48 protein-coding genes and 5 pseudogenes (2 of these 53 cut by a window edge) are annotated in these 57,671 nt (G+C 61.5%); 13 read left to right on the top strand and 40 right to left on the bottom strand.

The window, feature by feature from the left end; translation table 11 throughout:
• Positions 1-888, top strand: a pseudogene (locus ACPEE0_RS19990) (bifunctional methylenetetrahydrofolate dehydrogenase/methenyltetrahydrofolate cyclohydrolase) (it extends 38 nt beyond the left edge of the window).
• 135 nt (positions 889-1,023) lie between these two features.
• A complete protein-coding gene (locus ACPEE0_RS19985) occupies positions 1,024-1,323 on the top strand; it encodes an SMR family transporter (RefSeq protein WP_420874307.1) in 300 nt (99 codons plus the stop codon).
• Positions 1,324-1,458: 135 nt separating this feature from the next.
• Here the strand turns inward: ACPEE0_RS19985 and ACPEE0_RS19980 are convergent, their stop codons facing one another.
• The 3 genes from ACPEE0_RS19980 to ACPEE0_RS19970 are packed head-to-tail and all read right to left on the bottom strand — an operon-like array spanning position 1,459 to position 3,741.
• Entirely contained in the window at positions 1,459-2,022 is a 564-nt protein-coding gene (locus ACPEE0_RS19980) for a fumarylacetoacetate hydrolase family protein (protein WP_424575317.1), read from the bottom strand.
• Positions 2,019-2,195 (bottom strand): DUF2437 domain-containing protein, encoded by a 177-nt coding sequence (locus ACPEE0_RS19975; protein WP_407710303.1) that lies wholly within the window; start codon positions 2,193-2,195, stop codon positions 2,019-2,021. Before ACPEE0_RS19975 ends, ACPEE0_RS19980 begins: the two co-directional genes overlap by 4 nt.
• A 40-nt stretch (positions 2,196-2,235) precedes the next feature.
• Positions 2,236-3,741 carry an NAD-dependent succinate-semialdehyde dehydrogenase gene (locus ACPEE0_RS19970; protein ID WP_009357512.1) on the bottom strand — a complete coding sequence of 502 codons (1,506 nt, stop codon included), beginning with the start codon at positions 3,739-3,741 and terminating at the stop codon, positions 2,236-2,238.
• A gap of 898 nt (positions 3,742-4,639) precedes the next feature.
• Between ACPEE0_RS19970 and ACPEE0_RS19965 the strand changes: the two genes are divergently transcribed.
• The 3 genes from ACPEE0_RS19965 (at position 4,640) to ACPEE0_RS19955 (ending at position 7,376) form a co-directional block, all read left to right on the top strand.
• Positions 4,640-5,905: a flavin monoamine oxidase family protein gene (locus tag ACPEE0_RS19965; protein ID WP_407710304.1), complete on the top strand. Its 1,266-nt coding sequence runs from the start codon at positions 4,640-4,642 to the stop codon at positions 5,903-5,905.
• On the top strand, positions 5,902-6,246 hold the full coding sequence (locus tag ACPEE0_RS19960) for a cupin domain-containing protein (RefSeq protein ID WP_009357510.1): 345 nt from the start codon (positions 5,902-5,904) through the stop codon (positions 6,244-6,246). The genes ACPEE0_RS19965 and ACPEE0_RS19960 overlap by 4 nt, the downstream gene beginning before the upstream one ends.
• Before the next feature lie 515 nt (positions 6,247-6,761).
• Complete coding sequence (locus ACPEE0_RS19955) at positions 6,762-7,376, top strand: NADPH-dependent FMN reductase (protein ID WP_407710305.1); 615 nt, start codon at positions 6,762-6,764, stop codon at positions 7,374-7,376.
• Between the two features lie 584 nt (positions 7,377-7,960).
• Here the strand turns inward: ACPEE0_RS19955 and ACPEE0_RS19950 are convergent.
• The 18 genes and pseudogenes from ACPEE0_RS19950 to ACPEE0_RS19865 all read right to left on the bottom strand — a co-directional run bounded on the left by ACPEE0_RS19950 (position 7,961) and on the right by ACPEE0_RS19865 (position 29,526).
• Positions 7,961-8,707 carry an ATP-binding protein gene (locus tag ACPEE0_RS19950; RefSeq protein ID WP_424575162.1) on the bottom strand — a complete coding sequence of 249 codons (747 nt, stop codon included), beginning with the start codon at positions 8,705-8,707 and terminating at the stop codon, positions 7,961-7,963.
• Positions 8,704-10,266 (bottom strand): IS21 family transposase, encoded by a 1,563-nt coding sequence (gene istA, locus ACPEE0_RS19945; RefSeq protein ID WP_407710306.1) that lies wholly within the window; start codon positions 10,264-10,266, stop codon positions 8,704-8,706. Before istA ends, ACPEE0_RS19950 begins: the two co-directional genes overlap by 4 nt.
• A gap of 941 nt (positions 10,267-11,207) precedes the next feature.
• On the bottom strand, positions 11,208-12,014 hold the full coding sequence (locus ACPEE0_RS19940) for a hypothetical protein (RefSeq protein ID WP_354176564.1): 807 nt from the start codon (positions 12,012-12,014) through the stop codon (positions 11,208-11,210).
• Positions 12,015-12,305: 291 nt separating this feature from the next.
• Positions 12,306-13,136 (bottom strand): hypothetical protein, encoded by an 831-nt coding sequence (locus ACPEE0_RS19935; RefSeq protein ID WP_354176566.1) that lies wholly within the window; start codon positions 13,134-13,136, stop codon positions 12,306-12,308.
• Between the two features lie 198 nt (positions 13,137-13,334).
• The gene (locus ACPEE0_RS19930; protein WP_407710307.1) at positions 13,335-14,546 is read right to left on the bottom strand and encodes a quaternary amine ABC transporter ATP-binding protein; all 1,212 of its coding nucleotides are present in this window, start codon (positions 14,544-14,546) and stop codon (positions 13,335-13,337) included.
• 25 nt (positions 14,547-14,571) lie between these two features.
• A complete protein-coding gene (locus ACPEE0_RS19925) occupies positions 14,572-15,384 on the bottom strand; it encodes an ABC transporter permease (RefSeq protein WP_424575161.1) in 813 nt (270 codons plus the stop codon).
• Between the two features lie 7 nt (positions 15,385-15,391).
• Positions 15,392-16,642 (bottom strand): ABC transporter permease, encoded by a 1,251-nt coding sequence (locus tag ACPEE0_RS19920; RefSeq protein ID WP_424575160.1) that lies wholly within the window; start codon positions 16,640-16,642, stop codon positions 15,392-15,394.
• 5 nt (positions 16,643-16,647) lie between these two features.
• Positions 16,648-17,289 carry a glycine betaine ABC transporter substrate-binding protein gene (locus tag ACPEE0_RS19915; RefSeq protein ID WP_424575316.1) on the bottom strand — a complete coding sequence of 214 codons (642 nt, stop codon included), beginning with the start codon at positions 17,287-17,289 and terminating at the stop codon, positions 16,648-16,650.
• A 49-nt stretch (positions 17,290-17,338) separates the two neighbouring features.
• Positions 17,339-17,692, bottom strand: a complete 354-nt coding sequence (locus ACPEE0_RS19910; RefSeq protein ID WP_424575159.1) for a hypothetical protein — start codon at positions 17,690-17,692, stop codon at positions 17,339-17,341.
• A gap of 840 nt (positions 17,693-18,532) precedes the next feature.
• Complete coding sequence (locus tag ACPEE0_RS19905; protein WP_009357504.1) at positions 18,533-18,934, bottom strand: hypothetical protein; 402 nt, start codon at positions 18,932-18,934, stop codon at positions 18,533-18,535.
• 213 nt (positions 18,935-19,147) lie between these two features.
• Complete coding sequence (locus tag ACPEE0_RS19900; protein WP_424575158.1) at positions 19,148-20,182, bottom strand: ATP-binding protein; 1,035 nt, start codon at positions 20,180-20,182, stop codon at positions 19,148-19,150.
• Positions 20,183-20,690: 508 nt separating this feature from the next.
• A complete protein-coding gene (locus tag ACPEE0_RS19895; RefSeq protein WP_009357502.1) occupies positions 20,691-21,473 on the bottom strand; it encodes a 2-keto-4-pentenoate hydratase in 783 nt (260 codons plus the stop codon).
• 88 nt (positions 21,474-21,561) lie between these two features.
• A pseudogene (locus tag ACPEE0_RS19890) lies at positions 21,562-22,300 on the bottom strand (aldehyde dehydrogenase family protein); the annotation flags it as partial.
• 232 nt (positions 22,301-22,532) lie between these two features.
• Positions 22,533-22,958, bottom strand: a complete 426-nt coding sequence (locus ACPEE0_RS19885) for a hypothetical protein (protein ID WP_424575157.1) — start codon at positions 22,956-22,958, stop codon at positions 22,533-22,535.
• A 244-nt stretch (positions 22,959-23,202) separates the two neighbouring features.
• Positions 23,203-26,334 carry a glycoside hydrolase family 2 TIM barrel-domain containing protein gene (locus ACPEE0_RS19880; RefSeq protein ID WP_424575156.1) on the bottom strand — a complete coding sequence of 1,044 codons (3,132 nt, stop codon included), beginning with the start codon at positions 26,332-26,334 and terminating at the stop codon, positions 23,203-23,205.
• Positions 26,331-27,239: a carbohydrate ABC transporter permease gene (locus ACPEE0_RS19875; RefSeq protein ID WP_009357500.1), complete on the bottom strand. Its 909-nt coding sequence runs from the start codon at positions 27,237-27,239 to the stop codon at positions 26,331-26,333. The genes ACPEE0_RS19880 and ACPEE0_RS19875 overlap by 4 nt, the downstream gene beginning before the upstream one ends.
• On the bottom strand, positions 27,236-28,189 hold the full coding sequence (locus ACPEE0_RS19870; protein WP_009357499.1) for a carbohydrate ABC transporter permease: 954 nt from the start codon (positions 28,187-28,189) through the stop codon (positions 27,236-27,238). Before ACPEE0_RS19870 ends, ACPEE0_RS19875 begins: the two co-directional genes overlap by 4 nt.
• Positions 28,186-29,526, bottom strand: a complete 1,341-nt coding sequence (locus ACPEE0_RS19865) for an ABC transporter substrate-binding protein (RefSeq protein WP_354176588.1) — start codon at positions 29,524-29,526, stop codon at positions 28,186-28,188. Before ACPEE0_RS19865 ends, ACPEE0_RS19870 begins: the two co-directional genes overlap by 4 nt.
• Before the next feature lie 121 nt (positions 29,527-29,647).
• On the opposite strand from ACPEE0_RS19865, the gene ACPEE0_RS19860 reads away from it, so the two are divergent.
• Complete coding sequence (locus ACPEE0_RS19860; protein ID WP_052014066.1) at positions 29,648-30,307, top strand: TetR/AcrR family transcriptional regulator; 660 nt, start codon at positions 29,648-29,650, stop codon at positions 30,305-30,307.
• A gap of 582 nt (positions 30,308-30,889) precedes the next feature.
• Here ACPEE0_RS19860 and ACPEE0_RS19855 read toward each other — a convergent pair.
• The 4 genes and pseudogenes from ACPEE0_RS19855 to ACPEE0_RS19840 form a co-directional block, all read right to left on the bottom strand.
• Positions 30,890-31,210, bottom strand: a complete 321-nt coding sequence (locus tag ACPEE0_RS19855; RefSeq protein ID WP_407710310.1) for a hypothetical protein — start codon at positions 31,208-31,210, stop codon at positions 30,890-30,892.
• 90 nt (positions 31,211-31,300) lie between these two features.
• Entirely contained in the window at positions 31,301-31,933 is a 633-nt protein-coding gene (locus tag ACPEE0_RS19850; RefSeq protein ID WP_009357496.1) for a LutC/YkgG family protein, read from the bottom strand.
• A pseudogene (locus ACPEE0_RS19845) lies at positions 31,930-33,448 on the bottom strand (LutB/LldF family L-lactate oxidation iron-sulfur protein). Before ACPEE0_RS19845 ends, ACPEE0_RS19850 begins: the two are co-directional and overlap by 4 nt.
• Entirely contained in the window at positions 33,445-34,248 is an 804-nt protein-coding gene (locus ACPEE0_RS19840; protein ID WP_354176573.1) for a (Fe-S)-binding protein, read from the bottom strand. Before ACPEE0_RS19840 ends, ACPEE0_RS19845 begins: the two are co-directional and overlap by 4 nt.
• A 186-nt stretch (positions 34,249-34,434) precedes the next feature.
• On the opposite strand from ACPEE0_RS19840, the gene ACPEE0_RS19835 reads away from it, so the two are divergent.
• Both ACPEE0_RS19835 and ACPEE0_RS19830 read left to right on the top strand, forming a co-directional pair.
• Positions 34,435-36,174: an L-lactate permease gene (locus tag ACPEE0_RS19835; RefSeq protein ID WP_424575155.1), complete on the top strand. Its 1,740-nt coding sequence runs from the start codon at positions 34,435-34,437 to the stop codon at positions 36,172-36,174.
• Positions 36,175-36,251: 77 nt separating this feature from the next.
• A complete protein-coding gene (locus tag ACPEE0_RS19830; RefSeq protein ID WP_424575154.1) occupies positions 36,252-36,986 on the top strand; it encodes a FadR/GntR family transcriptional regulator in 735 nt (244 codons plus the stop codon).
• Between the two features lie 106 nt (positions 36,987-37,092).
• Here ACPEE0_RS19830 and ACPEE0_RS19825 read toward each other — a convergent pair whose 3' ends face one another.
• From ACPEE0_RS19825 to ACPEE0_RS19800, 6 genes and pseudogenes are all read right to left on the bottom strand, one after another.
• Complete coding sequence (locus tag ACPEE0_RS19825; RefSeq protein WP_193592507.1) at positions 37,093-37,413, bottom strand: hypothetical protein; 321 nt, start codon at positions 37,411-37,413, stop codon at positions 37,093-37,095.
• 514 nt (positions 37,414-37,927) lie between these two features.
• A pseudogene (locus ACPEE0_RS19820) lies at positions 37,928-39,596 on the bottom strand (thiamine pyrophosphate-dependent enzyme).
• A gap of 704 nt (positions 39,597-40,300) precedes the next feature.
• On the bottom strand, positions 40,301-40,591 hold the full coding sequence (locus ACPEE0_RS19815; protein WP_009357488.1) for a hypothetical protein: 291 nt from the start codon (positions 40,589-40,591) through the stop codon (positions 40,301-40,303).
• Between the two features lie 635 nt (positions 40,592-41,226).
• Positions 41,227-42,924, bottom strand: coding sequence for a urocanate hydratase (locus ACPEE0_RS19810; protein ID WP_009357487.1), 1,698 nt, complete (start codon positions 42,922-42,924; stop codon positions 41,227-41,229).
• A 546-nt stretch (positions 42,925-43,470) separates the two neighbouring features.
• The gene (locus tag ACPEE0_RS19805) at positions 43,471-44,841 is read right to left on the bottom strand and encodes an MFS transporter (RefSeq protein WP_424575153.1); all 1,371 of its coding nucleotides are present in this window, start codon (positions 44,839-44,841) and stop codon (positions 43,471-43,473) included.
• Positions 44,838-45,494 carry a flavin reductase family protein gene (locus tag ACPEE0_RS19800; protein WP_035752437.1) on the bottom strand — a complete coding sequence of 219 codons (657 nt, stop codon included), beginning with the start codon at positions 45,492-45,494 and terminating at the stop codon, positions 44,838-44,840. Before ACPEE0_RS19800 ends, ACPEE0_RS19805 begins: the two co-directional genes overlap by 4 nt.
• A 115-nt stretch (positions 45,495-45,609) precedes the next feature.
• Here ACPEE0_RS19800 and ACPEE0_RS19795 point away from each other — a divergent pair, with 115 nt between their 5' ends.
• Positions 45,610-46,272, top strand: a complete 663-nt coding sequence (locus tag ACPEE0_RS19795; RefSeq protein ID WP_009357484.1) for a GntR family transcriptional regulator — start codon at positions 45,610-45,612, stop codon at positions 46,270-46,272.
• A 377-nt stretch (positions 46,273-46,649) separates the two neighbouring features.
• Here the strand turns inward: ACPEE0_RS19795 and ACPEE0_RS19790 are convergent, their stop codons facing one another.
• The 8 genes from ACPEE0_RS19790 to ACPEE0_RS19755 form a co-directional block, all read right to left on the bottom strand.
• Positions 46,650-47,294, bottom strand: coding sequence for a LysE family translocator (locus tag ACPEE0_RS19790; protein WP_354176590.1), 645 nt, complete (start codon positions 47,292-47,294; stop codon positions 46,650-46,652).
• A gap of 122 nt (positions 47,295-47,416) precedes the next feature.
• A complete protein-coding gene (locus tag ACPEE0_RS19785; RefSeq protein ID WP_424575152.1) occupies positions 47,417-48,523 on the bottom strand; it encodes an ATP-binding protein in 1,107 nt (368 codons plus the stop codon).
• A 436-nt stretch (positions 48,524-48,959) separates the two neighbouring features.
• Positions 48,960-49,994: a zinc-dependent alcohol dehydrogenase gene (locus ACPEE0_RS19780; protein ID WP_424575151.1), complete on the bottom strand. Its 1,035-nt coding sequence runs from the start codon at positions 49,992-49,994 to the stop codon at positions 48,960-48,962.
• 46 nt (positions 49,995-50,040) lie between these two features.
• A complete protein-coding gene (locus ACPEE0_RS19775) occupies positions 50,041-50,814 on the bottom strand; it encodes a carbohydrate ABC transporter permease (protein WP_424575150.1) in 774 nt (257 codons plus the stop codon).
• 124 nt (positions 50,815-50,938) lie between these two features.
• Entirely contained in the window at positions 50,939-51,760 is an 822-nt protein-coding gene (locus ACPEE0_RS19770) for a carbohydrate ABC transporter permease (RefSeq protein WP_424575149.1), read from the bottom strand.
• Positions 51,761-51,997: 237 nt separating this feature from the next.
• A complete protein-coding gene (locus ACPEE0_RS19765; protein WP_424575148.1) occupies positions 51,998-52,237 on the bottom strand; it encodes a hypothetical protein in 240 nt (79 codons plus the stop codon).
• Positions 52,234-52,890 carry a hypothetical protein gene (locus ACPEE0_RS19760; protein ID WP_424575147.1) on the bottom strand — a complete coding sequence of 219 codons (657 nt, stop codon included), beginning with the start codon at positions 52,888-52,890 and terminating at the stop codon, positions 52,234-52,236. Before ACPEE0_RS19760 ends, ACPEE0_RS19765 begins: the two co-directional genes overlap by 4 nt.
• 79 nt (positions 52,891-52,969) lie before the next feature.
• On the bottom strand, positions 52,970-53,593 hold the full coding sequence (locus tag ACPEE0_RS19755; protein ID WP_424575146.1) for an AAA family ATPase: 624 nt from the start codon (positions 53,591-53,593) through the stop codon (positions 52,970-52,972).
• A gap of 179 nt (positions 53,594-53,772) precedes the next feature.
• Between ACPEE0_RS19755 and ACPEE0_RS19750 the strand changes: the two genes are divergently transcribed.
• The 4 genes and pseudogenes from ACPEE0_RS19750 to ACPEE0_RS19735 form a co-directional block, all read left to right on the top strand.
• Positions 53,773-54,420, top strand: coding sequence for an ABC transporter substrate-binding protein (locus ACPEE0_RS19750; RefSeq protein ID WP_424575145.1), 648 nt, complete (start codon positions 53,773-53,775; stop codon positions 54,418-54,420).
• On the top strand, positions 54,414-55,127 hold the full coding sequence (locus ACPEE0_RS19745; protein WP_424575144.1) for an extracellular solute-binding protein: 714 nt from the start codon (positions 54,414-54,416) through the stop codon (positions 55,125-55,127). The genes ACPEE0_RS19750 and ACPEE0_RS19745 overlap by 7 nt, the downstream gene beginning before the upstream one ends.
• A 187-nt stretch (positions 55,128-55,314) precedes the next feature.
• Positions 55,315-56,307, top strand: a complete 993-nt coding sequence (locus tag ACPEE0_RS19740; RefSeq protein WP_424575143.1) for a LacI family DNA-binding transcriptional regulator — start codon at positions 55,315-55,317, stop codon at positions 56,305-56,307.
• Positions 56,308-56,443: 136 nt separating this feature from the next.
• A pseudogene (locus tag ACPEE0_RS19735) lies at positions 56,444-57,135 on the top strand (SDR family oxidoreductase); the annotation flags it as partial.
• Positions 57,136-57,237: 102 nt separating this feature from the next.
• On the opposite strand, the gene ACPEE0_RS19730 reads toward ACPEE0_RS19735, so the two are convergent.
• A protein-coding gene (locus ACPEE0_RS19730; RefSeq protein WP_424575315.1) for a LacI family DNA-binding transcriptional regulator crosses the window boundary here: on the bottom strand, positions 57,238-57,671 show its 3' end. 619 nt of this gene lie beyond the right edge of the window; 434 of the gene's 1,053 nt are visible here — the last part of the coding sequence; its start codon lies beyond the right edge, outside the window — the gene reads right to left on this strand; its stop codon occupies positions 57,238-57,240.

Here is a 57,671-nt window from a genome sequence, read left to right as displayed (position 1 = left end):
GAACGTCGACAACATCCTGGATGGCAAGGCAACCGCTGATGCCGTGAAAACCGAACTCGCAGATCGAGTTACAGCTTTGAAGCGCCGTGGCAAGACAGTTGGCTTGGGAACAGTTCTCGTTGGTGATGACCCTGCAAGCCATTCTTATGTGGCCGGGAAGCATAGAGATTGTGCGGAAGTGGGGATTGAATCCATTCGTCGGGATCTACCCTCGACAATTTCTCAGCAGGAATTAGAGAGCGTTCTGGAAGAGCTGAATGGAGACACTAGAACCACAGGCTACATAGTGCAGCTGCCGCTGCCCCCACACATCGACCAAAACGCTGTCCTGGAGAAATATCCCCTCAAAAAGATGCAGACGGACTACATCCGATCAACCTTGGAAGACTTGCACTCAACGTCAGCGGCGATCTCAGCTCTCCGCTGCCCTGCACTCCAAACGCGATAGTCGAGCTGCTAACCCGACACGGCATCACTCTCAACGGTTTGGAGGTGCTTGTCGTCGGTCGCGGAGTCACAGTTGGTCGACCCTTGGGGCTGCTGCTTACACGGCGCACCATCAACGCGACCGTCACTTTAGCGCATACCGGATCGGTTGATCTTCCTAAGTTGCTAAAGCGCGCAGATGTTGTCGTGGCCGCGGCCGGTGTACCGGGCATCGTGCAAGGCAAACACCTCAAACCGGGGTCAATAGTCTTAGACGTCGGAGTGTCACGGATAACCGAGGCCAGCACCGGCAAAGCCGTCCTCCAAGGAGACGTCGCTGCCGACGCTATGCACGTGGCCGCCTGGATCTCACCCAACCCTGGCGGTGTTGGCCCCATGACCCGGGCGATGCTTCTGGCGAATGTCGTTGAGACGGCCGAGCGGGACCTTTTACTTGCGTAGCGACGCGCTGCCACGACTACTCTTCGTTTACAGTTCCCCCTAACGGCCCGGTGAGGTCAAGGGTATGCGTGGGTGAAAACCGTATCTTCTACGGCGGTGACTGTCGCAATCTCGGGTTTCCTGGATCGTTTGGTTATGCGAGCAGGCCGGTGGCGGCTGCTTCCGCAACGATTGCCAGGAAAAGACGTGGCCAGATGGTTGAGGCCTACCTTCATGCTTGGTCGAGGCTTCAGGTCGGTAGCTCTAGGCGTCGCTTACGCCACATGCTCTGGTCTAGGCACAGTAGCCGTTGCCTTTGCTGGCACGATCATGGAAGAGGAAGTCACCTGGGCGAGAGTCGCGGCCATCGTTGCGGTGCTTGGGAGCATTGAAATTGCTCCGCGTCTTCGTCATAGCGAGGGAGCGCCGGGGCTCCCTCGCTATGACGAACTCTAGGAAAAGTAAGGCCCGGTGCTCCACCCAAAGCACATCGTACTGCTCGGGCACCTTGCAGATCGGGGCCAAAGGCCAGGGCTTTAGCCTCTTAGAAAATTGTGGCTGACCCCTTATAAGGGGTCTTCATCGCAGTGCTTACACGATGGAGTTAGTTAAAGTACCTATTCCCCCGAGACTGATTTGCACGCAGTCTCCGGGGATAACAGCTGCGAAGGTACCCGGGGCCCCCGTCATAACGATGTCACCAGGCTCAAGAGTCGTCCAGCGGGTGACGTACACCAGACAGTCGACAACGCTCGTGGGGAGGTTGAATGACCCGGACTCGGCCCTAACATGGCCGTTCACGTTCACCGTGATGCTGACCTTTTCAGGATCCTTAATTTCGGTCTCAATCCAGGGTCCAAGAGGTGTGTAATTAATGCCGGCTTTGGCTTGGAAAAGCTTTTCGTCTATAAGTCCTTGGTCGGCGTTTGTAACATCATTCGCGACCGTGTAACCCAGCACATGATCCGTCGCGTCTTCGGCGGTGAGACCGGTAGCCCGTTTGCGCATAACAACTGCCAGCTCTCCCTCCACGTGCACTACACCGACGTCCTGAGTCAACTTAACGTTGTCTTCCGGGTTCGCCAAGGTATGTACGGATTTGTGCCAGGCCTGTACGGGAAGCGGATGCTTATTACCGGGGCGGTTGTGGCTCAGCCGATGAGGACGGAGGGCCTAACCGGAACGAGTAGCTTCGCCTCTTCCGCTGGCGTCACTTGCCCAGTGAAGGATAGTACCTCGGCAAACGGGTCTTCCAGGTGGTGCCAGTCCCCGTTCCGCAATACCGCATGCTGAGGTCCTCTGGTCGTTTGTATCCTAGCAAGTCGCATTATTCACTCGTTCAGTTGGCACGTAACCCCGACCAGTAATTCAGTTCTCATAGGGGTCGGCGATGCCGACGTATTGGGTGGTGGTGTATTCGGCGATGCCTTCAGACCCGCCTTCGCGGCCTAGGCCTGATTGTTTGACGCCGCCGAAAGGGGCGGCGGCGTTGGAGATGATGCCCGCGTTGAACCCAACCATGCCGAACTCGATCTGCTCTGCCACCCGGAGGAGTCGATTGAAGTCGCGGCTGTAGAGGTAGGCCGCAAGCCCGTATTCCGAGGCGTTGGCCAGTTGGATGGCGTCCTGTTCGGTGCTAAACGTGGTGACAGGGGCGACGGGACCGAAGATTTCCTGGTTGAGGATCTCCGCATTATTGGGAACGTCGGCGAGAACTGTGGGCTGGTAGAAGTAGCCTGGCCCGTCCACGTGGGCACCCCCGACGAGGGCAACGGCTCCGGCATCGATTGCGTCCCTGACCAGGGCGTGGACGTCGTCGCGAGCACTGTCGTCAATCAGCGGGCCGACCTGACTGGCAGGGTCGGTACCGCGGCCCGTGGCGAGGGCGCCCATCGCGGCTGCGAATTTCCGGGTGAATTCCTGCGCCACGGATTCTTGAACGAGGAACCGGTTGGCCGCGGTGCAGGCCTCGCCCATATTCCGCATCTTAGCCGCTATTGCCCCTTCTACAGCTTTGTCCAGATCTGCATCTTCAAACACGATGAACGGAGCATTTCCGCCCAATTCCATTGAAGTCCGCAGGACATGTCGCGAAGCCTCTGTCATCAGGCGCTTGCCGACGGGTGTGGATCCTGTGAAGGAGACTTTCCGCAGGCGGGAATCTTTCAGCAGCGGCCCGGATATCCCCGACGCCGAGGATGACGAAACGACGTTCAGAACCCCGGCCGGAAGGCCGGCCTCCATCATCGTCTGGGCAAATAGCTGCGAAGTCAGCGGTGTCAGCTTGGCTGGTTTAAGGACCATCGTGCAGCCAGCGGCGACTGCGGGAGCAACCTTGCGAGTAGCCATCGCAAGGGGGAAATTCCAGGGAGTTATCAGCAGGCAGGGGCCTACGGGTTTGTGCTGGACAAGAATCCTGTTTTTGCCCTCGGGGGTGGTGAGGAATCGGCCGTAATTTCGCACGGTTTCTTCCGAGAACCACCTCAGAAACTCAGCCCCATAGGCAACCTCGCCCCGGGCCTCAGCCAATGGTTTGCCCATCTCCAACGTCATCAACAGCGCGAAGTCCTCCGACCGCGCTGTTACCAGGTCGAATGCACGGCGCAATATCTCGGCGCGCACCCGGGGAGCAGTGCGCGCCCATGAGGCTTGCGCCGCGCAAGCTGCCTCCAGGGCGGCGACCGCATCCTCGCTCGTGGCCGAAGCTAGGGTGGCAAGTACCTCACCAGTAGCAGGATCACGCACGTCAAACGTTCCGCCGTCGGACGCATCCACCCACTGGCCACCAACCAGCAGGCCGGTGGGCACGGACGCGAGCAGAGACGCCTCGCGCTCTAGGGGAGTGGCAGGCAACACAGCCGATTCAACTGTCATTTGTAGTCCTCGGAGATTTGATTTGTAGCGACTGACTGCGCCGCAGGGGCACTGCAAGTTGGGGGCGAGTAAGAGTTCTGCTAAAGAAAGCCCGGGTCGGTCGCCAACGATCAGGCGAAGCTGTGACAGGCGGAGTCGCATGAATGCCGGCGAAAGAACTTTTCAGCCCGAAGTACAGAGTTCCAGCCTTAGATAGTCGGTCGACATCCAACGTCGCTTCTCCAGAGGTCGCGCTCCACCGTCGTCCCTGGCGCTATCTTCGTAGAAAGACGGACACTAAACGTTCTTTGGTCGTGACGCGTGACAACAATCCCGTGGTGGTCTGACGTTCGTAGCGCATGCGCCACTGCCTCGCTGACCGCTGCGGTAAGGCGTTCTTCCATGTCGCCACGGTGATCCACGGTGATGATTTTGCTATATGAGCCTGTGTGCTCTGGCATGCGGTAGTTCCTTACGAAGCGATGCGCGGGTGTGCTGCCACGCTATACCTCAGACATAAGAGTGCGATTTGTGGAATCTGGTGCTTCAACATGAACTCGAAAGCGGATGAAAGTCTCACGATTACAGCAGTCAGTATGGAGCGCCCTGTTACGGTCGCAAACAGTTCTTGAGAATGATCTTTGTACTAATCCTGTACGCAAGTAGGACTAGGGCGCGCGGGCAAAGAAGGGAAGGACTGCACCTAGGACGAGCCGCTCGACCTGCTTGTACGGATCCCCAGTCCTCCATTCCGTAGCTAGCCGACGGCGGACAAGGCAAAGATTATTCAAAAGTACGAAAACTGAGGGTATCTATCACTTCGGCACGATTTTGTCGGCACCCTAAGCGGCTTACTCTGGGCTAGAAACAGCGTCTTCTGCCTGTCTCCCCCATACCACATCAAAACGGAGGTGGCTGTGTGCCCCGCATAGGAATTCTTGGTGCCGGCTTGGCTGGCCTTGCAGCAGCTACAAAACTCGCCGAAGCCGGCGAACACGTCACGGTATTCGACGCCCGTAACCGCCCAGGCGGTCGCGTTTGGTCAGAAACACTTGACACACCACAAGGCAGGTATGTCATAGAACGAGGTGCCGAGTTCGTTCTGGACGGCTACACCTCCATGCGGCGGCTGCTATCGCATTTTGGGCTTAGCTTGGTTGATACTGGCATGAGCTATTACGTTCGTGAGCCCGGCGACATGGCTGGCATCACTTGTGATGACATTATTCGTACCGGGCGGAAAGCACTGGAATTAACCAGCAGCAATGGCCTTCAAGGGACCGCCGAAGAGCTGCTGGCCGCATTGCCCGACGAACCGGAACTGGTCGACGCGCTTCGTGCCCGCATTGAAATCTCTACGGCTGTGAGCGCATCAGAGGTCACGGCGAAATCGTTGCAGCATATTGCCTCGTTCGAACCCAAACCCAGCTGGCGAGTGGCTGGCGGCAATCAACGACTGCCCGACGCGATGGCAGCTGCACTTGGTTCTGCCGTGCGTTACGGCGAAACCGTGAGGGCCGTTGAGAACATCAGTGACGGTGGTGTCCTTGTTACTACCGACACCGACACGTCCGTGTTTGACGCCGTCGTTGTCGCTCTTCCGCTTGCTGTAATCCGTGACCCACAAGTGAACCTGCCTTCAACTGAGGCCCGCAGCGCAGCCCTAAAGCACGTTCTTCAAGGACATGCCGCAAAACTGCACCTCCCTCTGGAAACTCCGCCCCCCACAAGTGCTGTCATGTCCGTCGAAGGCCGCTACTGGACTTGGACTGCCACCGACGACTCCGGGGTTGTGGCCCCGGTGCTAAACGCCTTCATGGGCTCCCCATCAGCCATCTCCCGTGCCAACCTCACGCAAAACCCGGCGGAATGGGTTCTCAAAGCACGAGCACTTCGCACGGATCTCGACATCGCGCGAAACGCTTCCGCGCTGACCACTGTATGGTCCGAGGATCAACTGGCAGGTGGGGCATACGCCGCCCATGCCCCAGGCGCCACGGCCGCTGGGACGGCCCTCTTGGAAAAGCCGGTCGGGGATGTTTTCTGGGCTGGCGAGTACAGCGAACCGGAATTCGTAGGCCTAATGGAAGGAGCTATACGCAGCGGCGAGCGGGCCGCGGAACGTGTCATGCAGCGCCTTGAAACTACGTCCCGTGACTCTGACTCTGAAAGAACCAAAGCATGAGCACCGTACTTCACGCTTCTTCACTGCACTGGGCAGAACCGGTTCCAGTTGATCCCGAACGAATCATCCGGGGTGCTCCGGCCACGAGCACGCACGTACTTTTTGCAGACGGCAAAACGGAACTGGGGCTGTGGCGGGCAACCCCCGGCGAATTCACTACAGTCCATCAGGGATACGAGGAGTTTATTAGCGTGATCGAAGGAGAAGGAGAACTGATCCATGATGACGGCTCCCGCATCACACTCAACGCCGGGACAGTCCTAATCCTCGAAAACGGCTGGAGAGGGCGATGGAGCATTGCAAGCACCCTGGTTAAGTCCTACACAACAATCCGAGCGTGAACCAGGCAATGGGATAAGCGTGCAGCGGCCGAGCGCGCCGTAAGGGAGTTCCACCCTGGCTAAAAGTGAAAGACGCTCACCACATCCACCGTCCTATAGAAGGTCTAGACGTGAACAAACACCCGTCCCACGTGTTCAGCCCGAAGTTTTGCCACTCGGCCTCTACTAGCCATCGCTCGCTCCACTTCGAAGTTCTGGCGCCCGCTGGTACCTGCCTGTCTGTGGAAAAACCCAGCAGCGCTGCCCCTCCTACCTTGTCCCCGGCGCCCCCCGCAGCAAATCGCGGTCCGGAAGTCCAGGATCTTCTCCCTTGGATCGGGTGGGTTACTGCATGAACGGAGAAATTTTATCGAGATAGACCCATACCCGCTTAAGTGTGAAACAGGCTCCCTCCGAGCTCTCTGATCCAGGGCTCCTGAACCGGTTGGCTGAGCCGTGTTCCACTCCGCTGCCGTAACTCGCAGCGTCGCACACGTCGGCCGCCGGCCGTAATCAGAAAAGAAAGGACTAGGCTTTTGGCAGCAAAATACAGAATTGGCTATTTCGTGGGGAGCCTCGCGACCAATTCCATCAACCGCGCTCTCTCGCAGGCTTTGATAAAGCTTGCCCCGGAGGACCTCGAGTTCACCGAAATCCCCATCAAGGACCTCCCACTTTACAGCTACGACTACGACGCCGGTTTTCCGCCGGAAGGCCTGGCCCTTAAGGAAGCTATCGAAGCGTCCGACGGGATCCTCTTCGTGTCTCCCGAGTACAACCGTTCCATTCCAGGTGCCCTCAAAAACGCTATCGACTGGGGATCTCGTCCATGGGGATCGAATTCCTTCGCCCGTAAACCCACGGGAATTATTGGGACTTCTCCCGGCAGTATCGGCACCGCAGTGATGCAGTCGTCCTTCCGCAGCATCCTGAGCTTCCTAGACGCACCACAGCTGAATTCCCCTGAAGCCTATGTTCACTACAACGTCGACATGTTCGGGGAGGGTGGCGAAGTCAAGGATGAACGCACGGCGAAGTTCCTGCGCCACTACATGGACGAATACGGCGCCTTCGTGGCCCGTGTCCTCGCCACAAGCACCGCCGGACACATCGGCGATATGGAGCCGGACAGTGACAAGCTCTCCCGCTGATGTGTAGATCTGGTTGTCAAGAGTGCATGGATGAGCGGCTGCCCGGTTTGATTTCGGGAGCCGCTCATCTTTGTGCCAGCCGGTCATGCTGCGGGGGCCGTGAGCGAGTCGTTTTCGAATGCAGTGTCAGGCTCACATTGCGGGTTGTACCCCATGACGATTTGTTCGGCTGGAGCATATCGTGCCTAGAATCGAGCACGTTGGAGGACGTCGGTTCACAGCGGGAACTCGGGTTAGCTCAGGATGCTGCCACCGCCGACTTCGATCACGTTAGGCGGCACGTTCATCTCGGGCCGCGGTTCATGCGTTCTCCTTGCTGGAGTGGTGCGGCCAGTAACCAGCACCAGCCGGCGAGCTCGCGGGCGATTGCGGTGTGGCCTTGACTGACATTTCATGGCGCTCGTTGAAGTGTTCCCAGTTGCGTGGAGCCGGTGGGTTCCTTCCAGGGCGCGGATGCGGGTTGCCGAGGCGTGAGTATTTGAAGGCTTGGAGGCCAGTCGATCTTGCCGTAGGGGGCCAGTGATATTGCCGGTGGGGGCCAGCGGCCGCATGCATGGAGGCCACCGGCCCCCACCGGCGTTTTCTTATTGCGTCATGGTGGCGTGTTCACGCATGTTGTGGTTGCCGGTATCGACCCAGATGGTGTTGTGCACGATGCGGTCCATGATCGCATCGGCGTGGACCCCGGAGCCGAGCCGCTGGTGCCAGTCCTTCTTGGCGTATTGGGTGCAGAACACGGTGGAAGCTGTGTCGTATCGCCGTTCGAGCAGTTCCAGCAGCATGCTGCGCATGCCCTCGTCGGGGTGGTCGAGAAGCCACTCGTCGATCACCAGCAAAGTGAAGGCCGCGTACTTCTTCAGGAACTTCGTGGCCCCCAAGGGCTTGTCCTTCGCCAGCGCCCAGGCTTCCTCGAGGTCGGGCATGCGGACGTAGTGGGCCCGGATCCGGTGCAGACAGGCCTGCTTGGCCAGAGCGCACCCGAGGTAGGACTTCCCGGACCCGGTGAATCCCTGAAACACGACGTTCTGTTGCCGTTCAATGAAGGAGCACGTGCCGAGCTGGGCGATCAGGCTCCGGTCGAGGCCGCGCTCGTCCACGAGGTCGAGCCGGCGTAGGTCCGCGCCCGGGTAGCGGAGCCCGGCCCGTCGGATCAGCCCCTCGACCTTGGCGTGATTGAACCCGGAGTGGGCCTCGTCCACGACCAGGCGGAGCCGTTCCTCGAAGGCCATGCCGAGCACGAGTGCCTGGTCCTGGGCCTCGAGCGCTTCCAGCATCGGGACGGCACCCATCTCGCGGAGCTTGCGTTTGGTTTCAGTATCGATCCCGCTCATTTGGCGCCACCTGCGTAGTACTCGGCGCCGCGCACGTATCCGCCGTGTTCGACTCCTTCATCCCGTGGAGGCCTGAGCCCGGCGGCTTTGTCCTGCTCCGTGGCAAGGATCGGTTGCAGATGCGCATACCTCGGGGATCTCACGCGGCCTGCCAACGCAAGCCGGCAGGCCGCCTCCACCCGTTCGGCCGAATAGCGCCGGGAAAGCCGCAACACGGCAAGGGCCGCGTCCAGGCCCTGCTCGTCGACCGGGACGGACTCGAAGATCCGATTGACCACCGTCACCGCCGCCGGGCCGATCCGTCCGGCCCATTCCCGCACCCGCTCCGGATCCCACTGCCGGTACTGCTCGCCGGCCGGCAGGTCGGCATCATTGGTGCGGTACTCGTTCGCCGCGCTCTCGGGCAGCAGCAGGTGGCTGGTCAACCGTTCGTGGCCCCGGTACGCCTGAAGCACCCGGTCGGTGATCCGCAGGTCCACCGTGGTGCCGATATGGGCGAAGGGTACCGAGTAATAGTTCCTCTCCCAGACCACGTGCCCGTTCCGGCCCACCCGGCGCCCGTAGACCCACCGGCTGATCTCATAGGCCGCCGCCGGCAACCCCGTCAGCAGGGGCTGCTCCTCGGCCGCGAACACGCTGGCTCTGGACCCCGGCCGCTTCTGGAACGGCTCCGCGTTATACGCAGCTACCCGATCGGTGATGGCGGCCCTGAGCTCCGGCAACGCGGTGAATTGCTGCTGGCGCAGCCCGGCAATGACCCAAGTAGCCACGTGGGCGACCGTGTTCTCCACGCTCGCCTTGTCCTTTGGTGCCCTGATACGGCCGGGCAGCACCGCCGCCGAATAGTGCGCCGCCATCTCCCGGTAAGCGTCATTGAGCACGACCTCGCCCTCGCGGGGATGCTTAATGACACCGGTCTTCAGGTTGTCCGGAACGATCCGCGGCACCGAACCGCCAAAGGCCTCGAACATCGCCACGTGGGCCCGCAACCAGGTGTCCTGCTTCATGTCCAGGGCGGGTTCAACGAACGCGTACCGGCTGAAAGGCAGGCAAGCCACAAACAAATACACCGTCCTCGGCTTGCCCGTCACCGGATCTGTCAGCTGCATCGTCGGGCCCGACCAGTCGACCTCCACCGTCTGCGCCGCCTTGTGCCCGACCCGGGACGCCACCCCAGTGACCAGCACATGCCGCTGATAGGTCCTGCAGAACCGGTCATAACCCATCACCGGCTCACCGCCAGCGGCGCGTGAATCCGCGTACTCGCCATGCAGCAGCTTCAGCGTCACCCCGACCCGGGCCATCTCCCTATGCACCTGGTCCCAGTCCGGCTGCGCGAACACACTCTGATGCTCACCGCGCCCAGGAAACAGCCGGGTATAGACCTCGCCCTCCGAACTGTCGGCGATATCGTCCCACGCCACGCCGGCCGCGTCGGCAGCCTCCAGCACCGCCGTGATGCTCTTACGGGACATGCCCTGCGACGCAGCGATCGCCCGGCCTGACAGGCCCTCGGCGCGCAGCTGCAACACGAGCTTCGCTCTGATCTTCCGTACCATTGATGATTACTCCTTCCGCCGTGCGCCCTATACACACGACGGAAGGAGCCTAAATGGGGCTGGCCCCCAAGCACGCCACTACCGGCACCCAGGACCGCTACTGCGCGCTCTGGCCGTTGGCCCCCGAACACACGACGGATGGACCCCAAAAGCGCGAATATTCAGGCGACGAGCTCAAGCTGGCGCAACGCTCGTTCCCCGGGCAGTTTACGAGCGTAGGTGTTCCGGCCTTGTAATCGGACCCTGGTGCCGTGACTGGCCGGAGGACTCCTCGCATCGCTTCGAGATTGTCGGAGCAGGAACTGAGGCTCGCTTTTCGCAACCAAGAGATTGCCAGTTCGCCGGCTACAGCCTGCAACTCGCTGCTTCCGTCGGGCCGCATGCCCCTAACAGTCCCTTGTCTTCCCCGGTAAGCCGAAAACTCCGGGCGCGGGACGCAATCTGCCCGCGCATTCGGCTCCCGCTTCCGATTGAAGGCAGCGGATCGTAAAAAGATGCACAAGCGCCGTGCCAGCGGCTTGCCACCCGAAGGGAGAGGCGGCGATGGAGCTGCTGTTCTGCCCGGCTACTCGGCTTTAGGTTGGTAATCCCTTCGAGCCTTCCTCTACTCCTCTTGCCAAATAGGTCGGGACTGCCTGGTTTCGCCACCCGGTGCCCTAAAGCCCGTAGACGATAACCTCGAGGCAGTAACACCCGGGCACCGTCATCGAAGTAGACGGCTTTGTGCCAGCGTCCGCCGTCAAGCCGCTGGATCCACCCAACCTCCTACGAGAGGACTTGCCTTTGGTTGACGATCGTCAGCGGTTCCAGCTCTAGGTGTAGGGCGCTGACATCATGTTTTAGGATGCACCATCGGCCTAGGCGGGAACCCAACGCGCGTGGTCGTAGTCCCCGTCCCCATCCGCGGGCAATCGCCGCGGCGTCCTGATTTAGCCATACGGTCAGAGGCTGGTCAGTAACGACAACGCTTCTTCTGGGCTGATTCGCCGGTAGGATTCACGTCTAAGGCCGTTGCCATCAAGACTGCGGAGTCGGCGATCGGCGATTGTGCGGGCATAGTCGTACTCAACCTCGCCCAGTCGCAACTTTGCTATAGCCGCCCATCTGTCGTTGTCCACCGGTTGAGATTCACCCGGAAGCTCTGGCGGAACATCCTGTACAGAGCCAATGACTGCGCCGATATCCAGCGTAGCGGCGATGTTCTCCTCAAAAGATCCGTGCGATGTCTGCAGCCACACGTCCGCGCCAGATGTCACACCCTCTGGGCTATAAGCAAAACATGACACTAGGAGATTTCTTGCTGCCGCTTGTTCGGCCCAGGTGCTCGGTCCATCGGCAAAAACAGACGTATCCCCACCACTTGTTCCGTCGGGAATAGCAAGGCGGGTGATGGCCCGGTCGTTCAATGCCTCCACTACTGTCAAAGGGGAATTATCCGCCAAGAACACTTCCTTGCGCGGCGGCCAGAAGTCGAACACACTGTGATCGCCATGGCGTCCTCCCACATGAAAAAGGTAAATCTCCGGATATACGGCAGCGCTGAATCGTCTCTCCGGGGCAACTTTGAAAAACTGAACGATGGCAGCCTGCAACAGAAGGCTGGCACCTAAGCTACCGAATGGCTCATTAACAATCAGTCCGAAGCGATCATGCTTGTGCGATTCGGGGAAGAGCTGGGCCAGGGAAGCGTCTGAGACGCCAATCTTTATTTGCAGATGTTTCTCCGCTAACTGCTTCGCGACATGCACTATGTTCACTCCAAGGGGCCGCATGGCTGCGTACTACAGCCGTACTGTGTCAAGGGATCAGTTCTTACACATTGTGAAATTTACGGCTTGCCCTCCTCGCCGCAATGATGGTGAACCATCGTTCGGCCAAACTCTGTAGTTTCATCCTTCGAGCTTCCGACGAGAGCCCTACTGTCCCTTGCACACAGAGCGGCGAAGTTCCCCTGATCCCCACCATCGCCCGAGTACTCAAGATGGAGGATGCGTTCGGGCTGAAATCCATGATGGGCAAGGGACGCCATGGGCTGGGGGTTATGGCACCAGGCGACTGAGGCCATCATCAACGCTCAATTTTCGATAGGCCTGTGTGATGTTCCCCTCAGCGTTTCGGCGCCCTACTCGATCGGCCAGCAACCGCGCCCGCTCTTCTGCCCGGACCTCATTCATTCGCTCAGCTACGATGGGCGTAAGCGCTTCGAGGTCTTCCAGGCTGGTTTCGCCAATCATCTTCTTAGCGAGCGATTCCTCCGTGGCATCAGAAAACACCTTTATGCTTTCCTCCGGCCTTAGAACCTGGGTCACCGACTCCTCCAGACGCGGATCGGCCGAAGTTATCTCAATATCCGAGGAGCGGGCAAAGCCATTCTCCTGGCCATAGGCATAGACCGAGCGCAAATTTTCCCGCAGGTAACGGAGGTCCGTCCAGCCCAGTGGAGCCCGCTCGACATAAGACAGATCATGTTCTGCGTGTTCGTCAGGGACCATCAACCGCGTGATCCCATAGTCCTTCACGGCGGTGAGCACTGCGTAGGGGTCATTCTCTACCAGCACCTCATAGCGATGCGGAACGACGTCCAGCATGATATGGCTACCGTGCATCCGGTCGATGTGGAATAGAAAGATCGGCGGATACTGCGGCTTAGTCGTCGCACGCTCGGGAACCAGTCCGTAGAACAACGGCGTCATGGCCAGCAACGCGAGGCTCGCCTCGATGGCCCCGTACGGTTTGCTCAGGACGATACCCAGCCGTTCTGTCATGCCCCAGTCGGGGAACAGGTCCTCTAACGTACCGGATTTTCGGTTACCGTCCGCTCCAATACGGACGGCGAAACTTTCCCGGGTGACGAACTTGGAGAGGTGCATATGGGACTCCTTATCGGTGCATCCCGCAAGACTGGCGGGATCGGATGTGCTTCAAATCCGCATAGGGCGGGTCGAGCTAAGTTACGACGCGCGGACAGTCCGCGTGGCCTTGAAGAGGGATGGTCGACTAGCTGTGAACGCCGTCATAACCTCGCGATCAACATGACCCTACAGTCGGCCCTTTGAGGAAATGCCGCCCTAGCGGGAAATGTCTGCGAATTCCTTGCGGTGGTCTGGAAGATCGACCAAAGCTGCCAACAGCAGACGAGTATCAACCACCCCCACCAGGCGGCCCTCAGAATCAATGACTGCTACGGGGTTGTTACCGTCCATCACCAAATTGGTCGCGTCATGAAGTGTCCGGTCGCTGCTGATGATCGGAACCGGAACGTGCAGCGAACCGACGGGATCGTTGTGCCCGACCGAGAGAAGCTTTGACCGGTTGATGTAACCCAGTGGCCGGCCATGGGAATCGACAATGATTGCGGAATCATTCCCAGAATCATCGAGAACCTTCACGGCATCGAACGCTGAGGTCTCAACGCTGATGCTCTTCGACTCACTAGCAACAGTACCGACGCGAACTATATGCGCACGTGAAGCATCAGCGGTAAACCGTCGGACATAATCGTCAACAGGGTGCAAGAGAATCTCTTCCGGTGTGCCCACCTGAACTATCTGCCCATCTTTCATGATAATTATCCGGTCGCCCAGCTTGAGCGCCTCAGCCATATCGTGGGTGATGAATATGAACGTCTTTTTAATGTCTTTGGCCAGTCGGAGTAATTCGTCCTGAAGATCCCTGCGAATCAGCGGATCCAACGCACTGAAGGGCTCGTCGAAGAATAGTATCTGGGGATCGGAGGCCAAGGCCCGTGCCAACCCAACACGCTGCTTCATGCCGCCACTGAGCTCCGATGGATAACGGTTTTCCCATCCGGAAAGGCCCACGGTGTCTAGTACGTCGCGCGCACGCTGCTCCCTTTCCTTTCGGCTTACACCCTTGATTTCAAGGCCATATGCAGCGTTCTGGAGAACAGTCCGATGCCCAAACAAACCGAAATGCTGAAAGACCATCGAACATTCGTCACGCCGTAGGCCACGAAGTTCTGCCGGCTCCATTTTAGTGACGTCGCGGCCACCGATGATAACTTCACCGGATGTGGGCTCCACTAAACGCGTCAAGCATCGAATGAGCGTCGACTTTCCGCTGCCTGAAAGCCCCATAACGACTAATTTCTCGCCCGGCCGCACATCAAACGTCAGATCTCGAACCGCGGCCGTATGGCCGTCCAGTGCGCCAACACCCGCGTTGTGTGCTGAGACGTACCGATGGGGATCAGGTCCATACACTTTCCAAAGATTTCGGCAGGATACTATCGCCTCGTCTGCCGTGAGGGCTTTACTCATTGGGTCTTTTCCTATCGTTTAGTCGTCAAGCGGGAACAAGATGACTATGTGCTTGAATCTTCCGGTTCACGCCGGTTACGAGTCGGTCGACAACAACTGCAAGTAAGAACATGGCCACACCGGCCTCAATCCCCAAGTCAAGTCTGGCAGTCACCACGCCGGTGAGCAGTGCCTGTCCCAACCCAGGAGTGCCAATAAATGCACTTACGACCGCCATTGCGAGCGAGAGAATAATCGCTTGATTAATTCCGATCATGATCGTGGGCATGCCGAGGGGAATCTTGACGGTGCGTAGCAGTTGCCACTCCGTCGCGCCGGTGCTTGTGGCCGCCTCCACCGTTTCGCTGTCGACGCCGCGAAGTGCGACATTTGTCAGGCGTATTACTGGTGGGAGGCAGTAGAGAACGGTTGCCAGCAGGCCGGCCACCGCACCCGTTCCCAGGACTACGACGATAGGGATAACGAATAGGAAGACCGGCAGCGTCTGCATGACATCAAGTACTGGGCGGATAGTTCTTTCTAGTTTGATACTGCGGCTCATCACCGCACCGATCGGCAGCCCAATGAAGAGTGCTACTAGAACAGCGGCCCCCGCTATCCCGAGAGTAATTGCCGCCGCTTCCCACATTCCCAGCACTCCTATGCCCAGTAGGCCAGCCGCCGCAAGAGCCGCACCACGAATGCCGCGGAGCAACAGACTTGCCCCGACCACCACGAAAAAGACTGTTGGCCATGGAATTGCCAGGAGCAAGGCCGTCACGCCATTTAGGACGTACCCCTGAATGCCATCAACTACTACATCGAGAATGAATCCAAGGTTGAGATTGAGCCAGTCCACCGCTTGGTCAACCGGATCGGCAAACGAAAGTCTGAGCGACTCGGGTGGGGTCTCGAAGTTCGCAAATCGCAGAGCTGGGACCATAGAAATGTAGATGGTTCCGGCGAATAACACCGCTGCCGTCAGGATGGTTCTGCGGTGCTGCTGAAAAGCTCTTTTCACAAGCGCGGGACGCTCTGCGCCGGTTGTCGTAACCAGGGTTCTGAAGTCGGAGAACAGTCCATGTCCTGTGCTTTTTTTTCCCTTGGCCGGTAACGCGGTCTAGCACGATAGCGAAGAGGACGAGAGCAATCCCCGCCTCAAGTGCCTGTCCGAATGCGAGCCGGGTCAGGCTGCCCCATACCGACTGACCCAGACCACCAGCTCCGATCATGGCGGCAACGATAGCCATACTCATGGCAAACATGACTGTCTGGTTGACGCCAGCCATGATACTGGGACGTGCCAGGGGTATTTGTACATTCCTCAGGATTTGCCAACCGGTCGAGCCGCAGGACGTGGCGGCCTCGATGCTTTCGGAAGGGACCGTTTTAATTCCTAGTATTGTCATACGAGTTACTGGCGGGAGCGCCCAAATAATAGTCACAATAAGGGCACCAGTATTTCCAGGGCCGAAAATAAACACAATCGGCACCAAATAGGCAAAAACTGGAAAAGTTTGCATGGCATCAAGTGCGATGAGTACGAAAGCTTCAAACCTTCTGTTCATCTGTGCAGCGACGCCAATGAGGATGCCCAAAATGACGGCGATCACCACAGCCACAACCATCAGCACCAGGGTTTGCAGCGTCTCGTCCCACAATCCCACTGAGATAACGAAGCCAAGGGCAACCGTCAGAAGTCCGGCGATAAGAGGACCGCATCGTGCGTAGGCAATTCCAATAAGAAGGAGTGCCAGCAACGGTGCTGGAAGGTCCACGAGCATGAACTGCATGGATACTAATACGTCTTCGAGGCTTTCGGCGACAGGCTCGTACAGCCAAGCCAGATGATCGACGCCCCATTCGAATACTGCTTCTGTAGCGGAACCGAAAGGTACCCGAAATGATGTCGGGAATTGTTGTCCTACCACTGAGGACACTGATAACACGGCTACGAGAAGGCCCAAATACAAGGCGACCCGTCGAGCACGGGAGGAATAGGGGGGTTTCAGGCCGCTGACCACATGATTCAGTTCGCGGCGAGTTCTACTTTTCTTGGTCTCCACCTCTTGCATTTCTGCACGGGGAGTCTCTTGCTCAGGGGCTATTTTGGTCACTGTCGTCATGATTCTGAAGGAACTGACGGCAGCCATTGCGACCACACGTCAGGATTCTCGTCAATCCACTTCTTAACGACTACGTCTGCGGCATCCTGACTCTCTTCCATCTCAACCATCAGTGCGCCGAGATCATCATCACTAAGAGAGAATTTCGAGACGAAGTCAGCGGCTGTGGGATGTTTCTCTGGAAACTCACTGCCTGCTAGCTTGAGCAAGCTGGGATCCTGCCAGCCGCAGGCAAACGTTGTACCCCAGCATTCCTTCGTATACGGGGGAAACTCGATTCGCGTCAGATCATATTTCTGGGTTACGAAGTGCGGCGACCACATCAGGCTGAGAAGCGGCTCTCCTCGGTCATACGCCCGCTTAATTTCTGCGACCAGGGCTGCCTCAGAACCAGCAGCAACAACCTCGTAGTTGAGGCCTAGGTTTTCAATCCTTTGAGCGTCACCGTAGTAATCGATCCAACCAGCCGGACCCGTGAGGTATTTTCCTTTACCCCCCGTCTCCGGGGAAGCGAATATATGCGCGCAATCGTTGAGCGCCTTCCAGTCGGGAAGGCCTGGACAAGCTGGTTCGATGCCCCGCTCTGGATCGCCTTTGATAACATACGTAGGAACATACCAACCCTCCTCGGCAGTAATAGAAAGTGTCCCTAGTTGAACGACGCTCTTTTCTTTTTCGACGTACTCTTCAATTTGAGGGCCAAAAAAAGATATCCCAGGCTTCTGGATTCACCAGATTGTCTGCTTTAGCCATCGCTGGCCATGTAGAATTGATGTCTGCAATTTTAAGCGTCGATGCTTCGCCGCCCATTTTTTCCAACAATTGGGCCATCATCTCCGCATGGATACTTGCCGAGAGAAAATCCTGGTCAATGATTTGGACTGGCCCCTCTTTTTGAAGTGCGGTGCCAATTTCAGGAGCGATCGAAGCATCTACTTGCGGGCCTTGCGCAGAGCGCTCGGATGCTGCTCCGCAGCCAGAAAGAATAATAGCCAGCGATACGATCCCGGTTATTGATGCAGCCCGGTAGTGGTTTTTCATCTAACGAAACCTCAATTCGAAAGAGGCGCTTTGCCTCGTCTTCAGCCTGCATGCGCGGCCATGCCGGTCGTCACATGACGTCTTTGTCGTCGCGACGGTTGTGACGCTTACCACGATGATAAAACCGGCAGTGAGACGCACTCCACTATCCATGTGTATGAAGTTAAACTAGAACTCGTACTGAGTATCGAACTGACGCGGGTTCAAGGCTTCTCTGAAGCACGTCTCCAGTTCAGACAATAGGAGGCGCCGCTGCAGAGCAGGCCGGCAGCCCGTGCGCTGTACTGCAGGGGCAGGCGTAACCACCGGTTTTCCGTATGAGGGTGGGGCGTAGAAGCCGATTTGAAGAGAAGGGCCAACGCTCAGGCGGGGAAGTTCTTCAACCCGAGACCGGCAGGTCGACGAAAACACGGCAACCCGACGCTCGAATTGGCACCGACGACTGGCTTCACTGTTGGACGGGCCTGCCTTCTGTCAGGCGGCAATAATGGCCTGTTTGCGGTTTCCAGGCGACGCGCTTTGAGGGCCCCAACGCATGGGAGCGCAGGCGCAGGTTGGAGGTCAGGAGAAGCCCTTTCCTGCGCTTCTCCCCGGCGCCGATAACGGCCGTTCTGTAAAGCCATGGGACTGGGTGTTCTAGCCGGGAAAGGCGGTATTAGCTTGTAGCCGGACCGCGCGGGCGCGAACATAAGCTAACTCTTCCCAGGGCAGCGCGTGCGCGGGAAACTGGGCGGTGGTGGTACAAGTAGACGCGCTGCGGAGGCTGCTGACTTGTCATTTTCTGGTCGTTCTCGCTTGTGCTCTGAACTCAGGGAAACCGACGCCGGCAGGGACCAACTTTCATAGTCCGCTGTAGCTGGCGTCTCTGTGGTCCCGGGAAGGTTTGGACGCCAGGGTATGCAGCCATCTGACCGGCATGGTGACCGTTTGAACGGCCGGCATCGAGACAACAGCCTCGTCGTCAAGCGGCCGCACGTGCCCGGCAATTTCGTAAGACCCCGCTGGCAAACCCAGTTCGGCGACCTGCGCGCTGTTGAGTGGAAGGACCACGTCGGTGCGTCGCAGCAACCGAATCCCGTGGACGGTCGCCGGTGCCCGTGTTGCCTCGATGTCGAGGACCGTGAGCTCAAACCAACATCCCTGAAGCAGCATCAAAGCCGGCCAGTCAACTGCGGCCCAGAGCGGAACCGACAGCTCCGGCGGCAGGCGTTGCGGGACTTCAACCCGATACGTCTCGCCCACGTGGACATCTTTGCTGCGCACAACGCCAGACTGCGCCCGTTGCCGCCGTCCTGTCCAGAGTCGCCGCTCAACTCAGATGGGCAAATTCGAGTGCTTTGGCAGGCGAAACTAGCCCTTCTCCGACGCCCCCACTCCGCCAATTTCAAGCCTCGATAATGGAGACTCGATAAGGCTGGTTGGTGGGCGAGATGAAGCTGTGCCCGATGAAGGGAGCTACTTGTCTCGACTTTTGCGGAGGTATTCGCGGAGGCCTGGGATGGCGAAATCGACCTTGCCGTACGCGGGGGCCTCGATAAGTCCCGCGGCGATGAGCCGGGCCCGGTAGTTGGCGACGACGTTGCTTTTCGCGTTGAGTCGCTTGCCGATGTTCCCGGCGGCAACAACACCATCGTCTTCGGCCATGGCACGGAGGAAATCCATGTCTTTCTCCGAGGCGGTGGAGAGAGCTGCCTCTATAACCGTCATCTCATGGCGGCGACTGGCTGCTGCGATGGCTTGGGTGACGTTATCCGCTTCCAAGGTGAAATTGTTGATCTCGGCTTGACGCCACAGCTGGTAGCCGATGAGCTGGATCAGAAAGGGGTAGCCCCCGGTCGCCTCAGCCGCCCGCCGGACCTGGTCCTCGTCGATCTTGATTCCGGCCTGCCGGAACGTGTCCTCGTAGGAACGTTCAACTTCATTGATGGCCGCGGCGTGCAGGTCGATCCGTTCCGCCCGGCGCAAGAACGTGGCGACGCCTTCGTTAAGCAGGTCCGAAACCGCAGCCGGAAGCCCGGCGAAAAGCAGGCCTATCGGCAGCCCGTCGCGGATAAAGTGCTGGACGTCCGCGGCGAGCTGGGACAGTTCCGTCCGGTCAGCTGAGTGGATCTCGTCAACGGTGAAAAGCAGCCCGGTCTTCTTTTCCGCGAGTTCATTCAGGAGTTGCTCGCCCAGCCGGCGCCAATCTACCTGCCGCTCGGGCGGCAGTTGAGTCGTTACCGTAAATCCGGCTACGCCAAGGGCGGTGATTCGGCGGCCGGCAGGGCCGGGGCCGAGTTCTTCCAGGTGAAGCCGCATGGTCTCGCCGATCCGGCCGAGGAAGCCGGGCGTGGCGGTTTCGGAGACGACGATCCAGCCTTGCTCCCGCGCTTTGTCTTGGGCCTCGCTGAGCAGCGCCGTCTTGCCGATGCCGCGGGCGCCGGTAATGATGGTCAGCAATCCTGGGGCGCCCGAACCGAGCCTAAGACCGTACTCGAACTCGTCAAGCACTCCCTGGCGCCCGATGAGTTCCGGGGGGAGTAGCCCCCGCGGTGGGGCGGAAAGGGTTCGGCAGCGAGGGCATCTGTGAGTCCTTGTGAGTCTTGTGAGTCCCTGTGAGTTTACTCCCTCGGTGCTGTGGTCCTAAGAACCTTCGGCTAATTGGGCGCAACGAATGCAGCTGCTGCGTCAGGATAAGACGAAGTCCCGTTTTTGCTGACAGCGGTTCCTGACCTTCTCAGACTCCACCCTGACAGATGCCGGGCAAGGGAAAAGCGTGGTGAAGCTCGGGACTGATCGAAATAGTTCGCCGATTCTGGAGTTAATGAGTCCGCTAAGGTCCTTCGGAGCATCTGTCAACAGTTGCAACCGGGGCGGGCACCGGAGAACGAATGGGAGCTCCGTCCGCTGTTCAAGTCCGCCCACGTCAGGGGGTTAGACGTCAGGTTCGGGTGTAGTGCAATGTGACCTAGTGCCGGCTGGCCCACTTCTGCACTCCACATTGGACTAATACCTTCGACTAGACGACGTCGAATTCAATGGTGCCCCAGCCTTCGAAGGTCCCTGACCAGCGGCCGGCTTCCTTCATCGGAACGGCTTGCAGGCAGCTGCCGGGGAGGATGACTTGGCCGGCTTCGAACTTCACGTCGTAGTCGGCCATGCGGTTCACGAGCCAGGCGACGGCGGCGAGGGGGTTGCCGAGGATGTTGCCGGTGGTTCCGGAGATGACTTCCCGGTTGTTGAAGGTTAGGACGCCGCGGGTGTCGCGAAGGTTCAGGTCGGTGAGGCGCCGGGGTGTTCCGCCGAGAAGGATCGCGCCGGTGGAGCCGTTGTCGGCGAGGGTGTCTGCCAGGCCGATGGCCCAGTTCTTCACCCGGGAGTCGATGATTTCGATGGCCGGCACTGCGTATTCGACGGCGTTGATGACGTCGGCGACCGTGGTGTTCTTGCCGCCGAGGTTCTTGCCCAGGATGAAGGCCGGCTCCAGCTCAACGAACGGCTCAATGAAGGAGTCCCGATTGAGGGCTGTGCCTTCGTAGGCGAAGCTGCTGGCCAGGAGGTGGCCGTAGTCGGGCTGGTCCAGGCCGAAGGCGTCCTGCATGACTTTGGCGATGTTGCCGAGCTTGTAGCCGACCAGCCGATCGCCGTTGGCTACGGCGTGGCTGACGTTGAGCTTCTGCACTTCGAAGGCGGCTTCCGGGTCAAGGGCCGGCCAAGTTTCCGTCGGTGCAGCGATTGGTTCGCCGCTCAGGCGGGCGGTGCGGAGCGTTCCCGCGATATCTTCCAGCGCAATGGCGGACATTAATGCTCAATTCTGTGTGCGGTTGGGGCTCCGGCCCAGGGCCACTCGTTGCGGGAGGCATGCCCCGGGGCCGGAAGGCGGGAGGTTCCTAGCGGGACTGTTCAGGCTTGCCGTCGATGAGCCGGTTGACTTTCCATGGGTTGGCGTCCTGCAGTGCCGCGGGGCGGAGCTGGTCGGGGAAGTTTTGGTAGGCCACCGGGCGCAGGAAGCGGTCGATAGCGAGCGATCCCACGGAGGTGGACTTCGAATCGGACGTGGCCGGGAAGGGGCCGCCGTGGACCACTGCGTGGCCTACCTCGACGCCGGTGGGCCAGCCGTTGACGATGATGCGGCCGACCTTTGCGCTCCAGAGTGGGGATGAGCCGTGCGGCAGCGGTGTAGTCGTCCTCGGTGATGTGCAGGGACGCGGTGAGCTGTCCTTCCAGCTTGCTGGTTGCCTCGATCAGGTCCTCGATGCTCTTGTAGCGGACCACGAGGGATGCCGCGCCGAAAATTTCCTCGTGCAGGACGGGGTTGTTGATGAATACATCCAGCTCGGCGGAGAACACGGCCGGTGCCGGTGCGTTTTCTCCCGGTCCCTTCTGGCCGCGGCCGAGAACCTCCACATCGGCTGCTGCTTCGAGGGCATCATGGCCGTGCTGCCAGGCCGAGGCGATGCCTCCGCTAAGCATGGTCTGGCCGGACAGTTCGCTGATGGCGCCGGTGACTGCTGCGGCGAAGCGCTCACCACCTTCGCCGGCGGGGACGAAGACCAGGCCGGGGGAGGTGCAGAGCTGTCCCGAGCTGCCGGTGACGGAAGCGACGTACTGCTTGGCCAGCGTCTCCACGGGAGGAGGACTATGAGGTCTGTCCTGGTGTTGAAGGCATTAGGCGGACAGGTCATTGGTTCTACCGCCAGGCCGGCTCTGCTGGATTCCACATCCGGAAGGTCGGCTGTGTGTATCTGAACCCAGGGACAGTCCCGGCCCCATGTCATCGAAGTTCCCGACCCGTCCCATGTCGTCAGGCGTGCAGTTGAGTAGCCCTCATCGTCACGTACAAGGTCGGTAAAGGCATGGTCTAGTGTTGTGGAACCGATAGGTCGGGGGACACAAAGTCGTAGCGTCGATCATCGGAAACGTCACTTACTCCCGTTGGTACCAGAAGGTCTGCCGTGACTTGCTGCACTTTCCTTGCGGGCAGCTCGAGAATCCAGTCGTCGACCCGGCCCTCGCCGGCGATCAGGTATGGGTGTCCGGCCGCCCCGTAAGGTGCAGAGCCAGGGCCGGTGTTGGTGGCTGTAACCGTGGTGTGCAGCCCGGAAAGATCCAGCTGGTAGGACACCTGTACGTCCAAACGGAAGGGGTAACCGCTCCGCGCTTGAATGACGGTGGACAGAATTGCCGAGGACTCGTCGGATTCCACGGGGCACCGGTCTTGCCAGGCCAGTAACCCATGGAGCGCATGGCCCCGGCTCGGTTCGTTGATACCGAGCTGATATTCCACGCCTTCGAATTCATATCGACCTGCGATCACCCTGTTGGGCCAGGGGCCGAGACTGCACCTCGGTAGGCGGGGCGGACCTGATGTTCCGAAAAGGGGAGAATCAGGTCTCTGCCGTTGTGGCGCAAGGAGCGCAACGTTGCACCTACGCTGGCTATTTCGGCGGTGTAGGGGCCGTAGCGCAGCGTGGTCTGTCGACCCGAGATCGGGACGGTTTCGGTGCTCGTACTGGGCATTACGAGGCTGGTCATTTGGGGGCCCCCAGGCGGAAGGTCAGCGTTCGTGCCTCCGGCGCCAACGCTGACTCGGGCCGAACATCGGGGCCACACGAGCGGGTGCCGAGCCCGTGCTGAGCCGCGTCGAGATATAGCCATGAGCGCGTGGCAAGAGGCAGCTCGTGCGGGTGTCCAGCTGCGGCCAGCTCCTGGGCCGTGTAGCGGCTCAAGGTGAAGCCCGGCAGGCGGCCCCGTGCATCCGGGAACGCGTCGAACCGTATCCACGGTTCTGAGCCCCGGAGCAGGCTGAGCGAACGAAGACCCCCGCGGTGACCGCTCTCCTGCGGCCGCGCGTATGGCACGGCGAGCTGATCGATCCCGGCGGCGTACCGTCCTACATGCGCAGCTTCGAGGCTGTCCGGGTAGGACTCGTGTGGGCCCAGCCCGAACCATGACGCTGCGTCCACGTGGGTGGGTAGCCCGAACCGGACCCCGACGCGGGGCCAAACGCCGTCCCAATCGGAGGACGGAAGAATGTCCACCCGCAGCCACAGACCTTCGGAATCGAGGATCCATTGCTCCTCGACGGTGACGGTGCGGACCTGGTCCGCCGCGGCGTACCGGGTGCGGACACGGAGGGCCCGTTCATCGAGCACTTCGACTGCCTCAACGCGCCCGTGCAGCCGGTCCAGTCCGGCTTTGTACCAGCGTGCTGCCGACGAAGGCCCGGGAGTTCCTACGCCGGGGATTCCGTCTGCGTCTGGTGCCCAGGGGTCGGTGTCGATGTATCCGCCCCGGGATTCGCCGCGGTCATTGTCCGTGGGAGCCCGGAACAGTTCAAGGCGGGGCCCATCGACAGGGAGGCCCGCGAGTGTAACGAGTCGCCCTTGATCGAAGACTGCCGGTCCGAGCTCCAGGAGCCCAGCGCTTTCCCCTTGCCGCCAAGCTCGGCCCGGGAGCCCGGCAGCGAACGGCAGCGGGCGCGTCGCGGGTAACGCGAGGCGGCCTTGCGCCGAGGCGACTTCGTGCCCGGAAGGCGCCCACCCGGCATCCTGCGCGAGGACGGCCTCGACGGTCACCCATACCTCTCCCGTGCATCCTTCCGCGGACACTGGGAGGGGCACTGAGGCTGAAGCGCCAGGGGCGAGAGGACCGCCGTCGAGCCCATCGACGGTGAGCTCACCGGAGGCGACTGGTTCGCCGTTATCTTCAAGGCGCCAGCGGAAGATCAGGTCTCCCAGATCAGCGCTGTGTCGCAGGTTTGCCACCCGGACCAGGGGCTTGCCGCCCGGCTCGAGCCCTTCAAAGGTAAGTCCCACTGGCGCCACGACGGCCTTGAATTCATACAGTCCCGGAGAGGGGGTCGAGTCGGAGAGGACGAGGCCGTCGAGGACGAAGTTGCCGTCATGGATTTCCTCGCCGAAGTCGCCGCCGTAGGCGAAGTAATCGGTGCCGTCCGCGGTACGGGCGGCGATACCGTGGTCGCGCCACTCCCACACGAACCCGCCGTGCAGCCGCGGGTATTTCGTGACCAGGTCCTCATACAGCGATATGTTCCCGGGGCCATTGCCCATCGCGTGGACGTACTCGCACAGAACAAACGGCTTGCTCCGCTGCCGTGCCCCCTCGGCAGGGGAACAGCCCAGCAGCGGCGTGGTGTCGCCGTCGCGCCCAATCGTCTCCACCTCGGGCAGGGTCGCGTACATGCGGGAGTACACGTCGGTGTACGCGCCGGCGTAGTCATTTTCGTAGTGGACAGGTCGGCCTGCATCACGTGCGTGCACCCATGCGGACATGGCGGCGAGATTCTGCCCTGTGCCGGACTCATTGCCGAGGGACCACATGACGATCGAGGGGCGGTTCTTGTCCCTCTCCACAGTCCGTTCGATCCTGTCAAGGAACGCCTCGCGCCACATCTTCTCGTCACTCGGGTTCCGGGCCCAGTCGTGCCGCTCGAACCCGTGAGTCTCGAGGTCGCACTCGAGGATGACCCAGAAGCCCATCTCGTCTGCGAGTTCGAGCAGCCTTGGGTGGGGTGGGTAGTGGCTGGTACGGATTGCATTGACGTTGGAGCGCTTCATGAGCGCGAGGTCATCGCGGGCGAAGTCTTCATCGAAGACGCGGCCGAGCGTGGGGTGGGTCTCGTGGCGATTGACACCGTGGAACACGACCTTGCGTCCGTTGACCAGGAACTGGTCTCCAACGATTTCAACGGTGCGGAAGCCGATCCGCAGTGACACAGTTTCGGTCTTGCTCGCCACCGTCGTGTCGTAGAGCCTTGGGGTTTCGGCGGTCCAGGGTTCGACGGCAGAAACCGCCACGGGTGCAACATCGGCGGGGTTAGCCCACTCGACGTCGATGCCGAGCTCGGGTACGCGGAGGCGAACAGGGTATGAGGACGGCGTCGCCTTAACTTCCGGTTCTATAATCCCGGCCCCGTCGTTGTAGCCGGTCCTGAGCCAGATGTCCTCGATGCCGCCGGCCGGGCGGGACAGGAGGGTCACTGACCGGAAAATTCCAGGGAGCCACCACTGGTCTTGGTCTTCGAGGTAGCTGGAAGCGGACCATTGATGGACGCGGACTGCGATCGTATTGGTGCCAACGCTGACGGCGTCGGTGACGTCGAACTCCTGGGCGAGGCGACTGCCGGCGCCCCACCCGATTTCTGTGCCGTTGACCCATACCTTGTACCGGGATTCGACGCCGTCGAAGCGCAGGACGATGCGGCCGTCGCCGGCTGAGTCGTTGGTCTTCCAGTCGGCGGGCAGTTCGAACGTGCGGCGGTAGTCTCCGGTGGGGTTCTCGTCGGGGACGAACGGCGGGTCGATGGGGAAGGGGAACTGCACGTTGGTGTAGATCGGGCGGCCGTACGATCCGTCGCCCTGAAGCACCCAGTGGGAGGGCACGGTGAGCGACTCCCACGTAGTGTCGTCGTACTCCGCGGCGGCCATCGCGTCTGCGGCTTCCCCCCGGGGCAAGACCCCCCGGCCGCCGGGCGTTCCGGGGACTCCGTTGAGGAGCCGGAATCGCCATTGCCCGTCGAGGGACAGGGACGGGGCGTCGGTGTGAAGCCAGGAACGGGCAGGTACCCGCCGTCCTTCTCCCGGGCCCGGGTCGGTGACGTAAGCGGTGGAGGCTGTTGCCTCCGCTGGGTTCGGGATCATTTGACGGCTCCTTCTGTGAGGCCTCCACGCCAGAAACGCTGAAGGACGATCATGGCGATGGCCAGCGGGATGACAGACAGCAGTACGCCGCCGGTGGTCAGCTGGTAGAACTCGGGGAGTCGGTCGGCCTGGCTAAGCCAGTTGTTCAGACCGACCGTGATGGGGAACAGTTTCGAGTCGGAGAGCATCACGAGCGGCAGGAAGTAGTTATTCCAGATGCCCACAAGCTGGAACAAGAACACCGTCACGAGGGCGGGAGTGAGAACGCGCAGTCCCACGGAATGGAAGATACGCAACTCGCCCGCACCATCGATGCGGGCAGCCTCCAACAATGCCGGATCCACGGTTGCCTGCGCGTAGACCCGGCACAGAAACAGGCCGAACGGCGAAACGAGGGAGGGTAGCAGGACGCTCCAGTACGTGTTGGCGATACCGAGCTGGCTGAAGAACAGAAACAGGGGCAGGGCCGTGGCGGTGCCGGGGACGAGAACGCCGCCGAGGATGAGCCCGAAGATGAAACTGTTGCCCCGGAAGTTGTATTTGGCCAGGGCGTAACCGCCTGCGGCGGCGAAGTACGTCGCGGCGACTGCGCCCACTCCTGCATACAGAATTGAGTTGAGGAACCAGCGCACGAAGATGCCGTCCCCGTAGGCGAGGACGTTCGCCAGGTTGTCCCACAAGACAAAGTGCGGGGCGAACAGGAACCCGTTGGTGGCGAAGAGGTCACCGCTGGTCTTTGTCGCGGCGACCACCACCCAGTAGACCGGGACCAGGAAATAGAGCGCTGCGACGACAAGCAGCCCGGTGACGAGAATGGTTGTGGAGTCGGGGCGCCGACGACGGGTCACAGGCGGCTTCTCGGCGATGTTCTGCGGCTGGCTAAGGGTGGGGGTGGCAGCAGTCATGAGGACTTCCTGTTCGTGAACCGGAGGAAGGTGAAGGAGAGGATGAAAGCCGCGAGGGCGATGAGCACGGCCTGGGCGGCGGCGACGTTGTAGTCGTTGTACGCAAAGGCAGTAGTGTAGGCGGACAGGTTCGGGGTGTACTGGCTATTGACGGCCGGCGCAACAGTCTGGAGGACTTGGGCCTCGGCGAACAGTTGAAGCGTGCCGATGATGGAAAACACCGTGGTGAGCACGAGGGCGGGCCGGATGAGCGGCAGCTGGATTGTCCACGCGACCCGGAAAGGTCCGGCACCGTCCACGCGCGCAGCTTCATAAACCTCACTGGGAATTGCCTTGAGCTGGGCTATGACGATCAGCATGTTGTAGCCCGTGTAGCTCCACGTAACGATGTTGGCGATGGACCACAGCACGGTATCCGGGCCAAGGAAGTTCACGGTGAGGCCCACAGACCCGGCCGCGTCCACCAGCGGGCTCAGGCCCGGGACGTAAAGAAACGACCAGAGGATGGTCGCGATGACACCCGGCACGCCGTAAGGCATGAAATACGCGGCGCGGAAGAAACCGGGCCACTTAGCCGAGGCTGACTCCAGTAGGAGCGCAAGAACCGTACAAAGGGCGATCATGACAGGGACCTGGACCATGCCGAAGAGCAGCACCCGGCCGATCGAGGCGACAAAGCTTCCGTCTCCGAGTGCGCGGGCATAGTTTTCGAAACCCGCAAACCCGGAGTGGACGCCCGTTTCGCCGAAGAGGCCACTGCGGGTCACTTTTGTGAAGCTTGAACCGACCGCAGCGATGATCGGGAAGATGAACGTGAGGGCGAAGAGTGCCAGGAAGGGTGCGAGCAGGATCCAGGGTGCGCTGGTGACGGCACGACGCTGTTGCCTTGCCCGGTCACGGCCCTCCCGCCTGGGTACTGCCGGATGTGCTGTTTCTGCGGCGGTGCTCATGCCTGCTCCTTCCTAATCGTCAGGCCCTTGTTCCTGAAGGCGGTCATGATCTGTTGCTCGGCAGCCACTACGGTGTCGACGAAGCTCGTGCCCGATGCCTTACGACGAAACCCGTCGCTCAAAATGTTGAAGGACTGCGTGGTGACGGGCCACCAAGACCAGTCCATGTTCTGCGACTTACTCGCTGGCACGATGACGTTCTGGTTGTAGTTTTGCCCCCCGAAAAAGTCGGATGGCTTCTCACGCGCGGCACCGATCATGCCCGGCACGGGCGACCATCCGATGCCACTGTTGGCGATCTCGGCGTCGATGCCGGCCTGAGTGGACGTCATCCAGACAGCGAACTCAAGGGCCTCGCGGGGGTGTTTGCTGTTAGCCAGGACAGCCGCGGTAGACCCGCCAAGGTAACTCGACCCATATCCCGTTGAGTCCCAGATGGGCATGGGCGCCACACGCCACTTTCCAGCTCCGCCGCTGACGCTCTGTACGAGCGCATCGGCCCAGCTGCCGCTCGTTAGCGAGGCGAACTCCCCGCTCGAGGCCGCCGCGTACCAGCCGGGAGTAAAGGGGCCGTAAGCGGTAGTAACGATGCCGTCATCGATGGCCCGGTCAAAGAACCGCGCGACCTTCAGCGTTGAATCGTCAGTCATGTTGATGACCCATCCATCCTCGGCTGGACGCAGCCAGCGGGCACCAGCCTGCGCGGCAAAAGACACGAAGTAGGAGGTGTCCGCGAGGGAGAAACAGTCGATATAAGCGTCGACACTGCGCAGCTCCTGCCCGACGGCTGCCCACTCCTCCCACGTCGCTGGGGCAGAGGCGCCTACTTTAGCCAAGACGTCCGGGCGGTAGAACGTGGCCATTGGCCCCGAATCCTGGGGGATGCCGTAGACACCCCCGGAGAAACTCACCTGGCTCCACAGTGCGGGGTCGTAACGGTTCGCATAGTCACGGGCACCGTAGCGCGAGAGATCCACGAGCCCGTTGACGAGCATGAACTCGGGGACCGTGCGCATTTCAACCTGCGCTAGGTCAGGGCCGCCGCCGGCCGCTAGCGCGGCGTAAAGCTTGGAGTACCCGCCGCGGTTGCCGCTGGGGATCCATACCGTCTCGACCTGGACGTTCGGGTGGCTGGCGTTCCAGATGTCAGCAACCTTCTGGACGTTCTTGAGCCAGGACCAGTACGTGAGGGTCACTTTCTCACCGGCACTGGCGGCAGGAATTGCAGGTGCGGTATTGACGGAAACAGTTCCCGGAGTGGCGCATCCGGTGAGAAGGGCGAGGGCGGAGGCGCCGAGCCCACCGCAAAGGAGTTGTCGTCGTGTCAAAGATGGCATGAGTCCCACTTCGTTATGGTCAGCGCCGCGGACGCGGCACCGGAGCCGGATGGCCCGACGTGACAAGGCTAACATGAAACCCGAGTGAATGCTCGGCTTTCATGAAATTAGACTGGATTACATGACTAAGAAGGCGAACGCACGCTCAGGACCGCGCGGCCCCTACGCCAAGACCGCTGAGCGTCAACGGCAAATTCTTGAAGCTGCGGTAGAGGTCTTCGGGTCACGGGGTTACAACGGCGGCAGTATCCAGGACGTTGCGGACCGGGCAGGAATTAGTCAGACGACGCTCCTGCACCATTTCCCCACCAAAGCGCAGCTGCTTGTTGCGGTGCTCGAGTACCGTGACCGGATATCTACGAGCACCCCGGGAACACGGGAGCGATTTGCCGAAACCATCGTGCGGCAGGCGGAGCACAATGAAGGGCTTCCCCACCTCGTAGAGCTCTACTCCGTACTCTCCGGGGAAGCCACAACTGAGGACCACCCCGCCCGCAACTACTTCGTCCAGCGCTTCGCCCGCCTCCGGAAGGAATACAGCGGGGAACTGCGGTATCTGGCGAGCATTGGCCGGCTCAGGCCGGGCGTCGACCCTGATGTCGCGGGACCTACCATCGTGGCTCTATGGGAAGGAATTCAAACCGAGTGGCTCCTCAATCCTGACACCGTGGACGTGCCCGGCATCCTCAAGGGCTACCTCGATCTGATCCTTGTGCCGGAGGAAAACGCAGGATGGTCATCTGGCGCCACCGATACGGTCCACGCAAAAAGCCGTCAGTAGCCATCGGGTCGTGCCCGATGGAACAGAAACCCTAGGAGCGTCCGCTACACACCGCGCCCATCAACTTCGGCGTCAGAATAGGGCGAAATTCGGTTTCATTGACAGTCGCTCCATGATGCTCTCAGAAGCCAACCTGACATGAGGAGCGGCAGGAAACCCGGGTGCAGTGCACCGACAATCATCGAAATAGTCCAAAGAATCAGGGGCCTGATGGACATCTCTTGGGACAGGGGCTGGCGATGTAATGTTCTACACCTCTACAGTTTCGAAAGGACTGTCGTGAACTCCGGCGACAGGCGTATCCTCCCTGGCCAGGCACCCCGGACGCCGGTTCGGGGTGTTGCCTATTCACACGAGATTCCGGACCTAATGTCCCTTCCAGAAGCCGCCTGCACTCAATCTCAGAAGCTGATTGCACCATCACGGACCAGCACCAGCCTCAGTCGGTACTGGCCGGCCGCTGGGTTTGAGCGTGATGCCTATCTGCTCAGCAAGGTGTTGCCGAGGGTTTCCGCGGTGATGCCGGTGCTGTCGGAGAGGAAGTAGACAAGTCAGAGGAACCCGTTGGTCATGCTCTTTCCGTTACTGCTGTACGCATGTGGTAGCGCAGCCGTCCGTGGGTGGGGCCTTCACGCCGGTACCGGCCGGGTCGGGGTGAAGCGCGGACCAGGTCATGCGGTAGGCGCGGGTACCTTTTAGTTGCTTTGGTTCCACCCACACTTCGTGTCCTTCAGCGGCTTCGATGAGTACGCGGCCTGTCAGCCCGTGGGCGGCGATCCACAGGGCGGAGGAATCGGGCATGACGTCTTCGACGAGCCCTGTGCGAATAGTGGTCCCGTTTTTTCGGATTTCCACGGCCGCGCCGCGGAGAGTGTTCCAGGTGTCGTGGCGGTAGACGGGCATGGGGGTGCCTTTCGTTCGGCGGCGGTGGTGAACGGGTGGGCGCCGGCACTGTGGGGGCACGGCCTGGATGCCGGCCGCGCCCCCGTAGTTTTAGCGGGCGATGATGACGTCGAGTGTGCGGGGGCCGTGAACTCCCTCAACCCGTTCCAGTTCGATGTCACTGGTGGCGCTGGGCCCGCTGATCATGGTCAAAGGCCTGGTGCCGTTGATTCGGCCCAGGGCCTCGGGCAGGATCCCGGCGATGTCGGCGACTTTCACAACACAGATGTGGTGGTCCGGGACGAGGGTGATAGCGCGGCGGCCCTGGTTGGGGCTGCCGTCCAGGATGATGGTCCCGGTCTCGGCGACGGCCACGGCGCTTCCCGTCACGACGGCGTCGATCCCATCGAGCTCGGCGACGCTCAGTGGCGCGGTCACCGAGTCCGTGCGCCGCCGGCTGTCCTGTTCGAGTTCCGGTCCGGTGAGCCAGCCGGCGTCCAGCCCGGCTGGCACAACGTAGCTGCCGGCCCCGGCGAGGAGTTCTGCAATCTTGGCAGGAACGTCCGCGGTGTCCACGATGGAGACCCGGGCTTTGTAGTCGATCAGGCGGTCCACCAGCAGCTCGATCAGTTCGGCTTCGTCCAACTGGCTCGAGGCCCGGTACCCACGAGGGATAACGGGAACCTCGGGGGTGTCTTTTAGGGCGGTGCGGATCCGGTCGAGGATCTCTTCGCGGGCGCTCATGGCTGGTCTTCCTGGTTGTAGGCTGCGGCGGGGGCGGTGTCCGGGGCGTGGTGTTCCTTCTTCCACCAGTCGCGGAAGGATTGCTTGGGCGGGGCCGGGATGTCACGGCTTTGCGTCCAGCCGGCGGCGATGCCGGGCAGTTTGGTGATTTTCTTGTCCGGGCCGGCCGCCAGGCGTCCCAGTGGCAGGCCTTTTTCAAGCATGCCCAGCCGTTTGCCGGAGGACAGCGCCCAGGATGCGGCGTTCATGCCGATGTCCATCTGGGTGGGGATCTTCTTTTTCCCGCGTTTGCTGTCCACGTCCACGCTGCGCAGGTGCACCAGGATGTCGGGGATGTTGATCTTGACGGGGCAGGCGTCGTAGCAGGCCCCGCACAGCGAGGACGCATAAGGCAGCGAGTTGTTCTCCTCGGCCTGGATGCCGGTCATCAGGGGTGAGAGGATCGCCCCGATCGGGCCAGGGTACGTTGACCCGTAGGCGTGGCCACCGGTGCGTTCATAGACGGGGCAGACGTTCATGCAAGCGCTGCACCGGATGCAGTGCAGTGCCGAGCGGCCCATTTCATCGGCCAGGGCAGCGCTGCGGCCGTTATCCAGCAGAACCAGGTGGACGTTCTGGGCCGTCTCCTTCGGTGACGCCGGTCCAGAGGGAGGTATAGGGGTTCATCCGCTCACCAGTTGATGACCGCGGGAGAAGCTGCATGAACACTTCAAGGTCCTGCCAGGTGGGCAGGAGTTTCTCCACGCCCATCACGGTGATCAGAGTCTCGGGCAGGGTCAGGCACATCCGGCCGTTGCCTTCGGATTCAACGACGGCGAGGGTACCGGAATCTGCGAGGGCGAAGTTGGCACCGGAGACGGCGACCTTGGCGGTGAGGAATTTCCGGCGCAGGTGCGCCCTGGCGGCGCCGGCAAGGCGTGCGGGGTCGTTGGTCAGCTCAGGGTCCACGCCCTCCATTTCGCGGAGGAAAATGTCCCGTACCTGGGTGCGGTTTTTGTGGATTGCCGGGACCAGGATATGGCTGGGCTTGTCGTGGTCCAGCTGAACGATCAGCTCGGCGAGGTCGGTCTCATAGGCGGCGATGCCCTGTTCTTCGAGGTACTCGTTGAGGCCGATTTCCTGGGTGGCCATGGACTTGATCTTGACCGCTTCGGTTTCCCCGGTCGCCCGGATCAGCCCGGCCACGATTTCGTTGGCCTCATCGGCGTCCCTGGCCCAGTGGATCACGCCGCCGCGGGCGGTGAAGTTCGCCTCGAACTGTTCCAGCAGCTCGGGCAGGCGGGCCATCACAGATTCCTTGACGGCGGAGCCGGCGTCGCGTAGATTTTCCCAGTCAGGCAGTTCCGAGACCACGTTGAGCCGTTTGTCCCGGATCGTGTGGGTGGCGTGGCCAAGGTTGGCCCGGAGCTGGGCGTTGCCAAGCTCCCGGTGGGCCGCCTTTGGGAAGGACTGGGAGGCGTGCAGGTTGCCTGTGCCGTAGACGGGCAGGGAGGGCATGCCAAGGAAGGTGCTCATCGTGTTGCCTTTCCGATGGAGACGAGCACATCGCCGCTAACGGCCGCGGGCTCCTCAACGGTGCTTGCAAGGATTTCGGCCAGGTGCAGGGTGGCGACGTCACTGCCCTGCCGGGAGAGGCCGCCGCCGATGTGCATCAGGCAGGAGGCGTCCCCGCCGGCGCACAGGCTGGCGCCGGTTGAGGCGATGTTGGCCGTCTTGTCCTCCAGCATGGCCGAGGAGACATCGGCGTTCTTCATCGAGAACGTGCCACCGAACCCGCAGCACTGGTCCGCTTCGGGCAGCTCTGCCATGTCGATTCCCTGCACGGTGGCCAGCAGCCGGGACTGCCGATCACCCAGCCGCAGCAGGCGCATGCCGTGGCAGCTGGGGTGGTAGGTGACCCGATGCGGGAAGTAGGAGCCCAGCTGCGCACCGGCGTCTGTGACGCCCAGGACGTCCACGAGGAGTTCGGACAGTTCGTAGGTTTTGGCGCCGACTGCGGTGGCCCGGGCTTCCAAGTCCTTGTCGCCGCAGGCGCGGGCGACCATGGGGTGCTGGTGCTTTACGGACGCGACGCAGGACCCCGAAGGGGCGATGGCAACGTCGTAGTCCTCGGTGTCGAAGGCGTTCACGTGGTTGGCGATGACGGGGACGGCTTCCTTGATGTAGCCGCTGTTAACGTGCATCTGCCCGCAGCAGGCCTGGCCGGACGGGAACACGACCTCGTGTCCCAGCCTCTCCAGAATCTTTACGGTGGCCCGCGCCGTGGCGGGGTACATCGCATCCACGATGCACGTAGCGAACAAAGCGATTCGCATGACAGCCTTTCGGGCTAAGGGGTTGTGGTCTGACCATAGTAGACCACGTGACCGGCGCCACTGGCAACAACCGATGCTCAAGTGAAGGGGCTCACAATCGGGGGAGATGTGCGCTACACTCTACTGGTCCGACCACAGAGGTCAGACCATACTCCCCCTGTCGCCCCCTCAATGTGGAGGAACTCCGTGGACCAGTTCACCCCCAGCACCGACCCGGTGCTCAACAGCATCGCCTGGTCGGCCATCGTCGCCCTGCTGCCGCTGCTGACCTTCTTCATCCTGCTCGCCGTCGTCAAAACCAGGGCCCATATCGCCGGGGCCTTCGCCCTGCTGGCGGCCCTGCTCGTCGGCATCGTGGCGTTCCAGATGCCGGCCGGCCTGGCGCTGCTGTCCGCCACCCAGGGCGGGGTCTTCGGCGCCTTCCCCGTGCTGTGGATCGTCATCATGGCCGTCTGGCTCTACCAGGTCACCGTCCTCAGCGGACGCTTCGAGGACCTCCGCCGCGTCTTTGACGTGATCGGTAAAGGCGACGTGCGCCTGCAGGCGGTCCTGATCGCCTTCTGCTTCGGCGGCCTGCTCGAGGCCCTCGCAGGATTCGGCGCCCCGGTCGCGATCACCGCGACCATGCTGCTCGCTCTCGGACTGCCTCCGCTGCGTGCCGCTGCCGCCGTGCTGGTCGCCAACACCGCCCCGGTCGCCTTCGGCGCCATGGCCATCCCGATCACCACCGCCGCCGGGCTCACCGGGCTTCAGGCCACGGACATTGCCTCCATCGTCGGACGCCAGGCACCGCTGCTGGCCACCATCGTGCCGCTGATCCTGCTCTTCATCCTCGACGGCCGCAAGGGCCTCAAGGACTGCTGGCCCGCCGCGCTCGTTGTCGGCTTCTCCTTCGCCGTTGCCCAGTTCCTCTGCTCGAACTACTTCTCCTACGAACTCACCGACATCGTCGCCTCCCTCGCCGGGCTCGGCGCGGCCGTACTGTTCTTCCGCGTCTGGACGCCCAAGGGCAGCAATGCCGCACGCGAACGCCTGGGCGTGCTCGCTGAGGCAGCCGAGAAGGCAGCCTCCGCCACGGCAGGCGGCGGCTCACGCCGGGGCTCAGCTGTCGCCACCGCAGATACCGCCGAAGACCGCCTGACCCCCAGGCGCACCTGGCTGGCCCTGTTCCCGTACTTCCTCGTGATCGTCGTCTTCGGCATCGCAAAGCTGTGGAAACTTGGCGTGAACGTCCCCGCATTCCTCGCCTCGACCGATATCAAGATCCCGTGGCCGATCCTGCACGACGCCCTCGTCAGTGCCGAGGGCAAGCCCATCTCATCCACCGTCTACTCATTCCAGTGGCTCTCCACCCCGGGCACCCTGCTGTTGCTCACAGGCCTAATCGTCGCCGCCGTGTATTCCAAGTACAACGACGGTGGCCGCTACCGCATCACGATTGGAGATGCGGTAAAGGAGATTTGGAACACCATTTACCGGATGCGCTGGGCAGGTTTGACGATCATCACGGTCCTCGCCTTGGCTTATGTCATGAACTTCTCCGGGCAGACGATTTCCATCGGCACTTGGCTGGCCGGCACCGGCACCTTCTTCGCATTCCTCTCACCGGTCCTGGGGTGGATCGGCACGGCAGTCACCGGCTCTGACACTTCAGCCAACGCCCTGTTCGGCAAGCTCCAGCAGACCGCAGGCCTGAAGGCCGGAATCGATCCAAACCTTCTCGTGGCTGGCAATACCTCCGGCGGCGTCGTCGGCAAGCTGATCAGCCCACAAAACCTCGCTATCGCCGCATCCTCGGTCAACCTTGAAGGCAAGGAATCCGTGATCCTGCGTAAAGTAGTGGGATGGAGTGTTGCGCTGCTGCTCGTGCTCTGCACGCTGTCCTACCTCCAGTCCACCCCCATCCTTGGCTGGATGCTGCCCTAGCGTTCCAACCCAAACAGTACGGAGTGTGCGGGCAGGCATGCCCGCACACTCCCCGCGCATTAAGGACCGACCCGCCCGTGGCAACCGTTGACGCAGGAGCGACCCCACGCCGTCGCACCCATGACGCGCTCCTTAAAGACATCGAAGCGGACCTGCGCTCGGGCAAAATCAAAGTCGGCGACCGCCTCCCCGGCGAACGAACACTCGCCGAAAACTACGGCATCTCCCGGGCCTCAGTGCGCGAAGCCATCCGCGTCCTCGACGCCATGGGAATACTGCGAAGCTCCGTCGGATCCGGACCCACCTCTGGTGCAATCGTCGTCTCCGACCCGTCCGCCGGACTATCGTCCGCACTCCGGCTGCACGTTGCCAGCAGCACACTTCCGGTCGCAGACATCGTGGAGACCCGCATCCTGCTCGAAACCTGGACAGCCCGGGCCGGCGCGAAAAGAGTTGGCGGTGAGGAAGACCTGGAGCAGGCCGCTCAGCTACTGCACGCCATGGACCACCCAGACATCAATCGTGAAGCCTTCCATGAACTGGACGCCAGGTTTCATGTGACGCTGAGCTCCCTTGCCGGCAATGCAGTAGTGGCGACCATGATGGAATCCCTAAGCGGTGCCATTGTCGGGTACGTGAAAGGTGCCATGGAGGCCATGGACGCCTGGCCGGACGTCATTTCCATACTCCGCACCCAACACCACGGCATCTTCGACGCCGTCAAGGCACGCGACGGAGAACTCGCGGCCCGACTCCTGCAAGAGCACATCGAATGGTTCCACAAGAAGGCACAGGAAGCGACCGGCAACTAGGCCATGCCGTGCCAGAACGTTGTCCGACCCCGCCTCGGGTGTTGCTCCGCCGATACCCCGGGACCAGCTTCTGGCGGTGGTCGGCAAGCCCCGCCGAGGAAGACGTTCATTTCCCCGGCCGCGTCTGGGCGGCACGGGAAATGGGCTGGAACCGTCCGGTGCTCCAGCTGCTCAGTTTGTTGACGGCGTCAGGGGTGAAGTTGTGGGCGCCGGGGTCGCGTCGGGCGTAGGTCTGTTTCCCTGAATCGTTGAGAAGGTAGGACCAGGTGCGCGCAAGAAGTTCCCGGGGGATCAAGTGGTCAGACTCGCTTTGGGCGACGAATACCGAAACGCCGGCCAGTCTTGCAGAGGTGACGGGGCGCCTGACGAATCCACCGAAACTCGCCGCGGCAACCCTCACGGCGGACGGAACGTTGAACGGTGACAAGCAAGCAAGCACATCGGCGCTCGGGGGCTGAAAGTCACGTATCCCGCGGGAGTCCGGAGCGAAACCTATCCGGCGGACGGGGAACGGCGGTGCGTCAAGATAGCGCGAAGTTCCGTTTTATTGACAGTGAATCGCGATGTATTCGCTTTTTACCGGTAAGCAGGATCAAGTAATCTCATCCGCCTGCCCTCTCGACTCGTACCGAGAGGGCGGCGGGCATGGTCGGGAACATTGGTGACTTCTCCAGGTCCGGCAGAGCGCGCGTGCTTTCCATTGAGACTTTCGTTCTTTTTGGGCACGCGGTATGAGCCTTCAAGGTCCCTCTGCAGTGGCCCTTTGAAGATTGAATCAGGAGCCTCTCAGTTGCGAGGTTGGGAAACCCTAGCGGTTTTCATGGGTCCCTGTGAGGAGGAAGGGGAGTGCTGTCCGGCGTCAGGGTCGGCGGAGGCTAATGTGCTGGATGTTCCAGTGATGTGGTCGATTCCGGAACGGTCCAGGATCGGCAAGGGGGGTGTTAGTACGCTTTGACGCGTTGTTCGACGATGAGATGGATGAGTGCGAATACGTTGTCATCGTCTATGGCTTTGAGGGCTGCGGTGAGGGCCTGCGGGATATCGTGATCTTGTTCGACTCTTATGCCGAGGCCGCCGAAGGCTTGGGCCATCAGGGCGAAATCCGGGTTCTTCAGCTGGGTTCCGGAGACGCGGTCCGGGTAGTGGCGTTCCTGGTGGGTGCGGATGGTTCCGTATTCCTGGTTGTCCATCACGACAACCAGGGGAGTGGCTCCGTATTGTGCTGCGGTGGCCAGTTCCTGCCCGTTCATGAGGAATTCGCCGTCGCCGGCGATGGTAATGACCCGTCGTCCGGGTGTTTCGAGGGAGGCGGCGATCGCTGAGGGCACCGAGTACCCCATGGATCCGTTGCGTGCGCTGAGCATGGAGGCGTAACGGCGGGTAGGAAAGTACCGGTGGGCCCAGTTGGTATGTTCCCCGGCGCCGAAAGTGACCATGGCGTCATGGCGAAGCGTGGGGACGAGGTTGGCCATGAGGGTGTCCATTCGTGCCGGACCGTTGCCTGGAGCGGCAGGTGGCAGAGCAGCGAAGGCTTCCTGTTCCTTGCGCATGCGGGATGTCCAGGCCTTCCATTCTTCTTTCACCGGGAGCTCGATCTCGACAAGGTCGCGGATGAAGACGTCAGGTTTCGCCACGATCTGCCAGGAGACCGGGCCGGATCGTCCGCGCAGGGAGGAGTCGATCGTGACGAGAAAATTCTTCTTGTTCCAGTCCTGCCGGCAGACAAAACCGTCGGTGATGACATCGCCGGGCACTGTGCCGACGAATATCAGCAGGTCGGTTTCTTCCAGGAGATCATAGGTGGGGCGTGGCCGGCCGTAACCGATTGGCCCGACGTATGATGGGGAGTCGAAGGGGACGGTCCCTTGCGTCCGCCATTCTGCGGCTGCGGGGAGATGGTGCTTCTCCAGCCAGGCCGTGAGCTTATCGGCGGCCGCCTGGGACCAGTCATTGCCACCGGTGACGAACAAGGGCTTCGTGGAATCTGAACAGTGCTGCGGTTATTGCAGCTGCGTCCGCCGTCGTCATTCCGCCCGTGGCGACGGGTATGACCGGATGCACTGCCGGGTCAACGTGCTCGCGGATGACGTCTTCGGGAAGACCGACCACAACAGGGCCGGGGCGCCCGCTCATGGCTGCGAACATGGCTTCAGCAACGATTTCGGAGGCTCGTTCGGCGTGATCAAGCACCATCACCCGCTTGGCGCCGCTGTTAAACCATGCCTTGATATCGAACTCCTGAAAGGCTTCCCGGTCCCTGTGCGCGAACGGGATGAGGCCCACGAAGAGCACCAGGGGAGTGGAGTCCTGCCAAGCGGTGTGCAGGCCAACGTGTGCATTCGCTGCACCCGGGCCGCGGGTCACCATGGCGACGCCCGGCAGCTGTTTCATTTTGCCGTCAGCTTCAGCCATGTAAGTGGCACCGCCCTCATGCCTGCACACGACGGTGTCTATGGGCGAATCGTGGAGCCCGTCGAGGACGTCGAGGAAGCTCTCGCCGGGAACGACGTAAGCGCGCGTGACGCCATGGGCAACGAGCGAGTCGACGATGACGTGTCCTGCGGATTTGGTCAGCTGCCAAGCGGGAAGCTCACCTGCACCGGCCCTCACCGCTCCGGCACGGGGATCTGCCGACGCGGTCGAATCCAACACGTAAGGGCCTTGTTGCGGTGCCTCGGGCGAAGCTGAGGTCGTTGTCACTGGTTCTTCTCGTCTCCTAGGTTTTCCATGAGGTTCGGTGTCAGGCCCGCAGGCGCCAAATTTTCAGGACCCGGGGCGGGTCGTGTCAGAGGCTTGTTGTGGCGTGTTGCGCGGGCCAGAATGCTGATCTGTTCGAGGGTGAGGCCGGAAGCCGTCGCCAGCTGTGCTGGGTCGAGTAGTCCCGTTTCAAGCGCTCTGACGATGAGCTGTTCCTGTTGCTTTTGTAATTCCCCTCGTACGGCCTCGAGTTTGTTGGCCTGCTGGCTAACGGCGCTGAGGCTTTGAACGTGGGATTTGGCGGTGACGCCGGAGTGGGGAGTTCTTCCCAGGCCAACGCGAGGGATCTTGCTTTGGCGGGGGTCACACCTGCTGCGCAAGCGACTACGTGCACGGGCACATCGTCCCAGATAGCTTGTGCAATTCCTGAGTCCAGCTCGCCTCGCAGACTGCTAAGTCTGCTGGAGATGCGGGCCAGGCCTTGGCCCTGGATGATGAGTCCTTGGTGGAGTTTCTGCCTGTCGCGCACCGCCCGCTGTTCGGAACCTGCTTTGCTCCTGTAGGTGTAAGTCATCTCGTGGCAACCTGGCGGCAGTGGCTTGTGCTGTTGCTCGTCATCATCTCGGGCATTTGGTCCTCGCAGCCTCAGGCGCCGGCATTGTCGCCTGTTGGCTGATCGCCGCGGGACGGCGCTTCTCCGGCAGGTCGTGGGAATCAGCCCACACTTCGAATCCTTCTGCTGCTTCGAAGATCCTTCGGCTTTCTGCGCCGTCCGCCGCCAGCCACAGCATTGCGACGTCGGCGGCGACGGCGTCAACGACTCCGGCCCGCACTAACCGGCCGCGCCTGCGGATCTCGACTTCAGCGCCCACAAAGCGGCCCCAGTCATCGCATCGGTAGGAGTTCATGGTGGTTCTTTCTGTTAAAGAGGCTAAGCATTCTCGGGCGCTTCTACGGGGGCTAGTCGGTCTCCGGTCCCTCGCAGTAATGGCAGCCGTCGTCACAATAAGGCAGGGCGGCCGGAAGGACGGCAACCGGGAATCCGGTCTCGGGATTGTCGATGCGGGGGGCTTGCCAGGGTTTATTCCCCGAGGGAAGCTGCGGGTTTCGTCCAGCGCGCTGAATGAGTGGTGGGCTAGAAACTGCCAATGGTATCTCCCGGGAAAGAATGGCCGTCCTTGGGCCGAGGGTGCCTGGATTCGCTTGCGACCAGCATCCACCCCACAGATGGGCTGTTGTCCGTCTGCAGGACGCTGCCCTTCGCGATGCCTTGCCAGGCAGCTGTCCGGCCTACATGCTCCCGCCATCCCTCCATCGGGCAGTGCTCCCCGGTTCTCGCTCCGCGGGCTTCAGTAAAGTTCAATTCGGGGTTCTGCTCGTAAAGAGTGCGTTTCTTCACCCTGGCCTCGATACCGCATCGTGGTCTGACTCCGACCGTTCAATTGGTGCTCCTTGGCGGGCGCTCGGTACCATCCTGTTTGCCTTCCCGGGTTGCTCGGGGTTGCTTGCTCATCTGTTCCCGAAAATCCCGGTCCTTCATCCCTTACCTGCTTTCATTCATGGGGATGCGGACGCCGCGCTCTTGGGCGACGTCGAGGGCGCGGTCGTAGCCGGCGTCGGCGTGGCGGATGACGCCCATGCCGGGGTCGTTGGTGAGGAGGCGTTCGAGTTTTTGCGCGGCGAGGTCGGTGCCGTCGGCGACGGAAACCTGGCCGGCGTGGATGGAGCGGCCGATGCCCACGCCGCCGCCGTGGTGCAGCGAAACCCAGGTGGCGCCGGAGGCGGTGTTGAGCAGGGCGTTCAGCAGCGGCCAGTCGGCGATGGCGTCCGAGCCGTCGGCCATGGCCTCGGTTTCGCGGTAGGGGGAGGCGACGGAGCCGGAGTCCAGGTGGTCGCGGCCGATCACGATGGGAGCCTTGACCTTCCCTTCCTTCACGAGCTGGTTGAACAGCAGGCCGGCCTGGTGGCGTTCGCCGTAGCCGAGCCAGCAGATGCGGGCCGGCAGGCCCTCGAAATCCACCCGCTCCTGGGCGGCGTCGATCCAGCGGTGCAGGTGTGCGTTGTCCGGGAAGAGCTCCTTGATGGCTTCGTCCGTGACGCGGATGTCCTCCGGGTCGCCAGACAGGGCAACCCAGCGGAACGGGCCGAGCCCCTCGCAGAACAGCGGGCGGATGTAGGCGGGAACGAAGCCGGGGAACTCGAACGCACGGGCGTAACCGCCCTTGCGGGCTTCGTCGCGGATGGAGTTGCCGTAGTCAAAGACCTCGGCGCCGGCGTCCTGGAATTCCACCATGGCCTGGACGTGCCTGGCCATCGATGCCTGGGCCTTCTTGGTGAAACCTTCCGGGTCAGCCTCGGCTTCGCGGTGCCACTCCGCCACCGAGATGCCTTCAGGCAGGTAGCTCAACGGATCGTGCGCGGACGTCTGGTCGGTGACGATGTCCACGGTGAGTTCGCCTGCCTTGTGGCGGCGCAGGATCTCCGGGAAGACTTCGGCGGCGTTGCCCACGTAGCCCACTGACCAGCCGCGGCGCTCTTCCTTGGCCTTGAGCACCTTGGCGATGGCGGCGTCGAGATCGGTTTCCACCTCGTCCAGGTAGCGCTTGCCGACGCGGCGGCGCAGGCGGGTCTCGTCGACGTCGACAATGAGGCAGGCGCCCTCGTTCAGGGTCACGGCCAGCGGCTGGGCGCCGCCCATGCCGCCGCAGCCGCCGGTGAGGGTCAGGGTGCCCGCGAGGGTGCCGTTCTCGTCTCCGGTCAGCTTGCGGGCGATTGCGGCGAAGGTCTCGAAGGTGCCCTGCAGGATGCCCTGGGTGCCGATGTAGATCCAGGATCCGGCCGTCATCTGGCCGTACATCATCAGGCCCTCGGCCTCGAGCCGGCGGAATTCGGGCCAGTTGGCCCAGTCGCCCACCAGGTTGGAGTTGGCCAGCAGCACACGAGGCGCCCATTCGTTGGTGCGGAACACCCCGACCGGTTTGCCGGACTGGACCAGGAGGGTCTCGTCCTTTTCCATGGATTCCAGCGTGCGGGTGATCGCGTCAAATGCGGCCCAGGAGCGGACGGCACGGCCGGTTCCGCCGTAGACCACCAGGTCATCCGGGCGCTCGGCGACCTCGGGGTCCAGGTTGTTCATCAGCATGCGCAACGGGGCTTCGGTCTGCCAGGACTTTGCGGTGAGCACGGTGCCGCGGGCTGCTTTGACCGGGCGGGCACCGGTGGTGAAATCGGCGGGTGCCATGGTGGCTCCTTAAGGAAGTAAGTGTGAACTGACTTGTGACTTTGTTTTTGGACGCGGGAGACTGAACCGCCTTCACCGGGTCTGATGTCAGTGACTCAGGGAAACTGCGGGAGTGCCAACCCAAATGGCAGTCCACCCGGTGCGGGAAGTTATTCCTCCATGTCGGGGAACAGGGCACCGTCATAGCTGGTTGGTACAAGGTCCTGTGTCATGGGGGGTGCCTCCTGCCAACGGCTGCCCCGGGAAGAGGCACACATGCGGTCAGGCTGGGGATCGGTTCGCTGCTTCATTGTGGTTCACCTGATTGTTTGACTTGTTGGCGGTAGCGGAACCAAGAGGGATGGCGGTCACAGCGGTTAGGGGAGATTGATCTGCCGCTGCGGAAGCGCCCGAATCGGGATCGGGAAGGTGGACCTCGAGGAGGCGTTGGGCCTGCAAACTCCGCCGCGCCCGAGTTTGGTGTCTTCCCAGGCGGAGCGTTTGGAGAGCGCTGGGGACGTCTGCACGTCCCCAGCGCTTTCCGGAAGGGCAGGTTTGGGGACTGTGTTATGCCCCACGGACGAGGCTGTTGTTTTTGGTTTCGCGCATGAGTAGGCCGGTGATCAGGGTGATGGCGGCGACTCCTACGAGGTAGAAGAGGAACCAGTCCTGGTGGCCTGCCTGGCCGAGGGCTGTGTTTACGTAGGGTGCGGTTCCGCCGAATATGGCTGTGGCGAAGGAAAGGGGGCCCGCGACTCCGGCGGCGCGGACTTTGGTGGGGAATACTTCTGCCCAGACTGCGCCGTTGACTCCGAAGAGCAGGGCCATGGCTGTCAGTGCTGCCAGCATGGCCAGGAGCAGGGTTCCGAAGGTCCCGTCGACGAGGTTGTAGATCGGAATGGTCAGCAGGACGAAAGCTGCGCCGAAGGCGATGACCAGGGGTTTGCGTCCGATGCGGTCTCCGAGCCACCCTGCGCCCAGGACGGCCCCGAGGAAGAATACCTGGGCGATGAGGCTGGCGACCAGTGCGCTGGAAGCATCCTGTTTGTAGTGGACTTGTGCGTAGGTAGGCATGTAGATCAGCCAGGTGTAGAACATGACTGAGCCGCCTGCTGACAGGCCGAAGACGATGAGGATTGAGCGCCAGTAGTGAAGCAGGCCGCGCTTTACCTGCCCGGCCGAACCTGATTGGCCGGGCAGGAGTGACTCGGCATCGGGGTCGTTTCCGTCGGAGTGCGAGGCTTTCTCGAATGCGTCGGTCTCGGTCAGCCGCCGGCGGAGGTAAAGGGCGTAGAGGCCGAGCACGCCACCAATGGCGAAGGCGATCCGCCAGCCCCAGGCTTTCATGTCGTCCGAGGGGAGGCTGGAGTTCAGGATCAGGCCGGTGATGGTGGCGAGTATGGTTCCGAGGACGACGCTGACCCAGGACGTGCTGCCGAAAAGTGCGCGTCGCCCCTTGGGGGCGCGTTCGACCAGGTAGGTCACGGAGGTGCCCATTTCGCCGCCGTGGGCCAGGCCTTGCAGGAGACGGGCGACGAGCAGGAGCACGGACGCCAGGACCCCAACGGAGCCGTAGGTTGGTGCGATGGCGATGGCGATGCTGCCGAAGGCTGTGAGCATCATGGCGACGGTCAAGCTCTTGCGGCGGCCGGCACGGTCGGCGTACGCGCCGAAGAGGAACCCGCCCAGGGGCCGGGTCACGAAGCCGACGGCGAACACGGCAAGTGTCGACAGCAGCGCGGAGGTGGGGTTGTCGGGCTGGAAGAACTGGACGGCGAAATAGGGGGCGAAGATCGAATAGATCGTCCAGTCGTACCATTCCAGGGTGTTGCCGAAGTTGACGGCGATGAGGTCCCTGAACCTTTTGCTCTTATCCGCTGCGGTGGTCTCAGGCAGCGGTCCCGCGGCCGCCCGGGTGGAGCTGCTGTGGTTGGTCATGCTGCCCGTCCTTCCAGACCCATCTGGGCGTCCTGGTCCGCTCCGGGCACGCGCATCTCAAATGTCTCGCGCACCACGGTGTAATCGAAGTATCCCAGACGGGCGATGGGCTCAATTTTTTTGATGTCCAGCCTGCCGTCAACCGTGATGACTTCATCATCGATGTGCACCGTTTCGACAGTGGCGAAGATGATATCGACCGTTCCGACCGCGGAGGCCCCGGGGATGCGGTGGGTGGAGTGGTACTTGCATTCGAACTTAACCGGGCTCTCCTGCACCATCGGGACCGGGAAGTTCTCTGCATAGGTGCGCGTCAGCCCCAGATGCTCGAATTCGCTTTCCTCAGGACCGAGGGCCATGGCGGACTTGTTCACAGCTTCACGCAACGGGTAGGTCGCCATGTTCCAGACGAACCAGCCGGTGCTCTCAGCATTAATGACTGTGTCTTTCCGGCGCCCGTCCGGGTATTGGTTGGCCGAAAACATCACCATCGGCGGGTCAAAGGTCAAGTTCTGCCACTGGCTGTAGGGCGCGATGTTCTCCACGCCGGTCGTGCTCACGCTGGAGAGCCAGCCGATGGGACGGGGGACAGTGCAGCTCTTGAAAGGGGAGTAAGGCAAGGGGCTGGGCTCGGTGGCCGGGTTGTACTTCACGACATTCTCCATGTGGTGGGGATCACTGCTACACCCTCAGCGTAGAGTATATATTCGGAATATATCAAGAGTATGCGCGTGCCTATTGTGTAGCCTGTAGGGGAAGGGGAGTGGGATGACGAAGGCTGACGACGCGTATTTATTGCTTGCCGAGATGATCGAGACCGGGCGGCTGGAACCGGGGACCTTCCATACAGAGGCCGGACTGGTGGAGGAGGTCGGGCTCGGACGGACGCCGCTGCGGGAAGCTCTCCAGCGTCTGGACCGGGACCATTTGGTCCGCATCAGGCCCGGCCGGGGGATCGAGATCCCGGCGAATTCGGTGGATGAACAACTCCGGCGGCTCGAAGTCCGCAGGGCCATGGAGGCTCTTGCGGTGGCGTTGGCATGTGAAAGGGCGACCACCGCCCAACTCGCCGGCATTGAGGCACTCACCGAGGAGCTGGCAGACATCCACGATCTGGAGGACTACGTTCGGGCCGTCCGGGCGACGCACCGCATACTTTGCGAAGCTGCACACAACGAGTACCTGGGTGATGCCATGACCCCGCTGCAGGGGCTGTCCAGGCGGTTCTGGCTGGCTCATGTTGTTGATGCCGCCGAAGAAGTGCGGGCAGGGAAGGGGATGCACCTGCAGCTGCTGCGGGCAATCCTGGCCCGGGACGCAGAAGCCGCCCAGCAGGCATCCATACAGCTCAATGATTACCTTGTCAGGTTTGCCCTAAGTGTTGCGACCCGCAACGCAAGGCTGGGACGCCTGGGGGCACCGCAGTACTAGCTGGTTGCGTTCCTGCCGGTCCATCCCTGCAGAGACGCGTCCGGTGATGTTCCGGGCACTCCTGGCGCTAGCCGTCCCGTCGGGTCTTCCCGCCTGAGGAGGATTGCTTCTGCAACAGTTGCTCGCACTGGGCGCCAGCGGAGCGCTCTACGAGTACGACTTCGGCGACAGCTGACTGCACCGGCTCGCGCTAGTGTCCCGGCGCCCTGTCGACGACGACAGTCCTCCGGCACGGCAGGGTCGAAGACCAGGACGACTTGCCGGCTAAGAAGAGATCAGGGGCACCGTGGCCAACCCCGCCGACCGAGGGGAAAATAGAGGGACTGTTCGCGGACATTCACGATGAGTTGTGAGTCTTTGAGGACAGCAAGGAAAAGCTAGTGGGCAGGGTCGAGGGCGAGTTTCACGCCGAAACCTACGAGGACAGATCCGGTGATGCTATCGATGATGCGAATGCTTCGGACGCCCTGGAGCCAGCGGGCGGCGTAGCCTGAACCGAAGATCAGCAATGTGAACCAAGCCATGGACAGCAGGCAGTGGACGCCGGCGAGCAGCACGCCTACCAGCAGTGGTGAGGTGCCCGCCGGTATGAATTGGGGAATGGTGGCGATGTAAAAGACACCCACCTTGGGGTTGAGCAGGTTCGTTCCGGTGCCGATCAGCCAGCCCTTGAACAAATCATTTCTTTCGGAGGTGACTCCAGCCGCTTCACCTGCCGGCCTGGCAGGGATTTTATCTTTTCGCATAGTCTTCCACAGGAAAGTCGCCCCCAGCCAGACCATGTATGCCGCTCCGGCGAGTGTGAGCACACGGTAGGCCAAGTCCGAAGCGGCCAGCAGCGCCGACACGCCGACTGCTGCGGCTACGCCCCAAATCATCGCGCCGGTGCTGATGCCCAGCGCCGTGGCAAAGGCGAAGCTTCGCGACTTGGAAATGGATGACCTCAGGACTAATGCCGTGTCCAAGCCGGGGACCAGTGTCAGAAGTCCGGCAACAAGCGCGAAGGAAAAAACAACGGTCATGAGAGTCACCGTTCAAGGATAGATGGGATTCTCGCAGCTACTTCTACTCCCGTGGTCTAACGCCGATAACGGATATTTTGTAAGGCTGGCTGGCCAGTTGAGGCAGTGCTGGATGGGCGGGGCTACGTGTCTCGGCGTTTGCGGAGGTATTCGCGAAGGCCTGGGATGGCGAAATCGACTTTGCCGTATGCGGGGGCCTCGATGAGTCCTGCGGCGATGAGCCGGGCCCGGTAGTTGGCCACGACGTTGCTTTTCGCGTTGAGCCGCTTGCCGATGTCCCCGGCGGCAACAGCACCATCGTCTTCGGCCATTGCGCGCAGGAAGTCCTTATCTTTCTCTGAGGCTGTGGAAAGAGCTGCTTCTATTACCGTCATTTCATGGCGGCGACTGGCTGCTGCGATGGCCTGTGTGACGTTTTCCGCTTCCAGGGTGAGGTGGTTGATCTCGGCTTGGCGCCAGAGCTGGTAGCCGATGAGCTGGATCAGGAAGGGGTAGCCCCCGGTCGCCTCAGCTGCGCGCCGGATTTGGTCTTTATGGATCCTGATTCCTGCCCGCCGGAACGTGTCCTCGTAGGAGCGTTCAACTTCGTTGATGGTCGCAGCATGCAGGTCGATCCGCTCTGCCCGGCGCAGGAAGGTGGCGACGCCTTCGTTGAGCAGGTCCGACACCGCTGCCGGAAGGCCGGCGAAAATCAGGCCTATCGGCAGCCCGTCGCGAATGAAGTGCTGGACGTCCGCGGCGAGCTGGGACAGTTCCGCCCGGTCAGCCGAGTGGATCTCATCAACGGTGAAAAGCAGCCCGGTCTTCTTCTCCCCGAGTACGTTGAGGAGTTGCTCGCCCAGCCGGCGCCAATCTACCTGCCGCTCGGGCGGCAGTTGCGTCGTTACCGTGAAGCCGGCCACGCCAAGGGCGGTGATTCGGCGGCTGGCAGGGCCGGGGCCGAGTTCCTCCAGATGAAGCCGCATCGTCTCGCCGATCCGGCCGAGGAAGCCGGGCGTAGCTGTTTCAGAGATGACGATCCAGCCTTGCTGGCGGGCTTTGTCTTGGGCCTCGCTGAGCAGCGCTGTCTTGCCGATGCCGCGGGCGCCGGTAATGATGGTCAGCAATCCTGGGGCGCCAGAACCAAGCCTAAGCCCGTACTCGAACTCATCGAGCATTCCCTGGCGTCCGATAAGTTCCGGGGGAGTGGCCCCCGCCGTGGGGCGGAAGGGATTGGGCAGCGGGAGCATTTGTGAGTCCTTGTGAGTCTTGTGAGTCCCTGTGAGTCTACTCCCTCAGAACAGTTGTTAGACCCCGGCTGTTCGCTATGACGGCATCGGCTGTGGCGGCGTCAGGATAGAACGAGGTCCTGTTTTATTGACAGCAGTTCATGGCCTTCTCAGATCTCACCCTGACAGCGGCTGGTAACGAATGCGGGTGGGGAAGCTTGAGAATGATCGGAAAGATCCATAAATTCCTACCTTAAGAGTCCGCTTGGGGCATTTGGTTGATGTGTCACCAATTGCGACCGGAGCGGGCACCGGAGAACGAGTGGGAGCTCCGTCCGTTGACCAAGTTCTCCCTCGTCAGGCCGTTATGACGTCAGGTTGGGGTGTACTCGAAGCCGACGTTAGAAGCCGCTGGGACACTTCCAGATGAAGACCGAACCACCTCAAATACGGGCTTCTAAGCTGGGGTGCGGGTGAGGACGACTTTGACTTCTTCTCCGGCGGCGGAGGCGCGGAAGGCCTCGGCGACGTTGTCGAAGGAGAACTGTGAGGTGATGAAGTCTTCCGCGGTGACGTTGCCGGCCTGGATGATTTTGATGGCTTCTTCGTAGTCTTCGGGCATGTAGGTGGCGCTGCCCTGGAGGCGTACCTGGAGGTCCTGCAGTTCCGGGAGCGCGACGGTGACCGGTTTGGCCGGGACGCCGACGACCATGACGGTTCCGCCCTTGGAGGCAAGTTTCACGGACAGGTCGATCGTGGACTGGATGGAGACGCAGTCAAAGACGACGTCGGCGCTCTCACCGAGTTCGGCGCGGACGGCCTCAATCAGGTCGGACCGGTCTGCTTCGAGTACGGCATCAGCGCCCAGGCGCAGCGCCCGTTCGCGCTTGCTCGGGAGCATGTCGGTGACCACGATCTTCCGGGCCCCGGCGTGACGGGCCGCTGCGAGGACCAACAGCCCGATCGTTCCGGCGCCGATGATGACCACAGCCTTCCCTTCGACTCCTCCGGAGAGCCGGACGGCGTGGACGGGGGTGGAGAGCGGTTCTATCAGTGCTGCCTGCAGGTCAGACATCCCCTCCGGTATGACGTGCACCCGGTTCGCGGGGATGGTGAAGAAATCAGCCATCCCGCCCTGGTCATAGCCGCATCCGAAGAAGCGCAGGTTTTCGCAGATATTGGACCGTCCCGTGGTGCACATCTTGCAGTTCCAGCACGGCAGCGTGGGTTCGACGGTGATGTGGTCCCCGACGCTGATGCCGTCCACGGCGTCGCCTACCTCCCGCACGACCCCGACCACTTCATGGCCCGGGTTGTACGGCAGAGGAACGAACGGGTGATGCCCCGCAGCGGCGTGCGTGTCCGAGCCGCAGACCCCCGTGACCGTCGTCTCGACAAGAATCTCATGGGCCTCCGGCGCGGGCTTCGGCACGTCAGTAAGGACAATCCCCTCCGGACGGACAACAACTCGTTTCATGGTTATGGCGTTCATTTCGCTGGTTTCCTGGGTTCTTCTGCTTACCGGAGCCGCGTGCTGTCTATTTGATAGCACCCATGGCCAGGCCTCGGACCAACTTCTTTTGTGCGGCCCATCCTGCGATGACGACCGGGAGCACTGCAAGGGTGGCCGCTGCTGAGAGTACGGCGAGGAATTGTCCGCGGCCGTCGATGAAACTGCCCAGGAAGGGTGGTGTTGTTCTTGCCACGGTCGATGTCAGGAGGCTGGCGAGGAAGTACTCGTTCCAGGCGAAGATGAAGCAGATCAATCCGGCCGCAGCGACTCCCGGGGCGACCATTGGCAGCACTACCCGGATCAGTTCTGTTCGGAAATTGGCCCCATCGATTTGTGCAGCTTCGATGATCTCCGTAGGAACCTCGCTGAGGAAGGAGCGCATCATCCACACGGCCAGGGGCAGGTTCATTCCTACGTAAAGCATGGACAGTGCAGAAATGTTGTCCAGCATGCCGAAGTTCTTCAGGAGCAGGTAAATCGGGATCACGGCGGCTGCAACGGGCATGAACTTCGTGGAAATCAGGAAGAACAGCGCGTCGGTCCATTTGCGGATTGGGCGCACGGACAGCCCGTAAGCGGCAGGGATCGCGAGGACCATCACGATAAGGGTGGAGATCAGGCTGGCACTGAGCGAATTCGTGAAGTAGGCCGCGAAACCGCGGTCAAAGACCTTTGCGAAATTTTCAAGAGTGAGCTCTGCAAAGAATGTCGGGGGAGTGGTTGCCGCGTCCCGTTCGGTTTTGAACGCCGTGAAAACCATCCAGGCGACGGGGAAGAGAACCCCACGGTCACCGCCCACGTCAGGAGAGTCAGCACTACGGAACCGATCTGACGCTTGATCGGAGCCGTCCGTCGTGGTGTGTGCCCGGTGGAGTGTGCGTGGGTGGCCGCTGGCGGACGAACCCGTGTTGAGGAAGAGCTCATTACCGTATTCCTTCCGACTTGAAGATTTTGAAGAGTGTCCGCAGCGCGATGGTGGCGACCACAATGGTCACCAATACGGAGAGGACGCCATAGGCTGCGGCTTCGCCTATCTCCAAACCGACGAATGCCCGCTCGTAGAGCAGGTAGGAAAGGGTCTTCGTGCCGCCGGTTCCGCGGGTCATGATGGCGATCGGGTCGAAGACCTGCAGCAGAAGAATTGCCCCCAAGAGGACGGAAAGTTCCACGTACTGCCTCAGGTGGGGCAGCGTGAGGGAGAAATAGGTCCGGATGGGGCCTGCGCCGTCAACGGCGGCGGCTTCGAGGATGTCGTTGGGTTGGCTCTGCAGGCCCGCTAGGAGGATGAGCATCATGAAGGGTGTGTACTGCCAGACGAGGACCATGATGATCGTTAGGACGGGGTAGTCGGTATTCCACGACACGGGTGGAATGCCGAACAGTGACAGACCCCAGTTGACCATGCCCACGTTCGAGTCCAGCATGGACCATTTCCAGATCAATGCAGCGGCCGCCGGCATCATGAGGAACGGGGTGATGAGCAGCGTGCGTGCCAGTCCCTGGCCCATGAACTTGCGGTCCAGAAGGAGGGCCAGCAGCATCCCCAGCACGAGTGAGATGAACACGCTTGCAGCGACGATCAGCACGGTGGCCCACAGGGATGAGAAGAAGGCACCGTTCGCGATCACGGAAACGTAGTTGTCGAAACCGACGAATTCCGCGTCTCCGGGGCGGAGGAGGTTCCACTTGCGGAACGAGTAGTAGACGGTGACCAGGAATGGGATCTGCGTGATCAGTATGGCCACGATAAGTGCTGGCCAGACTAGGGCGCGCGCCAGTCGCAGGCCCCTCTTGTCCCGGTCGGTTAGTACAATTTTCCGGCTTTTCTTCGTCGACGTAGCCGGCTTCACCATGGTGATGGACATGATCGTTTCTCTCTCAATGCGAGGATAGTGGGTTGCTGCACTGCAACGGGTGCGGTTGTGGTTCCCTGGCCCCGCCGGGGAACCACAACCGTTAGCTCATAGTGACCGGATCGATCACTATGCCTGCGTGCCGCCCAGCGCTGCTTCAAGTTCGCGCAGGCGGGGCAGTGAATTGGCGTTCAGCAGTTCCTGACGCCGGGTGGCAGAGACGGCGAGGCTGTCTTTCCAGAGGGAACGGCCGGCCATGGCTCCGCCTGCACCGTTGGCGACCGCGGTCTTGACCTGACCGATGAACGTGGCGTGGTCGACCCCAGCGGAAAGCACTGCCCACGGCACGCCGGCGGCGGCGGTGGTCACGGCTGCGCAGGCCTCGGCAGAACCGGGGAACTGCAGCTTGAGGACCTGGCCCCGCACTCGACGGACAGTTTCGCGGCACCGGCTACCAAGCCCGGGAAGGCGGCCGCGTAGTCGGCTTCAGACTCGCCCTCAAGACGGTAGGTCAGGATTTCGACGATGAGCAGAAGACCTTCGTCGGCGCAGGCCTTCACCAGATCCCGGATTTCGTCTGCGACCCTCGAGTCGGCGCCTTGCTTGTCGGGGCGCATGTACCAGAGCATCTTGGCCACGTCCCCGCCGAGGTCACGGACTCGGCGCGGTGACATCCCTTCAACGAAGCGGGTGTATTTGAGGCCGTCGACGGTTTCAAAACCGGATGCGTCCATCCCGATGACCAGGGAGGTCTCCCGGGCGAGGGTGCCGTCTTCAGCGACTCCCGGCAGGGCAACTTCCGGGTCAAGCAGGATGGCAGGGGCCGCGTTGCCCAGATAGCGTACGAGATCCGCCTTGGCGTCGTACAGCTGCTCGGGCGTGACCGATTCCGGGCCGTCCGGTGCGTCGTTCATGACGGCCTTCATCCCGTTGCGCTGGTCGGCGGCCACGATGAGCATCTTGCCGCTGGGAGTCGAAATCCCGCTCATTGCGCGGCGTTCGAGGGTGGTGAGTTCGTTCATGGGGCTTCTCCTGATGTTTAGAGCGTTCGGGTGGGAAATTTGTGTGGGGCTACTGGTTCGGGACGCTGCGGTCACGTGGCTAATGTGCGGGCGTGTTGGTCTGCGCTACGTACTTCCGTGCCATCGGTGAGTTGATTCGGGGCGAGAGGTCTGCGATGAACCGCTCGATTTGCTCCGACTGGTCAAGAAGTCCCTCGATACGGATGTGCTCGACACCTGGACGGCGCATCACGTCGGGGGAGAGGAAGGTTTCCGGCTCCTGGATCTTTTCCAGGTCACGGGCCGCACCTCGTTTCCGTACTCGGTCCACGATCTCCAGCAGCGGCGTGTCCATCCAGGCGAGATGGACGCTCGAGGTAGGAACGCCGAGCTTCTCCACGAGGCGGTTCCAGGCTTCGGGGTAGGTCCGCTCGGAGGTAAAGGGGGCTACCAGAATGACGTTGTTGCCCAGCAGCAGGTTTTCGCGGGCCGTGTCGTAGAGGCACCCGTAGCGCACATCGTTGACGCTCGCCCTGGCAGCCGGTTCGGCTTTGGGCACGTCGACGAGGTACTCCCCTCCGGCGTACTCGAACAGGGGATTGGTCAGAGTGTCCAGGTCGAGAATGGGCCACTTCAAGACGCGGGCCAACTCTCGGGCAAATGTGGTCTTGCCACTGCCGGGAACTCCACAGACCACGACGGCATCGGGGTCAAATTCAGTCACTTAGGTCATCCGTTCAATCTTGGTTTGGTCCGCCCAGCGACGATTTTTGGGCCAGAGCGGCGGTCAACATGACCAAATTATGGCATCGATGCCATCCGTGCAATAGAGCCATTGACATCGATGCCATTTTCCATCTAGCTTGAAGACCGTTCGCATTCGAAACAGGGAGGTTTCATCACATGCTTGGAAAAACATGGCTGCGGCCCAAACCCGCCGCAGCCGGCGCCGCTTTGCTTGGTTTGGTTGTTGCTCTCAGTGGTTGCTCGGGAGCCGGAGGCTCAGGTGGGACTGAAAAGGTCACCCTGAATCTGGCTACGGTCAGCAACCCACAGATGAAGGACATGGAGCAGCTCAAGAGCAAGTTTGAGGAGTCCCACCCGAACATCTCGGTCAACTTCATCCAGATGCAGGAGAACGACCTGCGTGATGCGGTGACGAAGGACGTGGCAACCCAGGGCGGCCAGTACGACATCGTTACCGTGGGCGCGTATGAAGTGCCGCTTTGGCAGAAGAACGGGTGGCTGACGAACCTGTCCGATTTTGCCAACAAGGATTCGTCCTACGATGTGAATGATTTCTTTGAGCCAGTTCGCACGTCAGTGTCGGTGGATGGAAAACTCTACGCGGCCCCGTTCTACGGTGAGTCTTCGATGCTGATGTACAACAAGTCGATGTTTGAAGCTGCCGGGCTGACCATGCCGGAGAAACCGACGTGGACCCAGGTCGCAGACTTGGCCAAGAAATTGAAAACCACCGATCACGCCGGCATCTGCCTTCGTGGCAAGCCAGGCTGGGTGAGGGTATTGCCTCGCTCAACACCGTGGTGAACACTTTCGGCGGAGCCTGGTTCGATAAGGACTGGAAGGCCCAGGTCAACCAGCAGGGCTTCAAGGACGCGCTGACCTTCTTCTCCACAACGCTGAAGGAGTCCGGTCAATCTGATCCCGTCTCGTACGGCTTCACCGAGTGCCTGAACCTTTTCACCCAGGGCAAGGCTGCGATGTGGTACGACGCAACCTCCGCTGCAGGAACGGTTGAGGATCCGAAGGCCAGCACGGTCGCCGGAAAGGTCGGCTACGTTCAGGCCCCCGTCGAAAAGACGGCCCAGTCGGGCTGGCTGTGGTCCTGGAACCTTGCCATCCCTTCCACGTCCAAAAAGCAGGATGCCGCCTGGGAATTCATGAAGTGGGCGACCAACAAGGACTACGGGAAGCTGGTAGGTTCCCAGCTTGGATGGAGCAGAGTTCCGCCCGGATCCCGTGTTTCCACCTACGAGATTCCCGAATACAAGCAGGCCGCGGCGGCCTTTGCTGACATCACGAAGGATTCGATGCTGGCGGTGAACCCGAAGCAACCGGGCATTACGGCGCAGCCATACGTGGGCATCCAGTACATCACCATCCCTGAGTGGCAGGACCTGGGCAACCAGTCATCCCAGGTATTTGCCGATGTATATGCCGGCCGAACGAGCGTGGATGCTGCCCTGCAACAGGTCCAGTCCCTGGCTCAGACGGCGGGGGACGCACAAAAGTAGCCCGAACGCGAAGGCTCGCGGGCCCCGGTCTGACAACCGTGGGCCCGCACGCCGGACATGTGCCGGCGCTGGCCTCAAGGCAACGGTCATAGCACTCTTCGGGTAAGCACATAGAGTTGATGCTGCAGATAATCGGCCTCGGGAGCCCCTCGCATCAGGCAGTGGCTCGGGGCAGGGGAGGCATTCAATGGTAACGATGCACGATGTGGCCGCTCACGCTGGCGTTAGTGCAAGCACCGTCTCACGTGTATTCCGGAACGAAGAGAGCGTCTCCAAGGCCACGCGAAAACGGGTCAATGACGCGATGGCCGCACTGAACTACGTGCCCAACATGATGGCCCGGACGTTCAGGGAGGGCAAGGCATCCCTTCTGGCCATTGCGGTACCCAGCATTGCCGACTCGTTCTTCGCTTCGGTCATAGAAGGTGCTGACTCGATCGCTAAGACCCACGGGCACGCGATTGCGGTAACCAGTTTGGGGGACGACCCTTCACGTGAGCGTCCAATCGTTGAGGCGCTCCTCCGCCGTCAGATCAGCAGCCTGGTTCTCGTACCCATCGCTTCGGACCAGTCCTACCTTTCGACTTGGTTGCCGCACACTCCCGTGGTGGTCATCGACCGTGAAGCAACCGGCGCGGATGTCGACGTGTTCCTTGAAGATGACCGTGGTGGCGCCATCATGGCCGTCGACCATCTTCTCCGGCTCGGACATCAACGCATCGCTTTCCTGGGTGCAGACGACGCCGTGGCAACCACCGCCCGACGGTTCGACGGCTACCGCCAGGCGATTCAGGATGCGGGCCTGTCTGTGGAGGACCAGCCGGTACTCTTCGCTGGCCCGTCGCACATCCAAGAAGGCATCGCCGGCATGTTGGGCGCCCAGGATCCGCCCACTGCCTTGTTTTCGTCCAACGCACGAACGTCCGTCGTCGTTGTCCGCGCCCTGCAGGCTTTGAAAGCCCGCGGGCTGGCCATGGTCAGCTTCGGCGACTTCCCGATGGCCGATGCCCTTGACCCGTCCGTATCCGTTATTGACCAGGACCCATTCCGTTTGGGGCAAGCTGCCGCCGAACGGGCACTAAACCGCGTCGCCGACCCAGAAGGATCTTTCGAGAACCTCACAGTCTTTGACGTCAATCTCATCCCGCGTGGCTCGTCCACGCCACCGTCCAGGGCGTGAGCATGAAGCTCCACGCATCCGGACCCGCAACAACCGACATTCTTACGGCGGCCTGAGACTCCCGGTGCTCAGAGCCCGGAACTGAAAGGACCCGCTGGTGACCCACGGACTGAATGGACGCTCGATCCTCGTAACAGGAGCCGGGGGAGGAATCGGCGGCCAGATTGTGGCCCAGCTGGTCCAGGCAGGGGCGGAGGTCATCGCCGCCGGACAATCGCCAGCAGAAATCGAGAAAGTCTGCCGCCTCCACAACATCCGGGGTATTGCCTTCGACGTCGCCGACGAAGACGGCGTCCGTGAGGCCCTCGGCGGGCTGGACCTCTGGGGCCTCGTCAATTGCGCAGGATATGGCGGCCAAGTCGCGCCGCTGACTTCTGCCAGCACCGACATGTTGACCGGGTCATGGCCGCCAACGCCCGCGGAACGCTGCTCACGACAAAATACGCAGCGCAATCAATGATTGAAGCCGGCCGGGGAGGGGCCATCGTGAACGTTTCCAGCCAGGCAGCACTGGTTGCCTTGGACGGTCACATCTCCTACGGCGCCTCCAAAGCAGCAGTCGACAGCATCACCCGCGTCGCAGCACTGGAACTCGGGCGGCACAACATCCGGGTCAACAGCGTCAATCCGACCGTCGTCATGACCAAAATGTCGGCATCCTACTGGGCCCGCCCGGAGATCGCGGACCCCTTCCTGGCAGCAATGCCACTGGGGCGCTGGGCCACAGAACCCGAAATCGCCGCCCCCGTTGTCTTCCTCCTGAGCGAAGGCGCCTCAATGATCACCGGCGTCTCCCTTCCCGTCGACGGCGGATACACGATCCGCTGACACGAGAGCGCAAAGGAGCGCCGACCGGGCCTCGGCATCCGACGCCGATCGGGCGCCCAAGGCTCCGCCAAGCCCGCTGCGCTCCGTTCTCGCGCCGTCTCTTTAAGGCGCCTCGCCCGAACCGCCCCGGACGACGGCCAAGGAACCGGGGCCATCCAACGGCACCGGAAACAGCTGCCCGCTCCGGCACGACTCCCGCTCGATCAGTTGGACCGGAAGAACATTCTTCCGCCGGTACCGTCGGGCGGGATTCGCGATCCTGGCGAACGCGCGTTCAGCAGCCACGCGGCCGACATGCTTCGGGTTCTGATCAATCACAGACACTGACGGCTGTAAGACAGCGGCCATGGGGAAGTCCCCGAAGCTGACCAACGCGATATCGGACCGGTTCACCGACCGAAGCGCCGGAAATACTCCCACGGAGAACCGCGAATTCGAAGAGAAGATCGCCGTCGGTGGATTCTGCAGGCCCAACAGGTCCAGCGAGGCCTGCGCTGCCGCATCAGCATTCCTGGAACCGAGAGCGATGATGGCCT

Origin of the sequence: Arthrobacter sp. SD76, assembly GCF_049726125.1 — a bacterium.
GTDB lineage: Bacteria > Actinomycetota > Actinomycetes > Actinomycetales > Micrococcaceae > Arthrobacter > Arthrobacter nitrophenolicus.
This window is presented reverse-complemented; position numbering and strand designations above follow the sequence as displayed.

Excerpts from the sequence above, each read along its gene's own strand:
- ACPEE0_RS19985 (WP_420874307.1), top strand. The coding sequence starts at position 1,024 with ATGCGAGCAGGCCGGTGGCGGCTGCTTCCGCAACGATTGCCAGGAAAA.
- ACPEE0_RS19975 (WP_407710303.1), bottom strand. The coding sequence starts at position 2,195 with ATGCGACTTGCTAGGATACAAACGACCAGAGGACCTCAGCATGCGGTA.
- ACPEE0_RS19970 (WP_009357512.1), bottom strand. The coding sequence starts at position 3,741 with ATGACAGTTGAATCGGCTGTGTTGCCTGCCACTCCCCTAGAGCGCGAG.
- ACPEE0_RS19960 (WP_009357510.1), top strand. The coding sequence starts at position 5,902 with ATGAGCACCGTACTTCACGCTTCTTCACTGCACTGGGCAGAACCGGTT.
- ACPEE0_RS19950 (WP_424575162.1), bottom strand. The coding sequence starts at position 8,707 with ATGAGCGGGATCGATACTGAAACCAAACGCAAGCTCCGCGAGATGGGT.
- istA (WP_407710306.1), bottom strand. The coding sequence starts at position 10,266 with ATGGTACGGAAGATCAGAGCGAAGCTCGTGTTGCAGCTGCGCGCCGAG.
- ACPEE0_RS19935 (WP_354176566.1), bottom strand. The coding sequence starts at position 13,136 with ATGCACCTCTCCAAGTTCGTCACCCGGGAAAGTTTCGCCGTCCGTATT.
- ACPEE0_RS19930 (WP_407710307.1), bottom strand. The coding sequence starts at position 14,546 with ATGAGTAAAGCCCTCACGGCAGACGAGGCGATAGTATCCTGCCGAAAT.
- ACPEE0_RS19910 (WP_424575159.1), bottom strand. The coding sequence starts at position 17,692 with ATGAAAAACCACTACCGGGCTGCATCAATAACCGGGATCGTATCGCTG.
- ACPEE0_RS19895 (WP_009357502.1), bottom strand. The coding sequence starts at position 21,473 with ATGTCCGCCATTGCGCTGGAAGATATCGCGGGAACGCTCCGCACCGCC.
- ACPEE0_RS19880 (WP_424575156.1), bottom strand. The coding sequence starts at position 26,334 with ATGATCCCGAACCCAGCGGAGGCAACAGCCTCCACCGCTTACGTCACC.
- ACPEE0_RS19875 (WP_009357500.1), bottom strand. The coding sequence starts at position 27,239 with ATGACTGCTGCCACCCCCACCCTTAGCCAGCCGCAGAACATCGCCGAG.
- ACPEE0_RS19870 (WP_009357499.1), bottom strand. The coding sequence starts at position 28,189 with ATGAGCACCGCCGCAGAAACAGCACATCCGGCAGTACCCAGGCGGGAG.
- ACPEE0_RS19865 (WP_354176588.1), bottom strand. The coding sequence starts at position 29,526 with ATGCCATCTTTGACACGACGACAACTCCTTTGCGGTGGGCTCGGCGCC.
- ACPEE0_RS19860 (WP_052014066.1), top strand. The coding sequence starts at position 29,648 with ATGACTAAGAAGGCGAACGCACGCTCAGGACCGCGCGGCCCCTACGCC.
- ACPEE0_RS19855 (WP_407710310.1), bottom strand. The coding sequence starts at position 31,210 with ATGCCCGTCTACCGCCACGACACCTGGAACACTCTCCGCGGCGCGGCC.
- ACPEE0_RS19850 (WP_009357496.1), bottom strand. The coding sequence starts at position 31,933 with ATGAGCGCCCGCGAAGAGATCCTCGACCGGATCCGCACCGCCCTAAAA.
- ACPEE0_RS19840 (WP_354176573.1), bottom strand. The coding sequence starts at position 34,248 with ATGCGAATCGCTTTGTTCGCTACGTGCATCGTGGATGCGATGTACCCC.
- ACPEE0_RS19815 (WP_009357488.1), bottom strand. The coding sequence starts at position 40,591 with ATGAACTCCTACCGATGCGATGACTGGGGCCGCTTTGTGGGCGCTGAA.
- ACPEE0_RS19810 (WP_009357487.1), bottom strand. The coding sequence starts at position 42,924 with ATGGCACCCGCCGATTTCACCACCGGTGCCCGCCCGGTCAAAGCAGCC.
- ACPEE0_RS19805 (WP_424575153.1), bottom strand. The coding sequence starts at position 44,841 with ATGACCAACCACAGCAGCTCCACCCGGGCGGCCGCGGGACCGCTGCCT.
- ACPEE0_RS19795 (WP_009357484.1), top strand. The coding sequence starts at position 45,610 with ATGACGAAGGCTGACGACGCGTATTTATTGCTTGCCGAGATGATCGAG.
- ACPEE0_RS19790 (WP_354176590.1), bottom strand. The coding sequence starts at position 47,294 with ATGACCGTTGTTTTTTCCTTCGCGCTTGTTGCCGGACTTCTGACACTG.
- ACPEE0_RS19785 (WP_424575152.1), bottom strand. The coding sequence starts at position 48,523 with ATGCTCCCGCTGCCCAATCCCTTCCGCCCCACGGCGGGGGCCACTCCC.
- ACPEE0_RS19780 (WP_424575151.1), bottom strand. The coding sequence starts at position 49,994 with ATGAACGCCATAACCATGAAACGAGTTGTTGTCCGTCCGGAGGGGATT.
- ACPEE0_RS19760 (WP_424575147.1), bottom strand. The coding sequence starts at position 52,890 with ATGAACGAACTCACCACCCTCGAACGCCGCGCAATGAGCGGGATTTCG.
- ACPEE0_RS19750 (WP_424575145.1), top strand. The coding sequence starts at position 53,773 with ATGCTTGGAAAAACATGGCTGCGGCCCAAACCCGCCGCAGCCGGCGCC.
- ACPEE0_RS19740 (WP_424575143.1), top strand. The coding sequence starts at position 55,315 with ATGGTAACGATGCACGATGTGGCCGCTCACGCTGGCGTTAGTGCAAGC.